Source organism: Leuconostoc mesenteroides subsp. mesenteroides ATCC 8293 (assembly GCF_000014445.1).
Classification (GTDB): Bacteria; Bacillota; Bacilli; order Lactobacillales; family Lactobacillaceae; genus Leuconostoc; species Leuconostoc mesenteroides.
Window position 1 is genome coordinate 83,323 of sequence record NC_008531.1, and the last position, 57,671, is coordinate 140,993.

A 57,671-nucleotide genomic window follows, 5' to 3' on the forward strand; every position below is an offset into this window, starting at 1 on the left:
GTCAGATCTTGGGAGTATACTTTTGTTTAATAGGATTTGCGATGGGCATCGTAGCCGATAACAAAGTGTTGGATGCGTTATCCTTTCCAATTATGATGGTTTGGGCATTATTGATTATACCTTTTGATACGTGGACCACAGGAAGATTCGTCACGATTATCAGTGCTGTTCAAAAGCTGTTTCCTGGGTATTATTTATTTACGATAATACAGCATTTGATTGATAGTAGCAGTCTTGGATATAGTTTATTGCGTTTTGTAGCAACGATTGTTATGACTGCTGTCCCTATAGGGGTATTTACTTACCTGCATATTCGACGGATGACGAGTTAATTACATTTAATAAATGGGGTTGTGTTTGGATAGAAAATAGAAAGCATAAGGTGCATATTTGCATGTTATGCTTTCTATTTTTATGCATTAAGTCAATGTAAAAATGCATTGATTTAATGTTGAATTAATTTTTGTTTAACTTACATATATTAATCCACTCTTACAATAAATTTATCTGAATAAGGAGGTAGCAGTTTTGCAATTAAAAAGAATGCAAAAAACAGATTGGTATTTAGTCGGTATTTTAATACTAAGTGCCTTTCTGTATGGTTGGGGTATATGGGATGCTGGTAGTGCTAATAGCTACTATACGGCGGCTATTACCTCGATGACAAAAAGTTGGTCGAATTTTTGGTACGGCGCTTTTGATCCAGCAGGATTTATTACTGTTGACAAACCGCCAGTTGCATTATGGCTAATGGCCATATCAGCTAAAATATTTGGTGTACATGGCTGGTCGGTTGTTTTACCAAGTGTTTTGTCGGGTATAGGATCTGTTTACTTAATGTATAAATTATTAGCACCAAAGTTTGGTTTATTGGCCGGAAGAATTGGGTCCTTGATTTTGACATTAACGCCAACGGTGGTTGCTAATAGTCGCACAAATAATATGGATGCTATACTGGTATTTTTCTTGCTTTTAGCTGTATATATTTTACAAAAAGCAGTCGCTAAGAAAAATATTTGGCTAGTCATTGTCAGTTTTGGTTTGATTGGTGTGGGCTTTAACATCAAAATGTTACAAGCCTTCATGATTTTACCAGCAATGCTTGTTTATTATTGGGTAGCAATCAAACTACCGTGGAAAAAGAAAATTGCTTGGTTAGTTGTTGGTATGGCTTCCTTATCGATTTTTACAGTAGCCTACCCGTTGGCAGTTGATTCTGTTGACCAATCTAGTCGACCATATATTGGTAGCTCACAAACGAATTCATTAATGGAGCTAGCATTTGGATATAACGGTACCGAAAGATTGTTAGGACAATCAACAGGAACCGGCGGTGCTTTCCCTGGCATGGGAAGTACCAAAAAATCAACAGGAACTCAAAAAAATAACGGTGCTCCGAGTGGTAAAAAGCCGAGCGGGTCAGCGTCAACTGGTAAAATGACCGGACAGGCACCGACCGGACAACAAAACGGTGGTAAAGCGCCAACTGGCACGCCACCAAACCAATCTACAAATAAAAACGCAAACCAGGCTAAAGGCAAAGCACCTGGTCAGTCAGGAAAAATGACCAGACAAGCACAAGGTGGCCAGGGTGGCGGTAACAGTGCATTTGCTATTGGATCAGCTGGACCATTTAGGCTTTTCCAATCAGATTTGGGTTCACAAATTGGTTGGTATCTGCCACTTGCAATTCTTGGACTTATTGCTGGTTGGTTTGGATTTAGAAAACGTGGTGCTAAATGGCACCATGTTTCTGAGGAACAATCCGAGGTTCTGCTCTGGGCGGGCTGGTTCGTTCCAGTCTATGGATTTTTCTCAGTTGCTAGCTTCTTTCACCCATATTACACAATTATGCTAGCCCCTGCGATTGCTGCACTGACAGCAATTGGCGTAGCGGCGGTTGTGAAAATGTCTGCTCAAAGCAATAAAGAATCAATGATCGCACGAATAGTGGTCAGTGTTGCCGTATTAACAACGCTTCTACTGCAAGCGTACTATGTATGGTCATATTATCAAATTATCAGCATTATCTTGATTATTGTAGCAATTGGCTTATCTATCTGGTGGTTATTGCCTAGACAAATCAATAACAAAATAAAAATTGTCTTGTCGGCCATTAGTATCTTACTAATGGCAGGCTGGTGGTCGTTAACACCAACATTGTCGCACAATTCTGCAGCAATACCAGCCGCTAGTCCTTCCCTGCTAAGTCAAACCGGAAGCAGTGATATGGGCGGGGAAGTCAATAATCAATTATTGAGCTACACTAAGAAGCATCAAGGCAATGCTAAATACTTATTTGCTACAACAGATTCTAATTCAGCATCTGGATATATTATCAAATCAGGCAAAGCAGTTATGGCTATAGGTGGTTATAACGGTACTGATCCAACGATGTCTCTATCCGAGTTTAAGAAGCTAGTCAAGTCGGGACAACTTAAATACTTCGTTATGGGTAATAATAGTAAAACTTCAAGTGGTCAAATTAGTAAAATACTAACTTGGGTTAAAAAGAATGGTACTAAGGTCACATATAGTTCTAGTACGTCAAATCAAAGTTCCCCAACGCAACAAATGGGTGGACAATCACAAAGTACAACGCTATATGATCTATCAAATATATACGAATAAGAAAGGAGAATACTTTAAATATGCTGACAAGATTTACAACACCAAGACTTGGGTTGATTTTACCAGCCTATAATGAGCAGGAAGTTTTGCCTACAACCTTGTCCAAATTGAATACGATTAAAGAGACTTTGATTCAAAAAAATCTCATTAGCGACGATAGTTTTATTATGGTTGTGGACGATGGCTCTGTAGACAATACATGGGAAATTATTCAAGAAAAAGAACAATTAAATTCTGATTTAATTGGTGTCAAGTTATCTCGTAATTTTGGCCACCAATCAGCATTATTAGCAGGAATGTCAGAGAGTATTAAATTAGCGGACATTGTTATAACACTAGATGCTGACTTGCAAGATAATCCAGACATTATTCAAAAAATGGTGCTTAAATATAAAGCGGGCAATGAAATCGTATATGGGGTCAGATCCAGTAGAAAAACCGATACATGGTTCAAACGTAATACGGCACTAACCTTTTACAAAATTTCATCATTCTTAGGTGTTGAAATGGTACCAGATCACGCCGACTTTAGATTAATGAGTCGTGTTGCCGTGCTAGCATTACTGCGACTACCTGAGCGAAATGTTTTTCTACGCGCTATGGTACCGCTAGTTGGCTTTCAGTCAGATAAAGTTTTCTATGAACGTGGTGAACGTCAGGCAGGTACATCAAAATATCCATTAAAAAAGATGTTGAGTTTTGCTATTGATGGCATTACCAGTTTCAGTGTTCAACCGATTCGTTTATTATTTAATTTAGGCATTCTTGTCATCAGCATCGCCAGTATTGAAATTGTTTACACAATATTTGAAAAAATGATTGGAAACACAGAAGCAGGTTGGTCATCTTTGATGATTTCCATTTGGTTATTGGGAGGCATTAACTTGGTAGCAATATCGATTGTTGGTATTTATATTGGCAAAATATTTACCGAAGTGAAGCAACGACCTTTATTTCAAATTGAAACTGAAACAGGGCTATTCGTGGAAAAGCTACGTAAAGTTGATGACTATACCATGAAGTGATTTTCAAGGATAATACAGTTGATAATGATATTGTTCAATAGTAATCAAAGTACTCTTTGGATTTGAATGGAGACAAATCGTTTTGCGTAAATATTTACTTTCTGAAAAAATGAAGTATATTTTCTGGGGTGTGGCAACGACCATAGTATATTTAATCGTTCGACTCATTTCCATGAAAATATTTGATGACACAATGCTGCCTGTCCTAATCTCGCAGACACTGACCATTATATTCGCATTTGTTGTTAATAAACTGTTTGTTTTTACAACCAAACAAACAAAAAGCGTGTTCGTTCAGTTCGTCAGATTCCTTTGGGGACGGTTATTTGTGGCCGGAATTGACTTCTTTTTAACCTACGTTATGATCGAAAAATATAGCAATATTTTTATTCATATTTTCTTTCTTAATCAAGTAAACTTTAAGCTATTTCCTTTTTCATTACCAATAGTAAACCAATTCGCTTCAAATAGTACGGAGCTAAATAGTTTTCTAGCAATTATTTTGATACAAGTGTTATCGGTAATTGTAAATTATCTTATTTCAAAATTTATGATTTTCAATTAACATCTTTATCAGCTACCTGTAGATAAAAGTGATGACTTTATTTAAGAACAAGCAAGTTTAGAGCAGCTATTTGATATAGCTGTTCTTTTTTGTCAAAAAATCAAAACGATTGCTTTCTGTTTAGAATTGTTCTAGCATGGTAGGTAGGAAAAGGATAACAATATTAAGGAGGAATTAGGAATGTCAAAAACAAAGATTATTATAGTTGGTGCATCTCATGGGGGACATCAAGCTATTCTAGAACTAACTCGTAAATACAAGAACCTTGACATCAAGTTGTTTGAAGCCGGTGATTTTATTTCATTCATGTCTTGCGGCATGGAATTATATTTGGAAAATAGTGTTACTGATGTTAATGATGTTCGTAATTTCCGTCCTGAAGATATGGAACAGTTGGGCGCAGAAATTTACAGTAACCACGAGGTACTGGCAATTGATGCTGATGATAGAACAGTTTCTGTCAAAGACGTTACTACCGGTAGTACTGAGAAATATAGCTATGATAAGCTGATATTAAGTTCAGGCGTGACACCAAATAGTCTACCTGTTCCAGGGACTGATTTAGAAAATGTCTACCTCATGCGTGGTAAAGATTGGGCAACAAGTATAAAGGCCAAGTTAGAAAATCCCGATGTTAAAAATATCACAATTGTTGGTGCGGGTTACATTGGCGTTGAGGCAGCGGAAGCTAGTGTTAAGGCCGGGAAAAATGTTACTTTAATTGATATGATTGACCGCCCTTTGGGAAATTATTTAGATGCTGAATTAACAGCTGTTCTGGAAAAGGAATTAGCTGATAAAGGTGTAAAAGTGGTTACTGACGTTCGCATCGAAAGTTATGAAGGAACTAGTCAAGTAACGGCAGTAAAAACAGATGAGGGAAAGTACCCGAGTGATTTAGTTATTCAAGCCGCTGGGGTTAAGCCAAATACGAATTGGTTGAAAGGTGTGATTGATTTAGACGATCGAGGCTGGATTAAAACGGATGAATATTTACGGACGAATTTACCAGATGTTTATGCTGTGGGAGATGCGGTTCTATCGTATTCAATCCCTGCCCAAACTAAATTACCAATTGCACTAGCAACCGTTGTACGGCGTGAAGTCCGTTATATAATCGCACATTTATTTGAAAATCAGCCCTCAGTTCCTTTCAAAGGGGTCGTTGGCTCGTCAGCGTTAAGTGTGTTCGATTACCATTTTGCAACGGCTGGATTAAATACCACAACGGCCCAAAAATCAGGTGTTACTTTGAAGTGCTCCTTCTACCAAGATACCTTACGGCCCGACTACGTTCCTCGAGAAAATGGGAACACCGAAGTTTATGTCGAGCTGGGCTATGATCCGCAGACACATCGTATTTTAGGCGGTGCGGTGCTATCGACTTATGATATAACGGCTCAAGGTAATGTTATTGCGCTAGCGATCGAACACGGACTTCGTTTGGAAGATTTGGCTGAAGCCGACTTTTTCTTCCAACCAGGATTTGACCGACAATGGAGTCTATTGAACCTAGCGGCCCAACATGCACTTGGTGAGCCTAAATTTTAATTAGTTTGTGAATAAGGTAATATTAGGCTACAAATAAAAAGAAACGCAACTCGAAAGGTTGCGTCTCTTTTTATTTAATAAGTAGAATTATACGTTTTCTAAATGACCATTCTTATCCTTAGCAATTAAGAAGTAGACCGTCACTGCGATCGACCATGCCCAAACAATATGCCCAAAGAACTCAGAAATATGTTCATCTAAAGGTTGATTCCATGGAGCTGGAATTGTTCCAAATGCAGGCATGATAATGATATGCCAAAGAATCCAAAGGAATATACCATAAGCAGCACCTTGCCACAAAGCTACTTTAGACCAATATTGAGATACAAATACGTATAGTATTGCAAACGCAATGGCAAATGAGAAGTGTAGAATCAATGTGAACCAAAATACTTTTTGATCTTGAGAGTAGTAAAAGAATGAATGAACTAGTTTAGATGGAATGCCAAGCTGTTCAGCCATATGTTGTGGTGGGTTAGTGGCATTACGAGCTAGTGTACGTGGTGGCAAAATATTTTCCCAACCGATTTTAACCATTCCTGAAATCATCCCTGCAATAAATCCGTAGAAAATACTTTTAGTAATGATCTCCTTTAGTGATGCAACTGGTTTATTTAGTGTAACCATAGTGTTTCTCCCTTATGTGAATCATTTAACAACTGTTAATAATACAGCCATTGGGATCGTTTGTCAATTCATTTGATTTCGGGAATATGTTCGATTAATTATGGATATTGCCAAAATTGTGAAATAAAATACTTGTAATTAAAAAACAATGAGAATAAAAATAAATGGTTGCAAAATAATTATAAATAGTGTAAGGTTATTACAAATAAATGAGACAAAGAAAAGATAAGTAAATTTTAGGGGTAATCAAAGAGAGCTAACATTTGGTGAAAGTTAGTATTACGAATGAATTGAAAATGGTCTTGGAGTCGTTAGTGGTATAAGCATGTTCGTGAATACCGCTCGGGTGCGCCCGTTATCGCGTTAAGGTATCTCTCTTTTGATGTACCTGTCAAGTATAAAGTAGTGATACTTTATAGAATTTGGGTGGTAACACGAGTTTTTCGTCCCATAATCTTTGTAGATAATGCAAAGATTATGGGACTTTTTTTGTTGATGAATAAAATGAATGGAGAATAAGTAATGACCAATAAATTGTATGATGTTTTGACTGTATTAAAGAAGTTTCCATGGATTGATTTAACTATTTTTCCAGCTTTTATTGATGTGGGCTTTGAAACAATATTGATATCGGATAGCAAGCCTATATCGTCTACGACTAAGTCGTAATTATCAATTTTAACTTTAAAGAAGTAACTGCAGTTTTAAAGACAAAGAAAAGATAAGTAAATTTAAAGAGTAACTGAAAGAGAGCCGACGAATTGGTGAAAGTTGGTGTTACGAATAAGTTGAAAATGGTCTTGGAGTCATAGAATGGGTGAGCAAGTATGTAAATTCATTCCGGGTGTGCCCGATATAGCACAGAGTTTTGTTAAAAAACAGAACTTAAAGAGAATAATTTAGTGATAGATTATTGAATGCGAGTGGTAACACGATTTTCGTCCCGCAATCTGGCTATTTTTAGCTGGGTTGCTTTTTTGTGGTCTGAAATAAAGGGGGTGGTCATAATAGAGCTGAAAACAGCCTAGTTAAGGTGATATATAAAGATGATGATTTAAAATACTTAAAAAATATAGACGAAAGAAAGATTTGAGGAGAAACAGTATGAGTGATCAAACACTACAAAAAGAACTAGAAAACATTGAGGTAACGGATACACTACAGGCGTGTCCGATTGATTTTTCACAATCAAAGGTTGCTAATCCGCGAGCGCATCAAAAGCAAAAAGAATATGACAACGGTAAAGACAAGTCCAATTTTAATGAACGAGAAAAGTTTTCAGCCTATCAAGGCCCCCAATTTAAAGCCCGGTTTACAGACGGTACGCTTCCTGTTACACCTAACCGTTATCGCTTGATTTGGTCTCGTCATTGCCCTTGGGCTAATCGTATTGCCATTGGTATTGATTTATTAGGTTTAGATCAAGTGATTTCTAATGGCATCGTTGATCCTTTGAGACCAGCTGGGGTAGTTGGAGACTGGTTCTTTACGTTAGATGATGGGGATGTTGATCCAGTATTAGGGATTCATTCACTTGGGGAAGCTTACCGGTTAGCTGATCCTTCATACGATAAAAGAACGACGGTACCAGCACTCGTTGACACTCAAACCGGTAAGGTTGTTAACAATGATTATAATAATTTAATCAAAGAATTTGCCTTAGCCTGGCAAGAATATGTACCAGAAACTGCACCGGACTTATATCCTAAGAACTTGCGTTCAGATATTGATGCGTTGAGTGACATCATATTGATGGACATCAATTATGCGGTTAATGAGGCGGGTCATGGACGTTCTCAAGCAGATTATAAAAAATGGTATGACAAAGTATTTAATCGATTAGATTGGCTAGAGGAGCGCCTAGCCAACCAACGCTACTTATTCGGTGACCAAATAACATTAGTAGATATTAATTTATATGTCACGCTGTCACGATTTGACTTAGTGTTTTATCAAAAGTATTTTGTTAATAAAAAACGTTTAGTTGATTATCCTAATTTGTGGAACTACGCTAAGGATTTGTATGCCATCCCTGCATTTGGCGACAATACTAATTTTGAATCAATGCGTCAACGTTTTTATGAGGTTGATCATACACCGCAAGAGGATCTGCCTCGAATTATTCCATTAGGGCCAGATGATAGTATTTGGGAAGAAGCAAATGACAGAGCAGAAAAATTTGGTTAGTAATACTCGGAAGTTAGCCCAGTTAATTGTAGATTCCAAGTTCCAAATAGACGAATTGAATGTTGCCAAAAAATGCTTTGTGGATTATTTAGCAAGTGCCTATGTTTCTAGAAATGAACCAGCGGTGAAAAGATTATTTGACACACTCAAAAATGCTGGACCGGCTAAGCTTTTAGGTCAAGCTGGTACAGCTAGTAGTGATCATGCCGCATTATTTAATGGATTCGCTGCACATTACAATGATTTCGATGATGTTCAAGCTAATTTTCGCGGCCATCCAAGTGTTGTCATTTATTCAGCTTTGTTAGCTCTTGCTGATGGGACTGAAAGTGCAGATAGATTTTTTGAGGCCTATATTGTAGGTGTGGAAATTGCTGGACAAATTGGATTTCAAGTCAACCCAACACACAAGTTATCTGGGTACCACACAACTGCAACCCTTGGTACGATTGCTGCAGCTGCTAGCCTTCCTTTCTTTAAACGTTTTTCCTTGGGTCAAACTATCGACATTTTATCATTTGCTGCTACACAAGCCGCAGGTCTTGGAATAGAGGCAGGTACTGATACTAAGCCAATGCATGCGGGGTTAGCTGCACAGCGTGCGGTGCAATCCTATCAATTTGTGTCCAGCCAACTTACAACCAATCAAGATGTTTTTAACAATCAAACAGGCTGGGTAAAAATAGTTGTTGGGCAGGAATTAGATTTAGATTTAATAGAATCAACATGGTTAACTCCTGCTCAAATTATCACGCCTGGCATCTGGTTTAAGCGACATCAATTTTGCTCTGCTGCTATGTCTGGGTATGATGCAATCAAACAGGGCTACCTTCAGGGAATTAATATAAAAAACATCAAGCAAGTAATTTTCCATTTTAGACCTTTTGGAGATAAGGTCTTGCGGTATAAGCAACCATTGAATGGGCAAGAAGGAAAGTTTTCAATTGAGTACATTGCGTGGCAAATATTAACCTTTGGGGATGTGAATGACGAACTTTTTGATAGCAGTGTAAGTACAGAAAAGTTTCAAGAGATGAGTTATTTGTTTAAAAGAGTTAATGATTTAAAGAATATAGCTGTTGATCAAAGGGAAATACTAGTTGAGTTCGTGCGTACTGACAAATCTATCAATACAATATATATTGATTGGCCCCAAGGGTCACCACAGAATCCACTAACAATGGATGAGATATATGTCAAATTAGCTCATGCATTGTCGATAGATGAAAATGAATTATTCGATATTTTGACGGCGGGATTGACATCGAAATCGGTAGCAGGATTGCTTAACATTATTGCAAGAATTTAAAGCAGCTACCCTGGAGGAAAAGTGATTACTAATCGATTCATTAAAAAAAATGAAGTAAAAGAATTACAGCTCTTATTACATGAAGCGTATAAGAGTGACACACAACTAGGTATTAATTTTCAAGCGGCAAGAGTTACTTTACAACAGATTGATGAACATATCGAGAACACAGCAACCTTTGTGACAGAGATAAATCATACTATTGTAGCGACGGTATCTGTCAGGTTACCTTGGTCAAAAAATCCAGGTCCGTATGCTATACCTCATCTTGGATGGGTTGCTACTCATAGTCAGTTTTCAAAGCAAGGTTATGCAACACAACTTATTGATTGGGTTGAAAAAGAGTACATTCAAAAACAACTAAAAGCTCCAATGGTTAGTTTAGGAACAGCGGTTGAACATCCTTGGTTAAAAAGATTTTATACTTCAGTTGGTTACCAACCCGTTGAGATGGTACAAAAAACGCCGGATCATTTGACAGTGTATATGGTAAAAGTTTTGAATAGAAAATTTGACCAGTTAGAGTCTGAACAATTGAAGAAATATCTAAATAAAAATAAAACAAAAGTACGTTATTAGTGAGTAGGTGAAATATGAATTTTGATTGGCATTACTTTGTAAATACATTTCCAGAACTTGTGAAATATATTCCGATGACGCTTTTGTTAGCAATACTATCTATGTTATTAGCGATAGTATTGGGTGGCATAATTACATTACTACACTTTTCGCATTATAAGGTTATTCATTGGTTTGCTTCAATATATGTATCTTTCTTTCGAGGAATGCCAGCTTTGGTGCAGCTATTCTTAATCTATTATGGTTTACCACAAATTTTCCCGATATTTAAAGGGTTGCCTGCCATTATTGCCACTGTTATTGGTCTTGGTTTCAAGCAATCTGCTTACTTATCTGAGGTATTTAGAGCAGCGGTAAATTCTGTTGATAGAGGGCAAATAGAGGCAGGACAGTCACTTAATATCAAAAGTTTTAAAATTTTCCGTTATGTAATTTTACCGCAAGCATTTATCAATGCCTTACCTGCTACGGGTAATACATTTGTTGGTTTGTTAAAAGAAACTTCGTTAGCCTTTACTTTAGGCATAACAGAGGTTTTTGCAGAAGGAAAGATGTTGGCCGGTGATTCATTTAAATATTTTGAAACATATTTAGCGGTCGGTCTTACATATTGGGTGTTAATTATTCTTTATTCATGGGCACAGTCTGGGGTAGAGAGAGTACTGAACACGCCATATAGTTAGAAAGGATAGACATTATGGCTCTGATTGAAGTAAATAATTTATCTGTTGAAATTAAAAAAAAGAAAATACTGCAGGAAATCAATTTTTCTGTTGAGAAGGGAGAGGTAACGGTTTTGGTTGGACCGAGTGGTTCAGGGAAAACAACGCTCTTACGAACACTAAATCTGTTACAAGAACCTTCTCAAGGTACTATAAAAATTGGTGGAACATCTATTGATGGCCGTAAAATTAACAAAAAATCAACGCGATCCTTACGATCGGAGTCAACAATGGTATTCCAGCAATTTAATCTATTTAAAAATATGACTGTCATTGAGAATGTGATGGCACCCCTATTGTTAAATAAATTGGCTAAGTGGGATGAAGCACATGACATTGCTGCATCAGTTTTATCGGAAGTAGGATTAGTGGCGTTTCAAGATAAGTATCCAAGTTCACTTTCAGGGGGACAGCAGCAGCGCGTTTCAATAGCTCGTGCAATTGCAGCAAAACCATCTGTTGTCTTATTGGATGAGCCAACCTCGGCATTAGATCCTGAATTAGTTGGAAGTGTTTTAAAAACGATACTGGCATTAGCCAAACAGCATATAACAATGGTTATTGTGACACATGAAATGGAATTCGCCCGACTAATCGGAAATCAAATTATTTTCTTAGAAAATGGACAAATTGTCCATAAAGGATCGCCTGATCAAGTCTTGTCAAGCAATGGTCCCAAAAGAGTCAATGATTTTGTAAATTCTGTTTCAAAAAATAATTATTTATAAGCTGTATTGAATAAAAAAGAAAAGAGAAGAGCGTATGAAAAAAAGGAACCCAATCATTAGTGTGATTATCGTCGTAGTATTAATTGCTATTGTTGCCGTAGGCGGTTTGATTTATCAAACCAATAACCATAAAAACGAAGCCAAAGGAGATACTAAACAAAAAGTGCTTAAAATTGGCGCGACGGGAACCAGCTTCCCAACAGCATACAAATCAAAAGGAAAATTAGTTGGTTTTGATGTTGACGTAATCAATGCAGCAGCAAAAAAAGCAGGATACAAAGTACAGTGGGTCACTGGTGAATTCGATGGTTTGCTGGGGCAACTAGATAACAATAAGCTTGACACTGTGGCTAATGATGTTGCTATTACACCAGAAAGAAAAGCTAAGTACAAGTTTAGTAATATTTATAACAAAGAAGAAACAACAGTAGCAGTTAACAAAGATTCTGATTATAATACATTAAATGATTTAGAAGGCAAGACAATTGCTGGCGCATCTGCCTCAAACAATACCAAAAATTTGCAAGACTATAATAGTAAAATCAAATTTAAGTTATATGATGCCCGTGACGTCACTTTTCAAGCTTTACTAGCAGGGCACGTTGATGGTGTGGTTAACACACGTAATAATTTAGAGGCGTTAATCAAAGCCAAAAATTACCCTTGGAAGGTTGTGAAAGGGAGTGCAGCAACTGTAAATATTGCCTTGCCTTTCCGTAAAGATGATAGTGAAAGCGCAAAAATATTAAAGAAGCTCAACCCAGCAATCAATAAACTAAAGGAAGATGGGACGTTGAAAAAACTATCCGAAAAATACTTCGGGTATGACGCAACAGCTGATTTAAAGTAACAGGATAAGAACATGAGGCAATATAATGGCAATCAATGACAAAACACTAGAAGATAAATTAACCAAGGTACGCCATCAGCTGCACCAACATCCGGAACTATCTAATCAAGAACACCAGACTACATTGTTTTTAAATAGTTACTTGGAAACTTTAGGTTATCATATTGTAACACCACAAAAATTATTGACTGGTGTGATTGCTGAAATAGGGCCAAGTGAATCAAACGTAATTATTGGATTAAGATCAGATATTGATGCCTTACCAATCGCCGAAAAAACTGGGCTCAATTATGCATCGGTTAATGAAGGTATTATGCATGCTTGCGGGCATGACTTCCATATGGCTTCCTTGTTAGGAGCGGCAGAATTATTAGCTGACCAAGCTAATAAGCTAACCGGCAGGGTTCGATTAATTTTTCAACCCGCAGAAGAAATTCATGTAGGTGCCCAAGCTGTGGCAGAAGCTGGTGGTATTAAAAACTTGAATGCAATTATTGGTTTTCATAATAAGCCGGACCTGAAAGTTAACGAAATTGGCATTCTATCTGGTGGATTGATGGCGGCAGTTGATCAATTTAAAGTTACTTTTCGTGGTCAGGGTACACACGCGGCTATGCCACAGTTAGGGAATGACCCCATTGTTGCTTTAACGAGCACCGTCAATACGCTACAGACCGTTGTTAGCCGTAAAACAGATCCACAAAGTCCAGTTGTTGTTTCTGTTACACATATTGATGGTGGTAGTACATGGAATGTATTACCTGATGTTGCTTGGTTTGAGGGTACGGTTCGAAGTTTTGACCTGGCCAGTCGTCAATTAGCTCGAGAACAATTCTATCAAATTGTTAACGGCCAGGCTGCAACTTTTGGTTTGGCGGTTGATATTTCCTGGATTGAAGGTCCAAACGTTGTTAATAACGATAGTGAGCTGACGCCCATTGTTATAGAAGAAACCAAACAACATGCGAAATTACTCACACCAAAACCATCTAATGCAGGAGAAGATTTTTCGTATTTTAGTCAGAAAGTACCAAGTGTTTTTGCATTTATTGGTAGTGCAGGCACAACTGATTGGCATCATGATGATTTAATTATTGACGACCGTGGTCTGTTGCCAGCTGCTAGATGGTATTTCTACACAGCTAACCGGTTATTAGCACATTTTAGTGGTACAACCACAAATGATAGATAGGAGAATTTTTAAGAATGGTAGTAAAAGCAATAACTGATGAACAATATCAAGAAGAAGTAGAAACTGGTGTTTCTATCGTTGATTTCTGGGCTACTTGGTGTGGCCCGTGTCGGATGCAGTCACCTGTGTTAGAAACTGTATCTGAAGATAGAAATGATATTCATTTTTTTAAAGTTGACGTAGACATTAGTCAAGAAACAGCTGCTTCGCTTGGCATTCGAGCTATACCTACCTTGGTAGTGCACAAAGACGGGAAAATCGTTGAACGACTAACTGGCTTTCATAATAGCGAACAGCTAGTGAATATTTTAAATAAGTATGTTGATTAAGCATTAGCAGAGGAAGACATTGAATAATAACATTGACATTATTATTTAATGTGGATACAATAAGATGATTATAACCAAAAACTTTGAAAAGATAAGTACAAATTAGAGTGATTGTGTAGAGAGCTAACGTGAGGTGAAAGTTAGCATCATAAAAATTTGGAAAATGGTCTTGGAGTTAAATTGATATGAGCTTAATGTGAGTAAATGTCATTCGGGTGCGCCCGTTATCGCGTTAAGGTATATTTCTTTTGATGTACCTGTCAAGTATAAAGTAGTGATACTTTATAGAATTTGGGTGGTAACACGAGTTTTTCGTCCCATAATCTTTGTAGATAATGCAAAGATTATGGGGCTTTTTTATTGTCGTATGTAGAAAAAATAATGGAGAATGGTCTATGACAAACAAATTAAATAACATCTTATCAGAATTGAAAGAATTTCAGTGGGTTGATTTAACCCATACATTTGGGCCTGATAGCCCGCACTTCCCAGCGTTCGCTGCCGCAAAATTTGAAACACTTTTTACACATGATGATGGTTTTTTCGTGAAACAGTATACCTTCCCAGGTCAATATGGTACGCATATTGATCCACCGGTACATTTCGAGAAAAATCAGAATGTATATGACTCAGATATTGATCTGAAAGACTTTTTACTACCGTTAGTAGTCATTGACAAATCAAGTGAAGTAGCAAGTAATGCAGATTATATTTTAACAGTGGAAGATATTAAGCAGTGGGAAAAGGAGCATGGCACCATTCCACCAAAAGCTTTTGTAGCGTTACGAACAGACTGGTCAAAGCGTTGGCCATCACAAGAACAATTTGAAAATAAGGATGATAATTTACAAAATCATTATCCTGGCTGGTCTTTGGAAGCACTTAAATATATTTATGAAGAGCGTCAAGCAATAGCAAATGGACATGAAACTTTCGATACTGACCCTGCCATTTTACAACCAGAAAAAGGGTTTGAAGGTGAATATTATGTATTGAGTAGTGGCCATTATCAAATTGAACTACTGGCTAATTTGGACCAAGTGCCGGCCACGGGCGCTTTAATTTCAATATCAGTGCCGAAAGTTGAAAAATCTCCTGGATTTCCAGCTCGAGTATTTGCCATAGTTCCCGAGGAGGTTTGATATGGCAGAGAATAAAATAACATTATCACGATCACTTTCCACAAAAGATTTGGTTGTTTACGGCATTATATTCATGATCCCAGTAGCGCCTATCGCCTTTTACGGTTCATTTCTATCGCCAGCCCATGGTATGGTGGCGCTAGCTTATCTAATCGGAATGATTGCTATGTTATTTACTGGATTTAGTTATGCTAGCATGGCTAGTGAGTTTCCTTACTCTGGTTCGGTGTATACTTACGTTCAAAAAGGAACAAATCCTGTGTTAGGTTTTCTATCAGGATGGGGTATAACGCTTGATTATATTTTAATTCCCGTTATAACCTATCTTATCAGCGCGTCTTTCGGTCAGTCATTGTTGCCGGCTGTTCCTTTCTGGGTTTGGATTCTAGGCATAGCCATATTTAATACAGTTATCAATTTATTAGGGATTAAAGTTGTATCGAAATTCAGTTGGTTACTTTTTGGGTTACAGGGCGTGGTTTTAATAGCTTTCATCGTGGGGACTATTGTTGCCTTAGCGAATGGTACAGTTAGTTTTAATGTCAGTTCGTTTTATAATGCTAGTCATTTTGATTTGTCCGGAGTTGTTCAAGCGACTGGGATTGTTATTGTCAGTTATTTAGGTTTTGATGCCATTAGTACTTTATCAGAAGAAGCTAACGATCCAACTAAATCAATTGGAAAAGCGATTGTGTTGTCAATTATTTTAATCGGCTCATTATTCGTCATCGTTACATTCTTTGCAGGTTTTGTTGCACCAAATTATAGTGAATTAAATCCAGATACAGCATTTTTAACTATTTTGGGAAAAGTGGGTGGTAGCTGGTTAGTGCATTTAGCTGAATTCACTTTAGTTTTATCATTTGGTTTGGCGGGTGGTCAAGAAGGGCAGACTGCGGTATCAAGAATTTTGTATTCAATGGGACGAGACGGTATTTTACCAAAGCGCTTATCCTACTTGCATCCCCGTTATAACACGCCGTGGGTTGCCATTATACTTGTGGGGATTGTATCTGTTGCCCTTTCCCTATCATTATCGTTAACCACAGTATCAAATTTAATTAGCTTTGGCGCCCTATTTGGTTTTTTGTCATTAAACATAGCTGTTATTTGGCATTTTTATATCAAGCGTCCTGATAAAAATATTGAGTCGTTTGTAAAGTATTTAGTGTCACCCTTCATTGGGTTTTCAGTGAGTTTGTGGATATTTTTGAGTTTAGCTCTTGAAGCAAAATTAACTGGGTTATTTTGGTTAATCATTGGACTCGTTATTTTAGTATATAAAACGAGTATTTTTAAAAAACCTGTACCCCAGTTTGATTTTTCAGAATAAATTTTTAATGCTAATGATACAAACTTTATGTAAAGAGACAGGAGTAGTAAATGTCAAAGAAAGTAGCAATTATTACAGGCAGTGGTAGAGGAATAGGAAAAGCAATTGCTGAGAGACTCGCGACAGAAAATTATTACGTTGCAGTAGTCGACATTGATGAATCTAGTGCTAAATATGTGAGTGATAGTATCAACGCTATTAAGGAAAACCAAGCCAAATATTATGTTTTAGATGTTGCTGATCGAAAATCAGTTTTTGATTTGGTTGATAAAGTAGTAGCTGATTTTGGGCGTCTAGATGTATTTGTTAATAACGCAGGGATTGCCTACATTGATAGCATTATCGATAGTGATCCGGAAAAAGTTGAGCGGTTGTTTGATGTTAACCTTAAGGGCACTTTTTGGGGAATCCAGGCGGCTGCAAAACAGTTGAAAAAGCAAGGGAGTGGCGGAAGGATAATCAATGCTGCTTCACTGGCTGCAGTGGAAGGATCTGCACTACAAGGCGCATATTCAGCTTCCAAATTTGCCATTAGAGGATTAGGTCAATCTGCGGCAAAAGAACTCGCAAAATATAATATCACTGTAAATACTTATGATCCGGGTATTGTTATTACACCTTTGCGCGATTATATTGATCAGCGAACAGCACAAATTAAAAACACAACAGCTGAGATTCAAAGGCAAAGTGTTGTCAATGAAATTGCGTTAGGAAGAGCGGCTTTGCCTGATGATGTAGCCGATGTTGTATCATTTTTGGTTTCACAGCAGGCAAAGTATATTACTGGGCAATCGATTTTAATTGATGGTGGTATGAGATTTCATTGATGTTTTGTAAGTATTTCTAATAAAAAGTTCAGGAAAGAGAATTTGAGATGGTAAAAAAGAAAACGGTAGTTATAGCAGCTGTTGTGGCAGGAATTGTTATTGTAGCAGGTGTGATTATTCATAGAAACACGGCGCAAACAACCGATAAGACGGAAGTGACGGTCGGATCAATAGGATCGGATGCCCAGATTTGGGAATATATTGCAAAACTACCAGAAACCAAAAAAGAAAATATCACTATCAAGGTTAAGAACTTCACTGATGGGGTTTCACTAAATGCAGCGACTGCACAAGGGAAAGTGGATGTTAATGCCTTTCAATCATACGCATATTTTGTGGCTTATAACAAGAATAATAGCTCGAACAAGTTGAGTGTTTTAGGGACGACATACTTAGAGCCTATGGGCATTTACTCTGAAAAATATGATTCTATCGACGATATTCCAGATGGTTCAACAATTGCTATTGCTAACAATGCAGCTAACACGGCACGTGGATTGAAACTGCTGGCAAAAGCAGGATTAATAACATTAAAAGATAATTTTGGTAGTCTTTCTGGCGTTAATGACATTAAAAACAACCCACACAACTTCAAGTTTAAAGAAATTGATGATACGACCGGGCCACGAGTGATTAAAGACAATTCGATTGCCGCTGCACTGATTGGAAATACAATCGCATTGGAAGGCAAACTGAATGTTTTGAAAGATTCACTTTACTACGAAAAAATTAACCAATCAACAAAGGACAATATTAATATTCTAGCCACAGCAGAAAAGAATAAGAATAATGCTAAATTTAAAAAGTTAGTTAAGTTGTATCATAGTAAAGCAGCTCAAAAATATATTAACAAAAAGTTTGATGGTACTAAAATCGAAGTTCAAAAGTCTGTCTCTTATTTAGCTGACTGACAAGTGAATTTGATAATTAATTGGGAAGGATTAATTTAATGTCTTGGGAGTATATACAGCAAGCTGAACCTGAATATATTAAAGCATTTTGGCTAACACTGAAGCTGTCTTCAGTCGGTATTGTAGGAGCAATAATTATTGGCATAGTAACAGCGTTTGTCAACTATCATAAATTACCCGGGCGAAGAGGGATTATAACATACGTTGAAATTGCCCGGAATACACCATTGCTTATTCAATTATTTTTTATCTATTATGGTTTACCATCAATCGGAATTAAAATTCCGGCCGAAGAGACTGCTATTATTGGTTTGATTTTTCTGGGTGGTGCCTATATGAGTGAGGCATTTTTAGGTGGTCTAAAGTCGGTTCCTAAAGTTCAAATTGAGTCTGGACGAGTGATCGGACTATCTGCGTGGCAGTTAAGTAGATATATTATTTTCCCACAGGGTATCGTTTTTTCACTACCTAGCTTGGCGGCCAACATAATCTTTTTAATTAAAGAAACCTCAATATTTACGGTCATTGCGATTCCAGAAATTACTAATACCACGTTAGATCTAATTGGACAAAATTATCGAACCAATGAATATTTATTAATGATGATTATTAGTTATGCGATTATTTTAATACCTCTTTCGTTACTTTTGAGTTGGATTGAAGGGCGGGTGCGTTATGCAAATTTTGACAATTAGCACTATCTTTGCGGGGAATAACTTATTCAGGTTATTGAATGGATTGGTTGTCACTATTGAAATATCATTAATATCGATTATTTTGGGCACAATATTAGGCGTCATACTGGGATCGTTGTGGTCTGCCGCCGGCACACTGATTAAACCCATTTTCAAAGCATATCTTGAGATATTTAGAGTGGTACCAACCATTCCATTATTATTTTTATTTTATTATATTTTTCCGCGTAATTTAAATATCAATTTATCAGCCATGCAAGTGAGTATTTTAGTTTTTAGTTTATGGTTTGCAGCTGAGCTTTCTGATATTGTTCGAGGCGCGATACAATCAATTTCTAAAAGTCAGCGTGAAAATGCCTATTCGATAGGGTTAACAACGTTGCAAACCTACAGGTATGTATTAATTCCACAAAGCGTTCCCAATATTCTACCAGCTTTTATTAACTTAAGTTCTAGAATTATTAAAACGACGTCAATTTTACTTTTAATATCCGTTACCGATGTTATTACAGTAGGGCAACAGATTATTGAGGCGAACGCCCAAGATACTGCTGTTCCACTTTTGATTTATGGTTTTATTGCGTTGTTATATTTCTTGATTAATTATTTATTAAGTCATTTTAGTCGCAGGTTAGAAAGGAAATATCGAAAATATGAGTGAGAGTTTGATTCAGACTAGTAGTTTAGATAAGTTTTATGGTAAGAAGCAAGTTTTACATCAAATCAATGTGACAATACCGAAAAATAAAGTCACGGTTTTGTTAGGCCCGTCGGGATCAGGAAAATCTACGCTGATTCGAACATTTAATGGACTAGAAAATTTTAGTTCTGGTGAAATAAATATATTCGGACAAACAATTGAACCCCGAAATAACAAACAATGGAAAAGTATTCAAACGCGTATTGGCATGGTATTTCAGAGTTATGATTTGTTTCCAAATATGACCGTTATGAAAAACATTCTATTAGGACCCCTTAAAGTTCAAAAACGTTCGCGCGAAGAAGTGGTGGAAAAAGCCAAAAAATTACTGAGTGAAGTGGGCTTATCTGAATATGAAAATGCTTATCCCCGTCAGTTATCAGGTGGGCAAAAACAGCGAGTAGCCATTGTGAGAGCATTAATTTTGAATCCAGAGCTTATGTTATTTGATGAAGTGACAGCATCATTAGATCCAGAAATGGTTCGTGGCATTTTGGATATTTTGAAAAACTTAGCCAATAAAAATTTAACAATGGTTATTGTAACGCATGAGATGAACTTTGCTCGTCAGGTTGGGAACAAAGTTATTTTCTTAGAAAATGGCAGGGTTGTGGAACAAGGAGATGGGGCAACATTTTTCACTCATCCAACCACAAAAAGAGCAGAGGCGTTTTTAGAAAGTATGTCTTTTTAAAAATCAAACTACATTAGATGATCCTTAGTGAGTACAAATAAAGAAAGAGAGAAAGAGAATATGAACAAGAAAAGTAAATGGACATTACTAGTAGCGGTTACTGTGGTAACAGTTGGTGCCGGCGTTAATTATCGAATATTATCAGCGAAGGCTGATACAAATCAAAGTGGACGAACGGTGAAAGAAATCAAAAAGTCTGGGGAGATTAAGATTGCTGTTTTTGGTGATTTAAAACCATATGGATGGGTGGATAAAAATGGTAAAAGACAAGGATATGACATTGAATTGGCTAAGAAAGTTGCCAAGGATCTAGGTGTAAAAGTCAAATATGTTCAAGTTAATGCCAACGCACGTGTAGATGCCCTTAATTCAGGGAAAGTTGACTTAGCATTGGCTAATTTTACAGTAACACCCGAACGTAAAAAGGTCATTGACTTTGCCAAGCCATATATGAAAGTTTCAATTGGTGTGGCATCAAAGAAAAGCAAGTTAATTACGAAGGTAGATCAGTTGCATGGTAAAAAGTTAATCGTTAACAAAGGAACTACCGCTGAAACGTACTTTACCAAGAACTATACCAAAGCGAGTTTGCTTAAATTTGACTCTAAAACACAACAATTTGCTGCATTAAAGGATGGGAGAGCAGATGCTATAACTGATGATAATTCATATCTTTTTGCTTGGGTTAAAAGTCACCCAGATTATAAGGTAGGTATTAAAAAATTGGGTGAACAGTCATATATTTCTCCAGGAGTGCAAAAGGGCAATAAGAGCCTCTTAAAATGGACAGATAAAGAAATTAATAAGCTCAACAAGAATCAGTTCTTTACAAAAGATTACGATAAAACATTAGCCCCTTACTTCGGAAAAGATGTGAAGTCATCAGACATCACTATTAATAATTAGATACTCAACTAATTTAGATTTTAAATTAGAATAAATATTTGGTGGAGATATAATCATGCTTTATGATTTGATTGTTATAGGAACTGGTTCTGTTGGCTCTAGCACTGGTTATTATGCCGCTAAGAGAGGGTTAAGTGTTTTGGAAATTGATTCCGCCACACCGCCACATACTAATGGATCACACCATGGCGAAACTAGGATGATTCGCCATGCTTATGGTGAAGGTTCATCTTACGTACCTCTTGTATTGCGTGCGCAAGAACTATGGAACGAACTAAAAAGAGACACACAAGTTGACATATTTCATCAAACAGGAGTGCTGAATATAGCACCTAAGCAATCGATCTTTTTAAATAATATCATAACTTCTGCTGAAAAATATGAGTTACCGATCGAAGTATATGATGCTTCTGAAGCCAGAAAAAAGTGGCCACAATTTACAATACCTGATCAATTCAGGGCGGTTTTAGAAAAGAACTCTGGCTATTTGAAATCAGAACTAGCTATTGATACGTATGTTAAAGAAGCTAAACGGTTGGGCGCTCATGAACAATTTAACACGCAGGTCATTTCGGTTGATAATGATGATAATGGATTTGTTCATGTGACCACAAATGCAGGTACATTTATAGGGAAATCGGCTGTTATAACTGTTGGTACTTGGGTTAAAGATCTGATACCCAACCTACCCATTCAGCCAGTTAGAAAAGTTGTTTCGTGGTTTGAAGCACCAAAACAGCTGGCAGAAGAGATCGGTTTTCCAGCATTTACAATTCAACTCGGTGACGGTACACATTATTACGGTTTTCCAGCCAATAAAGGGCTCATTAAAATAGGTCGACACCAGGGAGGGCAATATATCACGAAGCGAGAAGAACGACTTGACTTCGATGCCCTTAATGAGGATAGAACAGAAATAGAACCTTTGTTAAACAGTGTCTTGAAAACTGTTGGCAACTTGGATCATGGTGTGGCCTGCAGTTATGATTTGTCACCGGATGAACACTTTATCGTTGACGATTTGCCAGGAAAGAAAAATATTCAGTTTGTTTCAGGATTAAGTGGTCATGGTTTTAAATTTGCTAGTGTGTTAGGCGAAATATTGGTTGCCAAAGCGTTAAATGAAACATTGGATTTTGACCTCTCACCATTTTTGTTATCGCGGTTTAATTCATAAGAAAATATTGAAATGCTTTAGTAAAATTAAATGATGGCGTGAAAAAAAGCAACTACTAATTTAAGTAGTTGCTTTTTCAATGTTCATGATAAATTTATAACAGTTAAAAATTTTGCTGAATAAGCATAAAATTGCTAAAATAGAGGGTATGCAAAATCAGAAGAATTTTCTAACTGAACTATTAGTTACCGGACTTGGCGGTGCCATTGGTGGGGCTACGCGGTATCTTTTGGGATTAGTTCCAATAATTGGACCAATGCCAGTAATGACGATGTTAATTAATTGGCTTGGTACTTTGCTATTAGCAATGTTGGGTGCCTATCTAGCGAGTCATCGCAGTCGGTTAGAGCGGTGGCAGTCTTTCCTTGGTACTGGTGTTTTAGGTGGATTCACGACATTTAGCACCATGATTTGGCAAGTACATCAACAGTTATTCATTAGCGTAGCCAATGCTTTAGTTTATATGATATTAACTCTTGGTGGTGGTCTTATCATGTTAAAATTGGGTAACTACTTTGGCAACAAGATCGGTGAGGCACATGTATGACAATACTAGGGGTAGCCATTGGTTCGGCATTAGGTACAATGCTGCGGTATATTGTTCTGAATACGTGGCCAGCTAAGTCGAAATACTTTACTGCCGTATTCATTGTTAATATGGTTGGCAGTTTCGCGCTAGGTTATCTTATGGCTACAGGCGCAACCTACGCGATGCATAGCTTTTGGACGACGGGTGTAATTGCGGGGCTAACGACTTTTAGTACGATGATGACACAAAGCGGTCAATACACTCGTGGCCAACAAGCTTGGTACTTAGCTTGGCAAATCATTTTTGGTATGATTTTCTTTAGTGCAGGTACTGCGCTAATCACGATATTATGAAAGAATACCAAATTAAGTTGAACATATTAATGAGGACAAAATAATGAGTAAAATAGCAGTTATTATTGATTCATCTTCGGCAATGCCAGTAGCTATTCGCAACCGGTATCATATTTTTCAAGTGAATGATCCCATTATTTTTGGGGATGAAGTCTACAAGGAGACTGTGGATATTCATAGTTTGGGTGAACTTGTTAAAATGATGCAAGAAAAAAAGCAATTGGCCTCCACATCTCAACCGGCCCCTGGCGATTGGGAAGAAGCGTTGAACTTAGCTAAGGCATCTGGTTACAATCAGGCCATTTTGATTACGCTTTCATCTGGTATTTCAGGTACCTATCAAACAGCTAATGCAATTGCGCAATCATATGACGGTATGGATGAAGTTCGCGCGTGGGATTCAAAAATAGCAGTAATGGGTGCCGGTGTGCAAGCTATATTAGCAGCTGCTATGGCGGAGAAAAACCGTTCACTTGATGAAATTATTACATCATTAGAACAACTACGATCAACCATTGACGTTCGCTTCGTTGTCAATGATATTTCACATTTACAACGCACAGGTCGCTTATCACGCGGCCAAGCTTTAATTGGTGGTTTGTTGAATATCAAACCAATTTTGTCCATTGATGTTCAAGACGAAGGAAAAATCGGAGCTGTTGGCAAGGCACGCAAGATGAGTGGGGCTTTAAAAGAAATAAAAGAACCATTACGTCAGTCATTAGCAGAAGCTGATTATCCTGTTCGGGCCTATGTAATTGATGGTAATAACACGAAGTTAGGCGATAAATGGTTGAAAGATTTACAGTCTGAATATCCTACCGTTAAATTTGAACGTGGTGTGATTGGTGCATTTATTGGCGTACATACAGGCGATGGCGCCATGGGTGTAATCTGGGCACGTGATTGGGAAGATTTAATTTAATCGGTAATAAAAACCAGTATCAACCAAAATTGGTGCTGGTTTTATTGTATAATTAAGAATAGAATAATTTACGGGGTTTACTAATGCAACGATCAAGACGTTTTCAAATTGTTTATGAAGTGCTCAACGCGGTCACGCACGGATTTGGGTTCATTTTAGCTGTGATTGCCGGTGTAATGTTGATGATTCATGTGTTGAGCAAACCAGTTACCGCATTGACTTTAACTGCGGTTATCATCTATATTAGTACGGTTGGTTTTTTTCTACTTGCCTCAACGCTATTTCATTCGCTCGTGTTTACCCGTGCGGCAAAAATCTTTCAATTTTTTGACCATGCAGGCATATATCTTGTTATCTTAGGTAGTTACACGCCCTACACATGGTTATTGATCAAGGGCTGGGTTGGCTGGACTATTTGGGGCGCTATTTTAGCAATGACGATTGCCGGATTTGTTTATGATTTATTTTTTGTTGGACGATGGCCTTGGGTATCGGTGACGATTTATCTGGTCATGGGGTGGTTGATTATTCTAGCAATGCCTATTCTTTGGGGCGTTTTGTCGCATACCGCCTTCTGGTTACTTGTTGCTGGAGGCTTGACCTATTCGGCGGGAACTATTTTTTATCTTATTCCTAAAATTCCAATGGGTCATGTTTATTGGCATCTCTTCGTCTTAGGTGGCGCTGGATTAATGTTTGCTAGTATCTACATTTCTTTGTAAAAGCCGTTAGGCTTTTTTTTATGACTATTTTCAAAATAATGATTACTTTATTAAAGTTAGTTGGTTGCGTAAATAAACTAACGGTTGTATAATGTATTTGTTGTAAGCGCTTCCAATATAAAAATAAAAGTAAGGAGAAATCATGTTGAAACGTAAACCTATCTCAAATAATTTTATTTATTTTTTTGGAGCCCTTGGTGGCCTCCTATTCGGATATGACACGGGTGTAATATCTGGTGCTATGTTATTCATCGGAAAAGAATTAGAAATTCAGACAGGATCTTTTGAAGATGGATTCATTACGGCATCTGTATTGCTTGGTGCCATTCTTGGTGCCGCAATTATAGGTCCAATGTCTGATAAACTAGGCAGGAAAAAACTTCTTTTATCAGCAGCGATAATTTTCTTTGTAGGTGCTTTGGGATCTGGAATTGGTTTTAATTACACACTACTGGTCACTTCGCGGGTATTGTTGGGTATCGCAGTTGGAGCGGCTTCAGCATTGATTCCAACTTATCTGGCAGAATTATCTCCTGCAGACAAACGTGGCGGAATAGGAACCTTATTTCAATTAATGATCATGACGGGAATATTTCTTGCCTATGTTTCAAATGAATGGCTTTCTCCAAGTGGATGGTTAGGACTCAATCAAAATGTCGGATGGCATTGGATGCTTGGATTAGCAGCAGTGCCGGCTGCCCTGTTATTTATCGGCGGTCTTTCGCTTCCAGAGTCGCCACGTTTCCTAGTCAAACAAGGAAAAATGAGTGAAGCCCAAAAGGTCTTATCAACCATGAATCCAAACGCAAAACTTGTAGAAGAAGAGTTATATGATATTAAACTACAAGCGAATACACCTTCCGGTGGTTTCAAGGAACTATTTGGTCCCATGGCACGGCCAGTGTTAATAATGGCTTTAGGACTGGCCATTTTTCAACAGGTTATGGGATGTAACACCGTATTATATTACGCACCAAAAATATTCATTTCTGCGGGGTTTAGTGAACATTTTGCACTCCAATCACATATTGTTATCGGATTATTTAACGTGATTGTTACCGCGATTGCGGTTAAAATAATGGATAAAATAGATCGAAAGAAAATGCTAACCTATGGTGCTATTGGTATGGGTGCATCGCTGTTAACGATGTCAACAGCGATGCTTGTTCTTCGAGCGGGAAATGGTAATGTTGGTTCATGGATATGTGTCATTGCTTTGACGCTCTATATTGCTTTCTTTTCGGCTACTTGGGGACCAGTTATGTGGGTTATGATAGGAGAGGCATTTCCACTTAATATACGTGGACTTGGTAACTCGTTTGGTGCCGTTATAAACTGGACAGCTAATTTTGCTGTGTCACAGTCATTTCCTATGCTTTTAATCGCTTTTACACCAGATCATGCTATTAATGCAGAGGGGCAAGGGATTGCTAAGCTCTTTATCATTTATGGTGTTTTGTGCTTTGTTGCTATTTGGTTTATTGCTAAATTTACAATCGAGACTCGTAATCGTTCATTAGAATCTATCGAATCAGACTTGAGATCAAAAGCCCATGCAAAAGGCTATCTGGAGAGTGACTATGTTGGGATAAAATAGCTGAACTCATACGTATTCTGAATTTTTACTCATTAAACCTATGCGCATCAAGCAAATATTTTGTACTGATGCGCATAGGTTTTTTAGTTTAAACATTCATTGCTTCATATTCCGGTGTTTGGACGCCAACTTGAAAGCATGTGTCGGTTACCGTACAATGGAGGTACTGTTAAAACTAATAGAAAACTATTTGAGGGCATTTCAGATGAAAAAGTCAGATCATCTAACTATTCGTGATCATAATCAGCGCTTAGTTTTACAAGCGCTTTTTAATGCTGACGAAACATCCCGGGCGCAATTAGCTATTGATTTAAACTTAAATAAATCGACAATCAGCTCTATTTACCGCGATTTGGATGAGAAAGGCTTTATTGAAAGCCTTGGTGATGGTGAAACTTCCGAGACAGGAGGCCGTAAAGCAAAGCTGATTCGGTTTAATCGACGTTATGGGTACGTCATTTCTTTTGATATGGGGCGACATCATTTGCGGACAGCACTGGTTCAGGTTGGTGGAGCAGTGATTATGAAACAAAATACTGCTGTGGACGGCATGAGCGTATTACAAGTAACTGAGCTAATGATATCTCAGATTAAAAAGTATAAGAATAATAAAAATGGTACCTTGAACGGGCTGATGGGAATATCAGTTGGTATCCATGGTGTCGTTGAAAATAACAAGGTACAATATTCCCCTTTTTTCGATTACTCACAACTAGACATGACAGTAGAACTTGAAAACGTCAGTGGCGTACGTGTGGTTTTGGAAAACGAAGCCAATTTTGCGGCCACCTATATGCGCGATTATCATGATTATCGCAAGTCTGATCATTATAATAATATGGTTGTTTTAAACATTCACTATGGGATTGGCGCTGGGATTATAATTAATGGTGAGTTGTATCGAGGGATACAGGGTCGAACCGGTGAGATAGGTCGTAGTGTGATTGAAACAAGTACAGGTGAGACAGTTAGAATTGAAGATTTATATTCTGAAGATGCTATGTTACGAAGAACTGCCGAACGAACTGGGTTGATTGTTCAAGATAGGGATCGATTCATTCAACTGAGAAAAGAACAACCAGAGACTGTTAGTTTGTTGCTTGATGAGTGGGTTCGTGGTATTTCACGAGTGGCATTTAATTTAGTGCAAACACTGGCACCGGAAGCTTTATTCATTCATTCACGTTTTATTGCTGAAATGCCTGACTTATTAGAGCGCGTGATTGTGGCTTATCAAATGTTAAATCCAATCAATCAGTCCGAGATATTATTTGCAAATCACTCAGTATACGATGCAACATTATTAGGTGGGGCATCGAGCATTGCCAGAGAAGTATTAGATTTAGACGGTTTGTCGCTTAGTTTTAGGCTATAATCTTTTTGTGAAGCAGGACAGTAACTACGCTGTCCCTGCTTTTTTATAATTGTTACGTTAGTGGACCTAGTTAATAAGCTTGCATAAATTAATGAAAGCGTATACAATTATCATAGTTGGTTGGTGTAACCAACTATGATAATTGTATTAAATTAATACAGGAGGATAAGTACAATGGCAGAACTTTTTGATTTTCCCCAAGTAACATTTGTAGGAATACAATCATTACAAGCGGGTGATGGATTTCATTATTATAATCCAGATGAAATAGTTAAAGGTAAGAAAATGAGTGACTGGCTAAAGTTTTCAGTGACTTATTGGCATACAATGGACCAACGCTTAGTAGACCCATTTGGTGAAGGAACAGCAGTCCGGCCGTGGGACAATCAAGGTAAACCAGATTCAATGGAGCAAGCATTAGCGAAGGTTGATTATTTGTTTGAGTTTTTGGAAAAAACTGACGTTAATTACTTTGCCTTTCATGATCGTGATCTTGCACCTGAAGGTCATACACTTGCCGAAACAAATAAAAATTTAGATCAAGTTATTGACAAAATTGAACAAAAAATACATGAAACAGGTAAAAAACTTTTATGGAATACTTCATCACTATTTACGAATAAACGTTTTTTGGCTGGTGGCGCAACTACACCATTTGCTGAGGTATTTGCTTATGCAGCTGGACAAATTAAGCATTCATTAGATATTGCCAAGCGCTTAGGATCAGAATCATATGTTTTCTGGGGCGGACGAGAAGGCTACGACTTTCTATTAAATACTGACACCAAACGTGAATTAGACCATATTGCAGCATTCTTTAAGCTAGCTAAGGATTATGCAAATGAAATTGGTTATCAGGGACAATTCTTGATTGAACCCAAGCCCAAAGAACCAACACAGCATCAATATGATTTTGATGTGCAAACAACAATTGCTTTCTTGAAAACTTATGGATTAGAGGATACATTCAAGTTGAACTTGGAAGGCAATCACGCCTACTTAGCTGGTCACACGTATGAGCATGAAGTGAGATTTGCGCGAGAGGCTGGTTTGTTAGGGTCATTAGATGCTAACATGGGTGATAAGCTCACTGGTTGGGACATTGATGAATTTCCAAATGATGTTTATGAGGCGACCTTAGTAATGTATGAATTCTTGAAAAACGGGGGTCTACCAACTGGTGGTTTGAATTTTGATTCGAAAGCACGCCGTCAAAGTTTCCAAGCTGACGATTTGTTCTACGCGCATATTGCTGGTATGGATACTTATGCTGCTGGCTTGAAAGTTGCTGCTAAGCTAATTGATGACCAAGTGATTGAAAATGTTCTGAAAGAGCGGTATGCTTCATTTGATTCGGGTATTGGCGCTGATTTTGAAGCTGGGAAAGTTACCTTAAAAGAATTGGCCACCTATATTGAAAATAAAACAGATGAAGAAATCAACGCAACCCTCAAGTCAGGTCGCCAAGAACGAATCAAACAAACATTGAATAATTACATTTTTTCTGTACTTGGATCTTAAGATTTGAATGTGTCTTAAGACATTCAAATTGGTACGAGTAGTATAAATATTTTCAAAAGAGACTAGTTTAAACTGGTCTTGTACATAACACGGGTGAACTGTGTTGGGTTATCTTAGTAAAGATGAACAGAAAGTGGAGGCTAGACATGACAAAGGTAGTGCTTGGTATTGATCTTGGTACCTCAGCAGTGAAAGTATCAGCGGTTGATCGGCGAGGGAACATTGTTGCACAACAAAGCTTTGATTATCCTGTTACACAACCACAAGTTGGCTGGTCAGAACAAAATCCTGAAGATTGGGTCAATGGAACAACTGTTGCAATTGTTAATCTGATTTTAAAAGATCATATTGCGCCAACAGAGATTGAAGGAATTTCTTATTCTGGGCAAATGCATGGGCTTGTCTTGCTAGATGAAAACCATCAGGTACTGCGACCAGCAATTTTATGGAATGATACACGTACCAGCGCACAAGTAGAGGAAATTAAGAATAAACTAGGTAAAAAATTTCTTGATATTACCAGAAACTATCCTCTAGAAGGTTTTACTTTACCAAAAATTTTATGGGTTAAGGAGGAGGAGCCAGAAATTTTTAAGCAAGCGGATCTTTTCTTACTACCTAAAGATTATTTACGATATCGTATGACTGGTAAATTAGCCATGGATTACTCTGATGCAGCTGGAACGGTTGTCTTAAATGTTACTAAAAAGTGCTGGTCAACAGATATTGCAGAAGCGTTTGACTTACCATCATCTTTTTTCCCTAATCTCATTGCGTCAACTGATTTTGCTGGTCATATTTCAGAATCTTACGCGACATTTTCTGGATTGACGACACAAACTAAAGTATATGGTGGGGCGGCTGATAACGCCGCTGGGGCAATTGGAGCGGGTTTGCTCAAATCAAACATGGTCATGTCTTCCATTGGAACGTCAGGTGTGGTTGCAAAGTTTGAAGATAATGCTGATATAGACTATCATGGAGAAATTCATTTCTTCAATCATGCTATTCCTAACAAGTATTATTCCATGGGCGTGACGTTAGCAGCTGGTGACGCCAATTCTTGGTTTAAGCGTGTTTTTGGTGAAACACAAAGCTTTTCAGCATGGTTACGTGAAGCTGAACAATCAAGTGTAGGTGCCAATGGTTTATTGTTTACACCTTATATATCAGGGGAGCGAACGCCATATCCTGATGCAGATATCCGTGGAAGCTTCTTAGGACTTGATCGCAAACATCAACGAGGCGACTTTATCCGTGCGGTTTTGGAAGGCATAATCTTTAGCTTTAAGGATATTATGACAATTTATGACCAACAAGGGGTTGACTTTGACACGATTATTGCCATTGGTGGCGGTGCAAAGTCACCACTATGGTTACAAATACAAGCTGACATATTTGGAAAGCGGGTCACAACGCTAGAAAATGAGCAGGGACCGGGATTAGGCGCCGCGATAATCGCAGCCACAGGATTGGGCTGGTTTGACAGTGTGCAAGAAGCTGCACAATCCTTCCTATCGTTTGGAATGGTTTACGAACCGAAGGCAGAAAATGTTTTGAAGTATCAGCAAATGTACAGCATTTATCAAACGGCATATCGTTCAACTGCAGAAATATCACACAAATTAGTTGCTTATCAGCGTAAAATCAGTTCTTAGTTGAAAAAAAAGTTTATAAGGTTCTTATTTTAAATACACGGACAGAGGTGTATTTATCATAGGAACTTTTAGGTTGAAAATATACTACGTTTTCTCAATTAGTAATTATCAAATCAAAAAAACCACTAAACAATTGTTTAGTGGTTTAATAGTGGTCAGCCAGGGGCTCGAACCCTGGACCCACGGATTAAGAGTCCGTTGCTCTACCAACTGAGCTAGCTGACCATAATGTCGTGTTTCACAACATCAAATATAATACCATGTGAAAATACAAAATGCAATAGCTAAGTATGATAAAATGAATATATTCTATATTGGAAGGAGATGCGTGGACTTTTGCACCATTTGTTCACGCTCTATTAGCATGTTTGATCTTATCAAAGCAATAATTATTGGTATCATTGAAGGCCTGACGGAGTTTTTACCAGTCTCTTCAACTGGACATATCATCTTAGCAGAAGCATTGATGAAAATTCCTAGTGGCAATGTTTGGACGAAGGCGTTTAGTTCAGTATTTGATTATTCGATTCAATTGGGAGCAATCTTTGCGGTTATTCAATTGTACTTCGACAAGTTGAATCCGTTTTCATCTAAAAAAACAGATCATGAAAAATTCCAAACTTGGCGTTTGTGGATTCGAGTAATCGTTGGTGTATTACCAGCCATTGTGTTTGGATTTGCATTAAATGACTTTATGGATGCACATTTGATGAATTTCTGGGTTGTGTCAGCAACACTTATCATTTATGGTATTGCGTTTATTGTGATTGAGAACCGTCAAAAAAGCATTGTACCGGTAATTACTAATGTAAACCAAATTACTTTTAAACTAGCATTGTACATTGGTTTGTTTCAAGTGCTATCAATCGTTCCCGGTACATCACGTTCGGGAGCAACTATCTTGGGTGCTATTATCTTAGGAGCATCGCGATTCGTGGCTGCAGAATTTTCATTCTTCTTGTCAATTCCGGTTATGTTCGGTGTGACTTTCCTTAAGATGGGTTCATTCTTTAGAGATGGTGGTTCATTCACGGGCATGCAAAGCATAGTAATGCTTGTTGGTTTCATCGTATCTTGGATTGTTGCTTGGTTTGCTATTAAGTTTATGATGAACTATATTAAGAATAATGATTTCAAGGTATTCGGTTACTATAGAATTATTATAGGCGCTATTTTCTTAGTTTTCGGTATTCTTGGCATCGTGGGGTAATAAAAAGCACAGGCAATGGCTTGTGCTTTTTTGTTTCATATTTTTATTCATAAAAAAATATTTAAAATTAAAATAAAAAGTGATTGACATGAGAAAATGCATAGTATATAATTAGTTCAACATATAACGTTGAAAAGATAAGTACTTGTCAAAATGATTGTATAGAGAGCTAATGTTTGGTGAAAGTTAGTATCAGGATGGCTAGGAAAATGGTCTTGGAGTTAATAGTGATGTGAGCAATAAGGTTTGTAAATATCATTCGGGTACACCCGTTACAGTGTCAGAGTATCGAAAGCATTGTCTTTTCTGTACTTGGTAAGTGTGTACTAGTGATAGTATGCAGAAAACGGGTGGTAACACGGTAACTTCGTCCCGCAGCTTTGATTATTCAAGGCTGCGTTTTTTTGTTGTATGAAATAAAGGAGAAATTGATATGCGCTATTTGTTAACTAAAAATATATTAGTTAGATTAAAGGGCTTAGGCATAGCTCATAGCCGAATGTGATTCTGTTTATTAACTTTAAATTAATATCATTAAGGAGATCACATGGAAAGCACGGGAAAATTATCCTTTACTAATAATTACAACTACGTTCCAGCGAGTTTTTGGTATCATTTTTCGGCAGCCTCAGGTGTAGAGCTGGATGCTTTTAAAAATCCTGAGATTATTGAAGGTAATATTTTAGGTACTAAGAAGTTAGTTGAGACAACCTCACCAGATTTTGTGAAATTAATGAGCGACGGCCTGTTTCATTACGAATTTAATTACCAAGATGCTGATGATAAAAGGGTAGTTTACGCTAATTTATCACCAATAGCGGATAATCATCCATGGTTGATAAAAACAGCAGATTTAGTTAGACGGCAAAAGCAGGTCATCGGTGAGCGAGCTTCATTTTATAATGTTTTTTCACCAACGACGTTACTTAAATGGGCACTAGTTAAAAATCCAGATGGACACTACGATAAAAGTAAAGCCGATGAAAAGCTTGCTGATATTATTTTGACAGATAGCGAAAATGTTCGTCAGGCATTAGAGGTGATTACACTAGATGTAATCAAGCAGGTGAAGGCTGCGGTCAATGCTGGTGCCGATGGGATCTATTATAGTACGCAAGTTATTCAGGATACACGGCTAGGACATGCCGATTTTGATGAATTTGTCGCTGCGACTGATAAACAAGTTCTAAAGGCAGCAAATCAATTGTCAGATACAAATATCTTACATATTTGTGGTAATGGCGGCGCCAGAAATGCAATTTCATGGTTTGAAAATTATCCGGCATCAATTGTTAACTGGTCGGTTGATACGGAAGACATATCTTTACATGAGGGCAAAGAGATCTTCCCAGGGAAAATTGTTCTTGGTGGGTTTGGTAACACTGCGAAAGATGTTTTGTATCGAGGAACACAGTCTGAAATACAACAATTTGCTAAACGTTTAGTTCAGGAAGCTGGTGCCGATAATTTAATTATTGGTGCTAATTGTACGGTTCCCCGGGATATTGATCCTCAACATCTACAGTGGGCGATAGAAGCAGTTCAAAAGGAAAGTGAAGGTTTGAAAAGTTATGAGTAATCAACAAAATGTATTATTAGATTCAACAGAAAAAATACCGGTTAGTTTTTGGCGCCATTTCGCTGATGATGAAACCGTCGACGCATTAGAAAATCCAACAATTGCTACGATTAATATTCAAGGACATAAGGAATATGTTGACGACTTACGTCCAGATTTTGTGAAGTTAATGAGTGACGGTTATTTTAATGTTCCTTTTGACAATGTCACTGATCCTAAAAATATTGATAATTTAAGTAAAATTCAAGAGATACAAGATGATGATCCTTGGCTTACTGAACAAGTCAAATTAGTGCAAGAGCAGAAAAAAGTTATTGGTCAGCGTAGAGGTTTTTATAATATCTTTTCACCAGTGACGATTTTAAAGTGGGCACTCTATGATGCAGAAAGTGAGTTGCCTGCCAAGGGCGATGAACGCTTAACCGAACTGTTTATTCAATACCCGGAGGAAATTAAGCATATTCTAAATGTTCTAGCTAAGAACATTATCAAGCAAGTAAAGGCGGTTGTAGTAGATGGTGGTGCTGATGGAGTCTATTACAGTACACAAGAATTACAGAGTTCAAAATATACTAAAGAATTGTTTGATGGTATACAAAAGAATGTTGATTTAAGTGTTATAGATGCAATTAAGTCTGTTAGTGATATTAGCATTCTTCATATCTGTGGTTTCAGCGGTACAAGTAACCACTTAGAGTGGTTTATAGACTATGACTTGCCAATTGTCAATTGGGCAGTGACAGTGGAAGGTATTTCCCTCCAACAGGGACAGCAAATATTTAAAGACAAAGTTGTATTGGGCGGATTTGGTAATACAACAGATGATGTATTATACAACGGGTCTAAAGACGAAATAGAAGCGGCTGTACAAGGATTATTGTCCAACGTTGATAAAAAGCGTGTTATTATCGGTGCGGATTGCACTGTTCCCCGCGATATTCCTGTGGATCATTTGAAGTGGGCGATTGCCGCCGTACATGAAAACGTTGTGTAACGAGGAGAAGAGAGAATGGTAAATAAAAAAGGGATTATTACTGCTGCGGTAGCCGTTGTCATTATTGGTGGTGGTTTGACTATACGTCATCTTAATGCAGACAGCAACAAGGCAGCAGCCAAAAAAGTAAGAACAATTAATGTGGCACATACACAAAACTATGTGCCATATGATTATGTGAAAAACGGTGTATCAAAAGGATATGAAGTTGATGTTTTGAAAGCTGTTGATAAGCTATTGCCCGATTATAAGTTTAAGTATCATCCAACATCAGATGAAGATTTATTAGTTGGCTTGGATTCAGGAAAATATGATGTTGGGGTGAAGGGTGCTTGGTGGACAAAAGAACGTGCCAAAAAGTACATCTTACCCAAGCAAGCGGTTGGTGCGTCTATCATAGGAATCACTTATCGAAAAGATGATAACTATAAGTCATTTGCCGAGTTTGCAAAGAAGTCAGGTAAGTTGGTACCAATTTCACCACAGAATGGTCAATACGCAGTAGTACAGGAGTGGAACAAAAAACACCCTAACGAAAAAATCACATTAAAATCAGCTGATCAATTTACTGTTGGTGATGCATATAACTGGGTATTGGAAGGCCGATATGATGCTTACTTTGATGTGAAGGTAAATTACCAAAATTCAGTTGTTAAGAGCAGTGGCGCTTACCATAGTTCAGCCGACAAATTGGCCTACACACCCTACAAGGGCATTAAGACTTATCCGATTATCAGTCGTGCCAATAAAGACAACTCAAATTTCTCAAAAGAATATGACCAAGCTATCAAGAAGCTACAGAAGAACGGTACGCTGGAAAAGTTGTCACAAAAGTATTTCAAAGAAAATGTTTGGGACTTTGTCGGTGATAAATAAAGTTTCAGAATTAAGGAGTTAAGATGCCACCATTTAGTTTCAAATTTTTCCTATCGGTTTTTGGTGAGGTACTGCCTTATTTTCCAGTAACGCTACTCATCATTGTTACATCGATAATTTTTAGTTCCTTATTAGGGGCATTGGTGGCTAGTGGGCAACTTAGTCGATCACCAATATGGAGAACCTTGTCACAAGGTTATGTTTTTGTACTGCGCTCTACGCCACCCATCGTTTTGTTGTTTTTAGTTTTTTATGGGTTACCTAAATTATTATTGCTATCCTTGAATATTAATATCAATGATTGGCAAAAATCGATTTTCGTCATTATCGCGTTATCCTTACTGTTTGCGTCAAATTTAGCAGAAGTGTTTAAATCTGCCTATTTATCTGTGAACACTGGGCAACGTGAAGCGGCATTGATGGTGGGCTTATCAGAATGGCAGACATTTTATCGTATAACCCTACCACAAACAATCGTAGTCGCCTTACCCAATTTCGCAAATACTGTCGCCGCATTAATTAAAGATGCAGCTTTGGCATATGTCATTGGACTACTAGATATGATGGGTGCAGGTGATAATCTGATTTCTAGGAATTTTGGACACCACTCACTTGAGACATATTTAGCGTTGGCCATTATTTATTGGATTTTATTTGTAATCATTGAGCAAGGCGCGAAGTATTTAGAAAGATATCTTGGTAAAAGCCGTGCAATTGCATCAAATCCTGCGGAGGTTGTCGCATGAATGTACCATTTTTAATTCAAACTTTCTGGTCGGCTATAAAAGCTGTGCCAATAACATTATTAATTACCGGTGCGTCATTGCTCATTGGTTTGCCGCTTGGCTTTTTATTGGCATGGATTAAAATTAGAAAAATTCGTATACTTTATCCGCTCGTTGTCGCATACACATCTCTCATGCGGGCCACGCCGATGGTATTACTGATTTTACTGTTTTATAGTACATTACCAAGCTTGTTGAATGTCTTAGTTAACCAAAAACTACACTGGAATGTCAAGGTGTTCGATACTAATCCCATTATTTATGCCATTATTGTTTTTGCTTTAATTGCAGTTGCAAATTTATCGGAAGTATTTCGATCAGCAATTTTGACGATTGATCCTGGACAAAAAGAGGCAGCTTTAATGGTTGGATTGACGCCAATACAAGCTTATTATCGTATTATTATTCCACAAGCATTGGTTTCGGCTGTGCCTAACATTGGTAATTTAACGTTAAACATTTTAAAAGGCACTTCGCTTGCGTTCATGATGACGGTTCAAGAAGTAACGGCGGTTGCTAAAACAGCAGCCTCATATACTTATGATTACACGGAAGCTTATATTGATATTTTTATAATTTACTTTATCTTAGGAACGATACTGCAAATCATTTTTAAATATCTGGAACGTTACTTAGGTCGACATAAGCTACGCGGAACAGTTGTATAGGGAGAATAGCATGTTAAAAGTCAGAAATTTCAGAAAAAAGTATCATGAACATGAAGTATTGAAAGGAATTGATATTGAAGTTAACCAAGGGGATGTAGTAGCATTACTTGGACCATCAGGATCTGGTAAGACTACGTTTTTAAGAGGGTTAGCTTTTCTAACACCGGGAGATTCTGGTGTTATAGAATTTGATGATCAAAAAATAAGTATTGAATCGGCAACGCCTGTTGATATTAAAAAGTTGCGACAAAAGATGGGCTTCGTTTTTCAAAATTTCAATTTGTTTGCTAATAAGACGGCCATACAAAATGTCGAAGAAGGTTTGATTATTGGGCATAAGGAGCCAAAAGAAATAGCTCGAAAAAAAGCGCAGGAAGCCTTACAAAAAGTAGGTTTGTTGGAATTTGCCAATCATTATCCAAGTCAATTGTCTGGTGGACAAGCGCAGCGCGTAGGAATTGCTAGAGCAGCAGCTTTAAATCCGGAGATTATTTTATTGGATGAGCCGACGAGCGCGTTAGATCCCGAGTTAGTAGCAGATGTTTTGCAGGTGATTAAACAACTAGCTGATGAAGGGAAAACGATGATTGTCGTCACTCATGAGATGGCTTTTGCTCGTGATGTGGCTGATAAAGTTGTTTTTATGGATAAAGGTTTAGTTGTAGAGGAAAATGAACCCGTTGAATTTTTTGATAATCCTAAGTCGCCACGTTTGAAAGAATTTTTAAGTCGTATTAGCGCTGCCAATGTTGCTGACAACAGTTTTGAGTATGAAAAGGCTAATCAAAAATAAATTAAACGCGCTCTTTAGACTTGTAGCAGCATCTAGCGGAAAATGTTTCACGTGAAACGGATAAAAATATTTAATTGGTTACTAGCGATTGGCTTGTTTTTCAGGTAAACTAGATACTATGGAAAACTTTCAAGAACAACTAAAGAACCGACGTACTTTTGCGATCATCTCCCATCCCGATGCTGGTAAAACAACCTTAACTGAGCAATTATTGTTGCATGGTGGAGTGATTCGTGAAGCCGGAACAGTTAAAGGCCGTGGGTCGAACAAATTAGCTTCATCTGATTGGATGGCGATTGAGCAACAACGTGGTATTTCAGTAACGTCATCTGTATTGCAGTTTGACTATGAAGGTAAACGAATCAATATTTTGGATACACCGGGGCACGAGGACTTTTCAGAAGATACCTATCGTACTTTGATGGCTGTGGATTCAGTAGTCATGGTAGTCGATGCCGCCAAGGGTATTGAGCCACAGACTAAAAAGTTATTTGAAATTGTCTCACAGCGTGGAATACCAGTCTTTACGTTCTTTAACAAAATTGATCGTGACGCTCGCCCAGCACTTGATTTGGTTGACGAGCTTGAAACTGTATTAGGAATTCAAGCTTACCCAATGAATTGGCCAGTCGGCTCCGGCCAGGTTCTGCAAGGCATTTATGATTTGCAGGCTGACCAACTTGTGCCCTTTAAGAATGCCACAATTCATTCCGAGATCGTCGATGAGGCGATGGATGAAATTGAATTGTTACGTGATGCGGGTAATCCATTTGATGAGGATAAAATCGCTCATGGGCAATTAACACAAGTATTCTTTGGCTCAGCGTTGGTTAATTTTGGTGTAACAGAATTCTTGCGTGAATATTTGACGTATGCACCAGCCCCAGCAGCGATGACGACAGTTGATGACAAAAAAATTAATCCAGAAGACGCACAGTTCAGTGGTTTTGTATTTAAGATACAGGCCAACATGGATCCCAGACATCGAGACCGTATTGCATTTGTGCGGATCGTGAGTGGGGAGTTTAATCGCGGTATGGATGTGTTATTACAACGGAATGGCAAGAAATTAAAGCTCTCGAACGTGACACAATTTATGGCCGAAGAACGTGAAAATGTCCAGACAGCAGTTCCTGGTGATATTATTGGTGTCTATGATACGGGGAATTTCCAAATAGGTGATACAATCTACTCTGGAAAGAAAGCTGTACAGTTCCCTGATTTGCCAACATTTACACCTGAATTGTTTAACCGTGTGGTTGCCAAGGATGTGATGAAGCAAAAGTCATATCATAAAGGGATTGAACAACTCGTTCAAGAAGGAACAATTCAACTTTATAAATCATGGAACGGCGGCGACTACATTATTGGCGCTGTTGGACAATTGCAGTTTGAAGTGTTCCAGTTCCGTATGGAAAACGAATATAATGTTGAAATTCAATTTGAACCCATTGGTTCCAAAGTTGCTCGCTGGATAAAGCCAGAACAATTAGACGAGAAAATGAGTTCATCACGTAATTTACTAGTAAAAGATCGGTACGATGAACCAGTATTCTTATTCGAGAATAAATTCGCCTTGAATTGGTTCCACGATAAATACCCTGATGTTGAATTAGAAGAAAAAATGTAAAAACACCAAGCATATTGGAACGTCTGTGGACGTTCTTTTTTAATATCGTAATATGTTAGAATATAGTAACAAGAATATTGGAGAAAATCATGTCATATTATACACAACAACTTTTTAATGGCCAACGCGATCGTATTTTGCGTGTTGTTGATTCAGATGATGCTACACAAGCAACTGCTGGTTTTATTCATATTTTTGACGAACGGCGAGCTTTTGACTTTGAATACGCTAAAGAATTAACGAATGGTGAAATCACACAGGAACAGTTTGATGAGGAAGGAGAGTCGGTTAACACATTTAGCGTTAACTTTATGCCCCTAGCGCATGCTGAAGAGGAAGAAATTCCTAATGAATTGTTTGAGGAATGGGCTGGCCTAATTGGCCGTGAATATGCATTGGTTCCCAACTTACATATGAATATGTATCAACAGTCTCTGAAACCTGGAATTGAGGAAATTGATAAGGATCTTTTCGAAGAAAGATTGTTAGAATTAGTTACACGTGTTCTCGGATCTTCTGTTGTTGGATTTGAAGAAAAAGCTTTGACACTTTACCCAAGCTTTTTAGTACAAGAGCAACCTGAACAATCCGAACAAAAAGGGCCATCAACCCAGATAATATTACCAGAATAGTGAATATATGGATTGATGAATAGTATATTTAGCTAATTTAGCGAACGTTTTGTAAGCATTATCGTTAACGTTCGTTTTTTTTTATGGTACAATGTCTGGGTCGATAAGACAAATAAAATCGGGGTAGATTGATGCGCGTTAAGTGCAGCGGAGACGGAATGTGAGCCGCTGACGAAACAAACATTCATTGCTAGCATTTTTTCGTGTTAGCAATGAATGTTTGTGCGGTGCATCAGTCACATTCACCACTATATAAGGTGAACACTCCACTCGGAGGTTCTATAGCATGGAAAATACAACACGAACGTGGGTTTTCCCAAAACTAGATACGCGCCAATTCGTTTTATTGGCGATGTTGATGGCACTTCACATGGTGCTGAGCAGGCTGACAGTCGGCACTAATGTACTTCAAGTAAGCTTTGCATTCGTAACGATGTCTCTGATTGCTAAATGGTATGGTCCATTGTGGTCTATGTTAATTGCGGCAATATTAGACGTTATCGGCGCAACAATTATTAATCCTGGTGCATTCTTTGTGGGATTCACTTTTACAGCAATGATTAGTGCGTTAATTTATTCACTGGCTTATTTCAAGCATGACAAAACAAGCTGGTGGCGAGTAAGTGTTGCTGTGGGGTTGGTATTATTAATTGCTAATATTGGTTTAAATTCCATTTGGTTGGTTATGATGTATCATACAGCACACGATTGGCCTTCATTTTTAGCCTTTATTACACCACGTGTCATTAAGAATTTAATTATGTTTCCCATTCAAGTGGGTATTTCGTATTTTCTTTTAAATAATCAGGTTATTAGTCACACCACAAAAAAGATTTTTAGTTAAACAGCTTCGGCTGTTTTTTTGAAAGCAGAGGTTTTAATATGGTAAATGAATTTCCACAAGTTTTAACAATAGCAGGTTCTGATTCAGATGGATCAGCAGGGATGCAGGCAGACTTGCATACATTTTTCATTAGAAAAACATACGGTATGAGTGTGTTAGTTGCTGCTGTGGCTGGTAACTCATACGGTATTCATGCTGCGGAAACATTACCGCTACACTTTGTTGACAAACAGTTTGAGGTTCTTGCTGACGATTTTAAAGTTCGCGCTAGTAAGACGGGCATGTTATCAGATGCTAGCTTAATTGAAGCAGTGGTAAAAGCTTATAAACAGTTTGACTTTGGTCCTTTAGTAGTTGATCCGGTAATAACAACAAAACATGGTGCTCAATTGTTAGAGGCAGCGGCCTTTGAGGCACTAAAAGAAAAACTTCTACCACTGGCAACAGTTGCAACACCGAACTTTTTTGAGGCACAATTGCTAACTGGACGTACTATTGATAATGAACAGCAACAGACAGCTGCTGCAAAAGATATTCAATCTCTGGGCGTTCAAAATGTTATTGTCAAAGGATGGCATAATCAAGATAACCAAAATGAGGTTGCTGACTATGTTCTTCTCGCGGATGGCTCTGATTTTTGGTTAAGGCACCCGTATTTTGATACTACACACATCAATGGTACTGGGGACACTTTAAGCGCTGCTATTGCTGCTGAAATTGCTAAGGGGAAAGACGTTGCAACGGCTATTCGCATTGCCCACGATGTGACGGCAACAGCGATTGAACATGAAATTGCTGTTGGACATAAGTTTGGACCAATTAATCACTGGGCAGCTCAAGACTATAATAAAAAAGAAGACAAATAGTTTGTCTTCTTTTTTATTATGATGCACCGGTGATATCACCATGAACAAGTCGTTTGAAAATATGACGATCCGCCCAAGCGATATTACGTCCCTGTAAAAGGAAGGACATGACAGTGCCAATACCGAGCGCTACGATTTGATGGCTAATGATGAGACAAATAATCGAAATACCAATTGCAACAGCGAAATTACTCATTTGAGCTTTACTAGCATTGCCACGGAAATAATCAAAGCGTAAGATATTCGTCAGGTCATCTAAGGGGTGAAGAATCCAATTAACACGCTGGTATATGGAAATAGCCACGCCAATTGTCCAAATACCAAACAAGTCAAGAGGAATACGCCACCACCAACTAAGTTGACGAATGCCCAGCGAGACAAAGTAATTGGCGAATACGCCAACTAAAATACTAAACGCCATACCGAAGAAAATATTGCCGAGTAATCGTAACCAATTGATACGCATGGCTAACCACATATTTAAGAATGCCACAGAAACAGCTGTAATAGCTAAAAAGATACTAATTTGCCAGCCAGTGGTGTTAGATAAGTTAGCGGCGCTTGCAGTCCATGGGGCCGAACCCATGGCGCTAGCCACACTTAATCCATTACCAAATGAGTTAATGATTAAAGAGATAAAAAAGAAACTAATTTTTTGTTTATATCCCAGTTGATAAAATTGACCATCTATATAGTACATTGTGTAATTTTTTCCTTAGTTGATTATCTTCTTATTATAGCATTAAGAAAGGTGCTTAAAGATAGTTTACAAAATCACAATTAAGGTATAGAATATATGCATTAGAAAATTGTGAGGAAAAAAACAATGTCAGAAAATAAAGTCGCTTTGGTAACTGGAGCTGGTCAAGGAATTGGACAGGCAATCGCAGAACGATTGTCAAAAGATGGGTTTAAGGTTGCCTTAGTTGGACGTCATATTGAAAAAGTACAAAAAGTAGCTGATGAAATTAATGAAAATGGTGGTGAAGCCATTGCTATTAAGGCTGATGTGGCTAAACGTGATGAAGTTTTTGCAGCCGTCAAAGAAACGAAAGAAAAGTTCAATGGTTTTGATGTGATTGTTAACAATGCGGGTGTTGCGCCTACGACACCAATCATGTCAGTAACGGAAGATGATATGAACTGGACATGGGGCATTAATGTTAATGGTATTGTCTGGGGAACACAAGCTGCGACAGAAGCCTTCAAGGAATTTGGTCATGGTGGCAAAATCATTAATGCAACATCGCAAGCTGGTGTGCAAGGAAATGCTAATTTGACTGCCTATGGATCAACAAAATTTGCCATTCGCGGTATTACACAAACAACAGCTAAAGAGTTAGCAGAATTTGGTATTACAGTAAATGCATTTGCGCCTGGAATTGTGAAAACACCGATGATGGAAGATATTGCTCATGAAGTAAGCGTGAACGCTGGTAAAGACGACGAATGGGGAATGGCACAATTTTCAGAAGGAATCACCTTAGGACGACTAAGTGAACCGGAAGATATAGCAAATGTGGTTTCCTTCTTGTCTAGCTCAGATTCAAACTATGTGACAGGCCAAACATTAATTGTTGATGGTGGTATGGTATTTAGTTAAATTCAATATATAACTTTAAATGCATCTCAATTTCTTTAATTGGGGTTTTTTTTTGTGCACTAATCTAAATATGTGATTTATTATACAATATATATATTATTATGTTAGCGCTAACAAAAGCTTTTAAATAAGGGTTTAAGAAACATATTCAAAAAAGGTTGCTTTTTAAAAAAGAATGATATATACTTATATTGTTAATAAATGAGCAAGTAAAGGAGCAAAGATTATGGCAGAAGCAATTGCAAAGAAACCCGCAAAAAGGGTTTTGACCCCTGAAGAAAAAGCGGAATTACAAACACAAGCTGAGAAGATGACTGAGGTATTGATTGAAAAATCACAAAAGGCATTGTCTGAATTTTCAACATTTTCGCAAGAACAAGTTGATAAAATTGTTGCAGCTATGGCCTTGGCAGGTTCTGAGAATTCACTTCTGTTAGCCCATGCTGCTCACGACGAGACTGGACGTGGGGTTGTGGAAGATAAGGATACGAAAAATCGTTTCGCCTCAGAATCAGTTTATAACGCTATTAAGTTTGATAAGACTGTGGGTGTTATTAGTGAAGACAAGATTCAAGGTAAGGTAGAATTAGCAGCCCCACTTGGTATTTTGGCTGGAATCGTCCCAACGACAAATCCAACGTCGACAACTATTTTCAAATCAATGTTGACAGCAAAGACACGTAACACAATTATCTTTGCTTTCCATCCCCAGGCTCAAAAAGCATCGGTTCTTGCTGCAAAAATTGTTTATGATGCTGCTGTTAAAGCAGGCGCACCGGAAAACTTTATCCAATGGATTGAAAAGCCTTCACTTTATGCAACAAGTGCGCTGATACAAAATCCTCACATTGCTTCAATTCTAGCTACTGGTGGGCCATCAATGGTTAATGCAGCTTTGAAGTCAGGAAATCCATCCATGGGTGTCGGTGCTGGAAACGGTGCAGTTTATATTGATGCAACTGTTGACACAGATCGTGCCGTGTCCGATTTGTTGTTATCAAAGCGTTTCGATAATGGCATGATTTGTGCCACAGAAAACTCAGCCGTTATTCAAGCACCAATCTATGACGAAATTTTAACTAAGTTACAAGAACAAGGTGCATACCTTGTTCCTAAGAAAGACTACAAAAAAATTGCTGATTATGTATTTAAGCCTAACGCAGAGGGATTTGGTATTGCTGGTCCTGTTGCTGGTATGTCAGGACGTTGGATTGCTGAGCAAGCAGGCGTAAAGATTCCTGATGGTAAAGATGTACTTTTGTTCGAATTAGATCAGAAGAACATAGGTGAAGCGTTATCTTCTGAAAAGTTATCGCCATTACTTTCAATTTATAAAGTTGAGAAGCGTGAAGAAGCTATTGAGACTGTTCAATCCTTGTTAAACTATCAAGGCGCGGGGCACAACGCAGCAATTCAAATTGGTTCACAAGATGATCCATTCATTAAAGAGTATGCTGACGCTATTGGTGCATCACGTATTTTGGTTAACCAACCTGACTCAATCGGTGGTGTTGGAGATATTTACACAGATGCTATGCGTCCATCGTTGACACTTGGTACCGGATCATGGGGGAAGAATTCATTGTCTCATAACTTATCAACATACGACTTACTTAATATTAAGACCGTGGCTCGCCGCCGTAATCGTCCTCAATGGGTTCGTTTACCTAAGGAAGTTTACTACGAAGCCAATGCCATTACTTACTTACAAGACTTGCCTACTATAAACCGTGCATTTATTGTCGCTGATCCTGGTATGGTTCAGTTCGGATTTGTTGGCAGAGTACTAGGTCAACTTGAGTTACGTCAAGAACAGGTTGAAACAAATATCTATGGTTCAGTTAAGCCTGACCCAACTTTGTCACAAGCTGTTGAAATTGCTCGCCAAATGGCAGACTTCAAACCAGATACAGTTATTTTACTTGGCGGTGGTTCGGCACTTGACGCTGGTAAAATTGGTCGGTTCTTGTACGAATACTCGACACGCCATGAAGGAATTTTAGAAGATGACGAGGCGATTAAAGATCTATTCTTAGAACTACAACAAAAGTTTATGGATATTCGTAAGCGAATCGTTAAGTTTTACCACGCACGTTTGACACAAATGGTTGCGATTCCAACAACTTCAGGTACTGGATCAGAAGTCACACCATTTGCCGTTATTACAGATGATGAAACACATGTAAAGTATCCACTAGCCGATTATGAATTGACACCGGAAGTTGCTATTGTTGATCCAGAATTTGTTATGACCGTACCACAACACACGGTATCTTGGTCAGGATTAGATGCTTTGTCACATGCTTTGGAATCGTATGTCTCAGTGATGGCTTCTGAATTCACACGTCCTTGGGCATTACAAGCTATTAAGTTGATTTTTGATAACTTAACAAATTCATACAATTATGATCCTAAACACCCAACTAAGGAAGGTCAGAATGCACGCACAAAGATGCACTATGCGTCAACATTGGCTGGTATGTCATTTGCGAATGCCTTCTTGGGACTTAACCACTCACTAGCACACAAAACTGGTGGAGAATTCGGACTACCTCACGGTATGGCAATCGCTATTGCAATGCCACATGTGATTAAGTTTAATGCGGTAACAGGAAATGTAAAGCGCACACCATACCCACGTTACGAAACCTATACAGCACAAAAAGATTATGCTGATATTGCACGTTACTTAGGTTTGAAAGGTGAAACAGATGCTGAATTGGTCGATGTATTGATTGCAGAAATCAAGAAGTTGGCTGCATCAGTGGGTGTCAATCAAACACTATCTGGCAACGGTGTTTCAAAGCATGACTTTGATACAAAGTTAGAAAAGATGATTGACTTAGTTTACAATGACCAATGCACGCCGGGAAACCCTCGCCAACCAAGCTTGGCAGAAATTCGTCAATTGTTGAAAGATCAGTTTTAAAAAAAGAGACCTTACAATTAAGTAAGGTCTTTTTATTTTTGACGTTTTGTTAATTTAACAACGCCCTCCCAACGGGCAGTTTGAGGGAACATGTCAATACTTTGAATGTAATCAACTTGGTAGGCTTTTGATAAATCAACCAAATCACGAGCCAAAGTTGAGGCGTTACATGAAATGTACACAAACTTTTCAGGTTGTGTGCGCAAAATTTCTCGACGCAGTGCAGTGTCTAAACCTGTGCGTGGTGGATCAACAACTAATGCATCAGCTATCCATCCTTCTGATTGCCATTTAGGAAACAGTTTTTCAGCCGTACCCACTTCATAGTGAGCATTACTAATATGATTTAAAGTAGCATTTTGATTAGCATCATCAACTGCTTCGGGGATAATTTCCATACCACGAACTTCGCCAGCCTTGTCAGCTAAGGACAGACCAATTGTACCTACACCAGCATATGCATCGACTAGTTTATCAGCGTGCGTCAAATCAAGTGCTGCCAAGGCTTGGTTATAAACTACGGACATTTGCGTATGATTTAACTGCATGAAAGCACGTGGTGATAATTGGAATGTTTTCCCGAGAACCTTTTCTTCGATGTAGTCCTTACCCCAAAGCTTAAGTGTCTCTTCGCCCCAAACGAGGCTAGTACGACCAGGATTATAATTTTGAAAAATACCAGTAACTTCTGGTAGGGCCTGATTGATTGCTTCAATCAGTGCGGTATCTCCTGGGAATCCATCTGTGTTTGTGATAAATGTTAGTTGAACTTCGCTGGTTGTCTGAGATACACGAGCAACAATAGTTTTTACCGTACCTCGATTTTTATCTTCATTGTAGATTGAGACAGATAATTTATCGAGTAACTCACGAACGGTACGCATGACTTTCATCGTGGCTGGGGTTTGTGTATGTACAACCGGTAAATCAACCAAATCATGGCTACCACGTTTATACATACCGACACTCAGTTTATCGCCAATTTTTCGAACAGGGAATTGGGCTTTGTTACGGTATTCATACGGATGATCCATGCCGATTGTGTCACGTATGTCATAATTAGACCAGCCCTTCGGTTGGAATTTTTCAAGCGATTGAACGAGTACATCTTTTTTGAAGCGTAATTGTGCTGGATAATTCATATGCTCCAATTCAAATCCACCAACACTATCTGCGAATTCATCAAGCGGTTTCACTCTATCCGGAGATTTCTCACGTATTTTCAAGACTTTAGCGGCGATATATTTTGGTTCTACTTCAGTAACCTTTACAACAGCCACTTCATCAGGTAAAGCGCCAGGTACAAATACAATCTTACGTTTAAAGTAGCCAATTCCTTCACCGTTAATACCGAGGCGCTTGATTGTTAACGGGAAGTTTTGGCCAACACGTACGTTGACACCTTCACTCGTGTTGCCTCTTGGTGCGCCAGACTTACGGGGGTCAAAGTTTTTACCATAATATGGTTTTTTACCGTTATTGTTGCGACTTTTTTGATAAGGCCGCTTGTTTTGTTCTGTCATATTCATCTTTCTGCATTGCAATGCCCAAGGTTCATTATTATGTAACCATCATAACATGATAGCATGAAAAGTCAGGAGATGGGGACTACGAATGTTTGATAAGTGTGATAATAGAGTCGATAAATGTTTTGAAATAGTAGTAGTATCCAACTTAAAGCCAACACAAAGGCAACAATCTCGAAGGTTGTTAGAGACAGATAACCTACCCATTGAAATAAAATCATACTGGTTACTAGGATTGCACAGATGATATAGGATGTTGCTTCGAATTCACGCGGTGCATTTGGTAGTAGCCAGCGATTGCCCAACATCATAATTAAAATAAAGTAGATTAAAAAATTGGCCATTTGGTCATGCAAAATATGAAGACGTCCAGCGTTGTTTGGAAACAGACCGACACCAGCTAATGACAAAGCCGATAAATTTAGCAATATGCGCAACGTAATGAGCCGTCGGTTGTGACGCAGAATTTTTTGTAAAGGAACGAATAGATAGTCTACTAGCGCCAACCAGATTAACCCAGCTAGAATTAAAGTGGCGTTAAACTGCCAAGAGTCCAGCGCATTATCAGTTCCTAAAAAACTTAGGTTATATTGCCACCACATACGCGAGCTATTTGTAACCATCGCTGTTAGTACACCGCCAATGATAGTCATTACAAAAATTGAAGTAATGAATAAGGTAGAGATTGATAACGCTGAATAAATCATTAAAAAGTTAATGATTCCGTTAAACATGGTAAATAGCGCAATTGACGTGAATAAATCAAACGATGCGGTTTGAAATAAGTAATTAATTGCCCAAAAGAATCCTGATGTCACAAAAGCTAAGATAATAGCAAAAGCTACGGTTAAAGCTGGTAAGACGCGCCAACTGGTTTTACGCCGCAGCTTATCAATTTGTTGTCGTTGTTGCTGAAAGTATATTAAAAGGAACATGAAAATGCCGCTGATCTCACTTAACATAATGACGGCACTAGCGATAGAGTTGTCGCCACCCAAAGGGATACGAAACATTTTTTCCTCCACGGCATAAATTGTGAAAATGATTGCCATCACCATAGAAGGAATCAAAAAATGTCGCAACGACAATGTTTGACGTTCATTAGGATTATTTGTCTGCTGTATGATCAATTGTCCGTTTCTAAGCGTGAGATTTAGTGGTTGATTGTGTTTTAAATGTAGCTCGCTAACAATTTCATCAGGTAACGTAAGTTGATATGGTGTCTTTGACATAATTCTCTCCAATATGTTCTAGTTTAGCATGTTCATAAAAGAAGATTGAAAGAACATGTATTTTTTAATATTTTGTATTTATATATCACATTTGTGTTATAACAAATATGTGGTATAATATAGATGTAGAGAGGAACAGAAAAAGTAGCAGATGTGCCTCAGAGACCTCTCGAGTTAAAGGAGATGTGGATAAATGATTAAACGCAGAAACTTTATTAACGACTTTGTACACAATCGCGTACGAGGTCAGACTGAATAGGATGGCGATTAGCAATGAGATTTGATATAAAGGCTTACTTAGATGATAATTCACTAACAATTTACCGCGTAGCAAAGGAATCTGGTTATGGATACACAACGATACACAAGTCGTTTAACAAAACACAATCAGATGCCACGAGCCTAAACATGCGTGATTTAGATGCTCTGGCTAAGGTGCAACATAAACAAATGTGGGAAGTGTTGCGAGAATTAGAAAAACTTTATTTTGATGAATGATAAACGTGCTTGGGGTAAGCACAAGCACATAGAAAACTAAAAGGAGATTTTAGACTATGGCTAACAATGATTTTTTCAATGATCCATTTGGATCAGACATGAATGACATTTTTAATAACATGATGGGCAATATGAACGGCATGAACTCTGAGAACCGTCGTTATTTGATTAACGGTCGCGAGGTTACGCCGGAAGAGTTTGTTCAATATCGACAGACTGGGAAACTACCACAAGGTCTTCAAGCAGCCAATGCTACAAACGGTCAGCCAGTAGCACAACAAGCTGGGCAACCTGGACAAGTAAAGCAGGAAGGAATGCTGGCAAAGCTTGGACGTAACTTGACGAAAGAGGCTCGCGACGGTTTGCTTGATCCAGTCATTGGACGTAACAAAGAGATTCAAGAAACGGCTGAAATTTTAGGACGCCGTACAAAGAACAACCCAGTGCTAGTTGGCGATGCTGGTGTTGGTAAGACAGCAGTGGTTGAAGGTTTGGCACAAGCGATTGTTAATGGGGATGTCCCAGCAGCAATTAAGGACAAGGAGATTTACAGTATCGATATCTCTAGCCTTGAAGCTGGTACTCAATTCCGTGGTGCTTTTGAGGAAAATATCCAGAACCTTTTGAAAGAAGTTAAACAAGCAGGCAACGTTATCTTGTTCTTTGATGAGATTCATCAAATCTTGGGAGCTGGTTCAACCGGTGGCGAAGATGGCGGTAAAGGACTAGCTGATATTATCAAGCCAGCTTTGAGCCGTGGTGAAATTTCATTAATTGGTGCGACAACGCAAGATGAATATCGTAACACGATTATGAAGAACGCTGCACTAGCTCGGCGTTTTAATGAAGTGACTGTGAATGCACCATCACCTAAGGATACGCTTGAAATCTTGAAGGGGATTGCGAAGTTGTATGAAAAGCATCACCATGTTTCATTGCCTGAAAACGTATTAAAGGCAGCAGTTGACTATGCAGTACAGTATATTCCACAACGTTCATTACCAGATAAGGCGATAGATTTGCTTGACATGACAGCGGCTCACCTGTCAGCTAAGAACCCAGTAACAGATAAGGTAAGTTTAGAGAAGCAGATGAGCGATGCTAAAGCAAAGCAAGAAAAGGCTGTTGCTGATGAAGACTATGAGGCCGCTCTAAAGTACAAGAACCAGATTGCTGATTTGGAAAAGAAAGTTGGTAGCGCTGACGAAGCTAAAAAGGTTGAGGCAACGCCTAATGATGTGGCCGAATCAGTAGAACGTTTGACTGGTATTCCTGTGGCACAGATGGGTGCGTCAGATATCGAACGTTTGAAGACAATTGGTGATCGTTTGGCTGGTAAAGTTATTGGTCAAGATGAAGCCGTAAGTATGGTCGCTAAAGCCATTCGTCGTAACCGCGCGGGATTTGATGAAGGAAACCGACCAATTGGTTCGTTCTTGTTCGTCGGTCCAACTGGTGTTGGTAAGACGGAGTTAGCAAAGCAACTAGCTTTGGACATGTTTGGTAGCAAAGATAACATTGTTCGTTTGGATATGAGTGAGTATTCGGATTTGACAGCGGTATCTAAGTTAATTGGTACGACCGCTGGGTATGTTGGCTATGATGACAATAGCAACACACTAACTGAAAAAGTTCGCCGTAATCCTTATTCAATTATTCTCCTTGATGAAATTGAAAAGGCCAATCCACAAGTACTAACGTTGTTATTACAAGTGATGGACGATGGTCGCTTAACAGACGGTCAGGGAAACGTCGTTAACTTCAAGAACACGGTCATTATTGCAACATCTAACGCTGGATTTGGACACAATTCGAGTGATGCAGATCAGGATTTGATGGCTAAGTTGGCGCCATACTTCCGTCCAGAGTTCTTGAACCGTTTTAACGGTGTGATCGAATTTAGTACGTTGACTAAGGATGATTTGAAGCAAATTGTTGATTTGATGTTAGATGATGTCAATAAGACATTGGCTAAGAAAGACTTGACATTACATGTGTCTGACGAAGTTAAGGATCACTTGATTGAAGATGGTTATGATGAAGCCTTAGGTGCACGACCATTGCGTCGAGTAATTGAGCAACAAATTCGTGACCAAGTAACGGACTTCTATTTGGATAATCCAGGTGAAAAATCCTTAAGCGCAGACTTGGTTGATGGCAAAGTTGTCATCTCGGCTGTTGTTGAGAAGACTGCGGTTACTAACTAATGTTTGAAAAAACCACGTTCGTGTACAAAACGTGGTTTTTATTTTGCTTTCAATGAACAATTTATTCAGCATGGTATAATGAATTCATTAAACTAAAGGACGTCTACATGATTATTCAACATGCAATTCTCCATATACTGGACACGAATACAGGTAGTCTCATTGCATCGCAAGGAGAAATGAACGTCGACAATGTTGGCGTTCATGAATATATTGAAAAGCTGGTTAATAAAATCTATAAAGGTGACATCAAGACAGGAAATTTATTACCAGATAGTTATCTGGACAAGATGATTAAACAATCGGATTTTCCGGAAGTAACGACACAAATGGCCACTAAATTATTTGATACGATTGCTGCTAGTGAGTCTATTCCAGCTGGTGATTTGTTAAGTTTTCAGGCTACAATTGATGAAGGGCCAATCTTTGGATTAATCAAACTCAATTTCGGCGCTCGTTATGCTCACGCAGTAGAGTACGAAGATGACCAGATGGTGAATAATTTGGTGCTTAATCAGTCAATTTTACCGGCTGCAACGCAAACAGTTGATGAAGCTATTTTGGTAAATGTCGATGATGGCAGCTATCAATTGTTGGAAAAGAAACAATTGATTGACGGGCATCGTGTGCCTTATTTTTCAGAAAATTTTTTGGAAATAAAACCTGAAGTTTCAGCAAAAGAAAATATCCAAGTCATTAAGCGTACAATTAAAAATATTGCTGAAAAATATGATGAGCCAGAACATGAGGTACTGGCTGCAACGCAGGAAGTGATTTATAATAGTTTAGCAGAGACGGGTAGTATTAGCACAGATGTTATTGCAGAAAAGGTGTTTGGTGATAACATCACGGCTAAACAAGAATATCAAGAAAAGCTGACTGAGAAATCATTGCCAACGGAAGTTTCGGTTGTTAATTCCGAGAAGTATGAGAAAAAGTATCAAACACAAAAATTTAAACTCGATTCTGGAATTGAAATTTCTATTCCTGTTCATGTTTACCAGGATTTGAGTAAAGTTGAATTTGTCAACAATGCTGATGGGACAATCACCTTAATGATTAAAGATATCGCATCAATATTAAATAAGTTCAATGTGTAGAGGAGAAAATAATGCCTTATCAAGATTCTTATGTTGCTAGAATACGCGAAAAAATTGGGCACGACTTTGAGCTCGTGATGCCTACGATAGATGTGGTAATTGCCAATTCAAAAGGTGAACTTTTGATGATTTATAACCGTGATTTTGATGGTTGGGCCTTTCCAGGTGGTTACATTGAACCAGAAATGTCATGGCAAGAAAATGCAGCACGAGAAGCTTTGGAAGAGTCTGGCATTCGTGCGAATGCAAAAGATCTGCAATTGATTGGTTCTGTTTCAGGAGAAAACTATCGTACGCAATATCCTAATGGTGACCGGGTTAAGCTCTATACAAATGTGTTTTTGCTGACAAAATGGTCAGAAGAGTTAGATAAGATAGACGATACAGAGATTGACGGGAAAAAATGGATGACACCGCAAACAATTGATCATGTTCATTTAACCTTTTCCGGTCGAGCAGTGTATCAGGCATATCGTCAATTCCAAGAAACGAAACAAATACAATTGTTAACCATCAATAGTGAACTGCAGCGTTTCTTGGATGCGCAGGATGGTCGCATTGCTGATGTGAATACGTATGAGGATGCAATTAATGAATTGACTGCCGGTCAAAAAAGAACACATTGGATGTGGTTTGTATTACCACAACTTCGTGGGCTAGGAACAAGTGAACGTGCGACGTATTACGGTATCAAAAATGCCAAAGAGGCTCGTGAGTATCTAGCAGATGATGAATTACGTACTCGCTTGGAGAAAATTTTAAAAATTGTATCGACTATTGAATCATCAGATCCAGTTGCCATATTTGGACAAGTAGACGCTGAAAAGTTTCATGCCAGTGTGACGTTGTTTGCACAAGTTGCAGAAACACCTGATTTGTATCAGCAAGTATTAGTGAAATATTTCAATGGTGACTTACATCAACCAACACTAGACTTATTAAACAAATAAAAAAGGCGACTTAGTCGTCTTTTTTATTTGTTTATACTGTTGTTTTTGGCGCGTGCAGTACTAGACCATGCTCTGGTGTTCGAGCATTAATAACGATATCTTCAACCTTGAAAATATGTGCCAATTCACTTTCAGTAAATCTATTTTTCTTTTCAGCGATTTCACGCAAAGATTTTCCAGTGCGCAGAGATTCTTTAGCAATTTTAGCGGCTTCTTTGTAGCCAATTATTGGCGCCATCGCGGTTGCAAAGCTCACCGACAAATCAATGTCTTGTGACAAGCGATGTTTGTTTACTGTAATGCCGTCAATGGCATTGATGCGTAGAGTATTCATAGCTTGTTGGAGATGTTCAATGCCAGTGATTAAGCTTTTGAAGATAATGGGTTCAAATGCATTCAATTCTAATTGACCAGCTTCGCTTGCTGCCGTAACGGTGGTATCAAAACCAATCATTTCAAAGGCGACTTGATTGACAACTTCTGGAATAACTGGATTAACTTTACCAGGCATGATTGATGAACCTGCTTGTTTTGAAGGTAAGTTAATTTCATGTAATCCCGAACGTGGGCCAGAACTGAGTAAGCGTAGATCATTAGACATTTTAGATAGATTAACTGCTAAATTTTTTAATGAACCAGACAGGGCAACATAGGAGTCTAAGTTTGAAGTTGCATCAAATAAATCATGGGCTTGCTCAAGTGGAAGCCCAGTTATGCTAGCTAGGTTAGGAACGATGTGCACTTGGTAATGATAACTTACGTTAATACCGGAACCAATAGCTGATCCGCCCAGATTTAATGTATATAGCTCATTGCGTGCGGCTTCGATACGTTTAAAGTCTCGACGAAGTGGTTTTAACCAAGCATGAAAGGTATTTCCTAAGGTCATGGGCACAGCATCTTGTAGCTGTGTACGACCCATTTTGTAAGTTGTTGAAAATTCGTCGGCTTTGTTACCAAGAGCGTCTACCAATAATGTTAATTCTGAAAAAAGTGGTTCGAGTAGTCGGATAAGAGCAATTTTTCCTGCGCTAGGATAAGTATCATTGGTACTCTGACCCATATTAACGTGGTCATTTGGGTTAACGTAGCCATATTCACCACGTGCACGGCCTACCTGCTCAAGAGCTGTATTAGCAACAACTTCATTGACGTTCATATTGGTACTTGTACCAGCACCACCTTGAACGTCACTAATTGGAAACATTGTAAGATCGATTGGCTGACTTAACAAAATTTTTGTTGCATCAACAATATGTTTAGCAACAGCTCGATCTAGATTACCAGATGTAGCATTTGTTTGTGCCGCAGCCTGTTTAATTTCTAAAAAGGCTCGAATGATTTCTGGATGGGTTGTTTCTTTTGAAATTGGAAAATTATTTAGCGCACGTTGAGTGTGTGCCCCGTAGTAGACATCTTTGGGTACGTTGATTTGGCCGAGTGAATCTGATTCTGTGCGCATATTGCTTCTCCTTACTGGTTATGAGAATATTTTACCGCAAAAAATAACTATACCAATTTTATTTGTTAAGTTTTATGACACCATATTTTTCTTTCTTGATATAGAAAAAAGCACCCTTTACGGTGCTTCAATAATTTCAACGCCATCATCACTACCAATGACTACACGGTTAACAACATCAGTGAACAGACCGTGCTCTACAACACCGACCATATTAATTAATTCTTGACCCAAATCACGTGGATCTTCGATAACGGGAACATGTAGATCAATGAGGTAATTTGCTGAATCTGTACGTACAGGGTTGCCATTTTGATCTAAACGCCAAGTAGGATGGAACCCATCTGCAGTAAAGCGTTTAAATAATTGGTCAGATCCATATGGAATAATTTCGACTGGCAAATACTGATTTAGTTTGGATACACGTTTGCTACTGTCTACAACCCAGATATTCTCACGAGAGTTAAACGCAACGATTTTTTCCCATAAAAGCGCGGCCCCGCCACCTTTAATGGCTGAGAAATCATCCGAAATTTGGTCAGCTCCATCAATTGTAAGATCAATTTTATCGACATCATCAACGTTGTACATCGGGATCCCTAGTTTTGCAGCATTGCGCCTTGTCTTTTCAGAAGTAGGGACGCCGACGATTTTTAAATTTTCATTGGCCACGCGTTCACCTAAAGCGGTAATGACTTGAGCAATTGTTGATCCAGAGCCAATGCCCACTACCATACCGTCCTGAACAAAGTCGGCGGCGCGGCGACCTGCAATAATTTTTTGTAAATCCTGTGATGAACTCATGATTTGTACTCAATCTCCTGATAAGTGTCGGGGTAACGTAAAAATGCTTCTTTTACATAAGGACAAACGGGCTTTATTGTCATGTTTTTGGCACGCGCATCAGCAACAATCGTGTCTAACAATTTTTTAGCAACACCTTGCCCACGTAGAGATGGATCCACTACGGTTGAATTAATTGAATAGGTTTGCCCCTCGTTGATTACTGTATAAGTAATCTGAGCTATAACTTTGCCGTTTTTTTCCAAGAAATAACGACCATTTTCGTGTTGGAATTCCATAATAATTTCCTCTCGTTTTATTATAACAGCATAATGATTAGCGGTATTTAATTGAGTGCGTGAAAATTTACTATTTACCTATGATACTAACATAATTTGTGCTTGTCTGTGTTACTTGTTCTGACCATTTTTTAATCCATCTAACATTTTATAATTTAACGTATATTTTTTAAAATAAAGACAATATATCGTATAATAAGGGATAAACTATTTATGAAGAGGTGTACTTATTATGACACGTGGATTTGAGATTGTTAGCAAATATGCTGACGAGAATATTACTGTTCCAAAGCGCAGCACACAGCAAGCAGCAGGTTATGATTTTGAAGCCGCAGTGGATATCACTATCCCTAGCGTTTTGAGTAATAATTTTTTCAAGGGACTTAATATTTTATCGCTTGGGAAACTTTCAAAGCTACGTGATAATGAAGATTTGCAAGATATGCTTAAACCGGTACTTATTCCAACGGGTATAAAAGCTTACATGGGGGAAGGTGAATACTTGCAACTTGTTTCACGTTCAAGTGGACCTATTAAAAAACGGATAATGATGCCTAACGCAGTTGGTATCGTAGATGCTGATTATTATAATAATGAGGGTAATGAAGGGGAAATTTTCTTTCAGTTTATTAATTTTGGCCTTAAAGACGCCCATATTAAAAAAGGTGAGCGCATCGGTCAAGGCATATTTTTGCCCTATTTATTAGCTGATGGCGATGATGCTGTGGAAAAGTCAGATCGTAAGGGTGGCTTTGGTTCAACAGGGCAATAATATCTTTTATCATTATGTTAGAACGAATTAAATGAAAGGACTAGGATATCGCTAAAGTAAAAACACAATTTAT

The 57,671-nt window shown here is 38.1% G+C and carries 57 protein-coding genes, 1 tRNA gene, 1 riboswitch and 3 other annotated features (2 of these 62 only partly in view); of the genes, 50 read left to right on the forward strand and 8 right to left on the reverse strand.

Annotation, left to right across the window (positions count from 1 at the left end; translation table 11 throughout):
- The 5 genes from LEUM_RS00470 to LEUM_RS00490 all read left to right on the forward strand — a co-directional run.
- Nucleotides 1-332, forward strand: partial view of a hypothetical protein gene (locus tag LEUM_RS00470; RefSeq protein WP_242824525.1) — the 3' portion only. The gene continues 307 nt to the left of window position 1, outside the view; 332 of the gene's 639 nt are visible here — the last part of the coding sequence; the start codon falls outside the window, past its left edge; it ends in the stop codon at nucleotides 330-332.
- Between the two features lie 196 nt (nucleotides 333-528).
- Nucleotides 529-2,631, forward strand: coding sequence for an ArnT family glycosyltransferase (locus tag LEUM_RS00475; protein WP_011679076.1), 2,103 nt, complete (start codon nucleotides 529-531; stop codon nucleotides 2,629-2,631).
- Nucleotides 2,632-2,651: 20 nt separating this feature from the next.
- Entirely contained in the window at nucleotides 2,652-3,656 is a 1,005-nt protein-coding gene (locus LEUM_RS00480) for a glycosyltransferase family 2 protein (protein ID WP_010291479.1), read from the forward strand.
- A 109-nt stretch (nucleotides 3,657-3,765) separates the two neighbouring features.
- Nucleotides 3,766-4,221 (forward strand): GtrA family protein, encoded by a 456-nt coding sequence (locus LEUM_RS00485; protein WP_223316390.1) that lies wholly within the window; start codon nucleotides 3,766-3,768, stop codon nucleotides 4,219-4,221.
- 180 nt (nucleotides 4,222-4,401) lie between these two features.
- Nucleotides 4,402-5,772, forward strand: a complete 1,371-nt coding sequence (locus LEUM_RS00490; RefSeq protein WP_010291477.1) for an FAD-dependent oxidoreductase — start codon at nucleotides 4,402-4,404, stop codon at nucleotides 5,770-5,772.
- Between the two features lie 87 nt (nucleotides 5,773-5,859).
- On the opposite strand, the gene LEUM_RS00495 is transcribed toward LEUM_RS00490, so the two are convergent.
- Entirely contained in the window at nucleotides 5,860-6,399 is a 540-nt protein-coding gene (locus tag LEUM_RS00495; RefSeq protein WP_011679077.1) for a YagU family protein, read from the reverse strand.
- A 208-nt stretch (nucleotides 6,400-6,607) separates the two neighbouring features.
- Nucleotides 6,608-6,853: a binding site (T-box leader), on the forward strand.
- 68 nt (nucleotides 6,854-6,921) lie between these two features.
- Here LEUM_RS00495 and LEUM_RS10660 point away from each other — a divergent pair.
- From LEUM_RS10660 to xylB, 26 genes are all read left to right on the forward strand, one after another.
- Complete coding sequence (locus tag LEUM_RS10660) at nucleotides 6,922-7,068, forward strand: hypothetical protein (protein WP_010290557.1); 147 nt, start codon at nucleotides 6,922-6,924, stop codon at nucleotides 7,066-7,068.
- Between the two features lie 435 nt (nucleotides 7,069-7,503).
- Complete coding sequence (locus tag LEUM_RS00500) at nucleotides 7,504-8,586, forward strand: glutathione S-transferase C-terminal domain-containing protein (protein ID WP_011679078.1); 1,083 nt, start codon at nucleotides 7,504-7,506, stop codon at nucleotides 8,584-8,586.
- Nucleotides 8,561-9,895 carry an MmgE/PrpD family protein gene (locus tag LEUM_RS00505; protein WP_011679079.1) on the forward strand — a complete coding sequence of 445 codons (1,335 nt, stop codon included), beginning with the start codon at nucleotides 8,561-8,563 and terminating at the stop codon, nucleotides 9,893-9,895. The genes LEUM_RS00500 and LEUM_RS00505 overlap by 26 nt, the downstream gene beginning before the upstream one ends.
- A gap of 21 nt (nucleotides 9,896-9,916) precedes the next feature.
- Complete coding sequence (locus LEUM_RS00510; RefSeq protein ID WP_011679080.1) at nucleotides 9,917-10,474, forward strand: GNAT family N-acetyltransferase; 558 nt, start codon at nucleotides 9,917-9,919, stop codon at nucleotides 10,472-10,474.
- Nucleotides 10,475-10,488: 14 nt separating this feature from the next.
- Nucleotides 10,489-11,157, forward strand: a complete 669-nt coding sequence (locus LEUM_RS00515) for an amino acid ABC transporter permease (RefSeq protein WP_010285713.1) — start codon at nucleotides 10,489-10,491, stop codon at nucleotides 11,155-11,157.
- A 14-nt stretch (nucleotides 11,158-11,171) separates the two neighbouring features.
- The gene (locus LEUM_RS00520) at nucleotides 11,172-11,924 is read left to right on the forward strand and encodes an amino acid ABC transporter ATP-binding protein (protein WP_011679081.1); all 753 of its coding nucleotides are present in this window, start codon (nucleotides 11,172-11,174) and stop codon (nucleotides 11,922-11,924) included.
- A 34-nt stretch (nucleotides 11,925-11,958) separates the two neighbouring features.
- Nucleotides 11,959-12,774, forward strand: coding sequence for a transporter substrate-binding domain-containing protein (locus LEUM_RS00525; protein WP_011679082.1), 816 nt, complete (start codon nucleotides 11,959-11,961; stop codon nucleotides 12,772-12,774).
- 25 nt (nucleotides 12,775-12,799) lie between these two features.
- On the forward strand, nucleotides 12,800-13,966 hold the full coding sequence (locus LEUM_RS00530; protein WP_011679083.1) for an amidohydrolase: 1,167 nt from the start codon (nucleotides 12,800-12,802) through the stop codon (nucleotides 13,964-13,966).
- Nucleotides 13,967-13,980: 14 nt separating this feature from the next.
- Nucleotides 13,981-14,295, forward strand: a complete 315-nt coding sequence (gene trxA / locus LEUM_RS00535; protein WP_010291094.1) for a thioredoxin — start codon at nucleotides 13,981-13,983, stop codon at nucleotides 14,293-14,295.
- Between the two features lie 74 nt (nucleotides 14,296-14,369).
- Nucleotides 14,370-14,618: a binding site (T-box leader), on the forward strand.
- A 72-nt stretch (nucleotides 14,619-14,690) separates the two neighbouring features.
- The gene (locus LEUM_RS00540) at nucleotides 14,691-15,437 is read left to right on the forward strand and encodes a cyclase family protein (RefSeq protein WP_011679084.1); all 747 of its coding nucleotides are present in this window, start codon (nucleotides 14,691-14,693) and stop codon (nucleotides 15,435-15,437) included.
- Nucleotide 15,438: 1 nt separating this feature from the next.
- On the forward strand, nucleotides 15,439-16,770 hold the full coding sequence (locus tag LEUM_RS00545) for an APC family permease (protein WP_011679085.1): 1,332 nt from the start codon (nucleotides 15,439-15,441) through the stop codon (nucleotides 16,768-16,770).
- Nucleotides 16,771-16,820: 50 nt separating this feature from the next.
- Nucleotides 16,821-17,597: an acetoin reductase gene (locus LEUM_RS00550; RefSeq protein WP_011679086.1), complete on the forward strand. Its 777-nt coding sequence runs from the start codon at nucleotides 16,821-16,823 to the stop codon at nucleotides 17,595-17,597.
- A gap of 47 nt (nucleotides 17,598-17,644) precedes the next feature.
- Nucleotides 17,645-18,508 carry a MetQ/NlpA family ABC transporter substrate-binding protein gene (locus tag LEUM_RS00555; protein ID WP_010284863.1) on the forward strand — a complete coding sequence of 288 codons (864 nt, stop codon included), beginning with the start codon at nucleotides 17,645-17,647 and terminating at the stop codon, nucleotides 18,506-18,508.
- Nucleotides 18,509-18,546: 38 nt separating this feature from the next.
- On the forward strand, nucleotides 18,547-19,203 hold the full coding sequence (locus LEUM_RS00560; protein ID WP_010284859.1) for an amino acid ABC transporter permease: 657 nt from the start codon (nucleotides 18,547-18,549) through the stop codon (nucleotides 19,201-19,203).
- Complete coding sequence (locus LEUM_RS00565) at nucleotides 19,184-19,864, forward strand: amino acid ABC transporter permease (protein WP_010284857.1); 681 nt, start codon at nucleotides 19,184-19,186, stop codon at nucleotides 19,862-19,864. The genes LEUM_RS00560 and LEUM_RS00565 overlap by 20 nt, the downstream gene beginning before the upstream one ends.
- Complete coding sequence (locus tag LEUM_RS00570; RefSeq protein ID WP_010284856.1) at nucleotides 19,857-20,597, forward strand: amino acid ABC transporter ATP-binding protein; 741 nt, start codon at nucleotides 19,857-19,859, stop codon at nucleotides 20,595-20,597. Before LEUM_RS00565 ends, LEUM_RS00570 begins: the two co-directional genes overlap by 8 nt.
- Nucleotides 20,598-20,657: 60 nt before the next feature.
- The gene (locus tag LEUM_RS00575; RefSeq protein WP_011679087.1) at nucleotides 20,658-21,503 is read left to right on the forward strand and encodes a cysteine ABC transporter substrate-binding protein; all 846 of its coding nucleotides are present in this window, start codon (nucleotides 20,658-20,660) and stop codon (nucleotides 21,501-21,503) included.
- Between the two features lie 55 nt (nucleotides 21,504-21,558).
- Nucleotides 21,559-22,680, forward strand: a complete 1,122-nt coding sequence (gene solA / locus LEUM_RS00580; protein WP_011679088.1) for an N-methyl-L-tryptophan oxidase — start codon at nucleotides 21,559-21,561, stop codon at nucleotides 22,678-22,680.
- A 148-nt stretch (nucleotides 22,681-22,828) separates the two neighbouring features.
- On the forward strand, nucleotides 22,829-23,227 hold the full coding sequence (locus LEUM_RS00585) for a fluoride efflux transporter FluC (RefSeq protein ID WP_011679089.1): 399 nt from the start codon (nucleotides 22,829-22,831) through the stop codon (nucleotides 23,225-23,227).
- Nucleotides 23,224-23,562 (forward strand): fluoride efflux transporter FluC, encoded by a 339-nt coding sequence (locus LEUM_RS00590; protein WP_011679090.1) that lies wholly within the window; start codon nucleotides 23,224-23,226, stop codon nucleotides 23,560-23,562. The genes LEUM_RS00585 and LEUM_RS00590 overlap by 4 nt, the downstream gene beginning before the upstream one ends.
- A gap of 43 nt (nucleotides 23,563-23,605) precedes the next feature.
- Nucleotides 23,606-24,487: a DegV family protein gene (locus LEUM_RS00595; RefSeq protein WP_011679091.1), complete on the forward strand. Its 882-nt coding sequence runs from the start codon at nucleotides 23,606-23,608 to the stop codon at nucleotides 24,485-24,487.
- Between the two features lie 83 nt (nucleotides 24,488-24,570).
- A complete protein-coding gene (gene trhA / locus LEUM_RS00600; RefSeq protein ID WP_002815718.1) occupies nucleotides 24,571-25,209 on the forward strand; it encodes a PAQR family membrane homeostasis protein TrhA in 639 nt (212 codons plus the stop codon).
- A 142-nt stretch (nucleotides 25,210-25,351) separates the two neighbouring features.
- Nucleotides 25,352-26,806, forward strand: a complete 1,455-nt coding sequence (locus tag LEUM_RS00605; RefSeq protein ID WP_011679092.1) for a sugar porter family MFS transporter — start codon at nucleotides 25,352-25,354, stop codon at nucleotides 26,804-26,806.
- A 205-nt stretch (nucleotides 26,807-27,011) separates the two neighbouring features.
- Complete coding sequence (locus LEUM_RS00610; RefSeq protein WP_011679093.1) at nucleotides 27,012-28,181, forward strand: ROK family protein; 1,170 nt, start codon at nucleotides 27,012-27,014, stop codon at nucleotides 28,179-28,181.
- A 174-nt stretch (nucleotides 28,182-28,355) separates the two neighbouring features.
- A complete protein-coding gene (gene xylA, locus LEUM_RS00615) occupies nucleotides 28,356-29,702 on the forward strand; it encodes a xylose isomerase (protein WP_011679094.1) in 1,347 nt (448 codons plus the stop codon).
- Between the two features lie 146 nt (nucleotides 29,703-29,848).
- Complete coding sequence (gene xylB / locus LEUM_RS00620; RefSeq protein ID WP_011679095.1) at nucleotides 29,849-31,360, forward strand: xylulokinase; 1,512 nt, start codon at nucleotides 29,849-29,851, stop codon at nucleotides 31,358-31,360.
- Between the two features lie 152 nt (nucleotides 31,361-31,512).
- Here the strand turns inward: xylB and LEUM_RS00625 are convergent.
- A tRNA-Lys gene (locus LEUM_RS00625) sits at nucleotides 31,513-31,585 on the reverse strand.
- Nucleotides 31,586-31,724: 139 nt separating this feature from the next.
- On the opposite strand from LEUM_RS00625, the gene LEUM_RS00630 reads away from it, so the two are divergent.
- From LEUM_RS00630 to thiD, 11 genes are all read left to right on the forward strand, one after another.
- Nucleotides 31,725-32,570 (forward strand): undecaprenyl-diphosphate phosphatase, encoded by an 846-nt coding sequence (locus LEUM_RS00630; protein ID WP_041775143.1) that lies wholly within the window; start codon nucleotides 31,725-31,727, stop codon nucleotides 32,568-32,570.
- A 120-nt stretch (nucleotides 32,571-32,690) separates the two neighbouring features.
- Nucleotides 32,691-32,948, forward strand: a binding site (T-box leader).
- Between the two features lie 169 nt (nucleotides 32,949-33,117).
- Nucleotides 33,118-34,149 carry a uroporphyrinogen decarboxylase family protein gene (locus LEUM_RS00635; protein ID WP_010284037.1) on the forward strand — a complete coding sequence of 344 codons (1,032 nt, stop codon included), beginning with the start codon at nucleotides 33,118-33,120 and terminating at the stop codon, nucleotides 34,147-34,149.
- A complete protein-coding gene (locus tag LEUM_RS00640) occupies nucleotides 34,142-35,143 on the forward strand; it encodes a uroporphyrinogen decarboxylase family protein (RefSeq protein WP_011679097.1) in 1,002 nt (333 codons plus the stop codon). Before LEUM_RS00635 ends, LEUM_RS00640 begins: the two co-directional genes overlap by 8 nt.
- Before the next feature lie 15 nt (nucleotides 35,144-35,158).
- Entirely contained in the window at nucleotides 35,159-36,019 is an 861-nt protein-coding gene (locus tag LEUM_RS00645; RefSeq protein WP_011679098.1) for a transporter substrate-binding domain-containing protein, read from the forward strand.
- A 23-nt stretch (nucleotides 36,020-36,042) separates the two neighbouring features.
- Nucleotides 36,043-36,765: an amino acid ABC transporter permease gene (locus tag LEUM_RS00650; protein ID WP_011679099.1), complete on the forward strand. Its 723-nt coding sequence runs from the start codon at nucleotides 36,043-36,045 to the stop codon at nucleotides 36,763-36,765.
- Nucleotides 36,762-37,472, forward strand: a complete 711-nt coding sequence (locus LEUM_RS00655) for an amino acid ABC transporter permease (RefSeq protein WP_011679100.1) — start codon at nucleotides 36,762-36,764, stop codon at nucleotides 37,470-37,472. The genes LEUM_RS00650 and LEUM_RS00655 overlap by 4 nt, the downstream gene beginning before the upstream one ends.
- A 10-nt stretch (nucleotides 37,473-37,482) precedes the next feature.
- Nucleotides 37,483-38,265 (forward strand): amino acid ABC transporter ATP-binding protein, encoded by a 783-nt coding sequence (locus tag LEUM_RS00660; RefSeq protein ID WP_011679101.1) that lies wholly within the window; start codon nucleotides 37,483-37,485, stop codon nucleotides 38,263-38,265.
- 118 nt (nucleotides 38,266-38,383) lie between these two features.
- Nucleotides 38,384-39,895: a peptide chain release factor 3 gene (locus LEUM_RS00665; RefSeq protein ID WP_011679102.1), complete on the forward strand. Its 1,512-nt coding sequence runs from the start codon at nucleotides 38,384-38,386 to the stop codon at nucleotides 39,893-39,895.
- Between the two features lie 89 nt (nucleotides 39,896-39,984).
- Nucleotides 39,985-40,527, forward strand: a complete 543-nt coding sequence (locus tag LEUM_RS00670; protein ID WP_011679103.1) for a hypothetical protein — start codon at nucleotides 39,985-39,987, stop codon at nucleotides 40,525-40,527.
- Nucleotides 40,528-40,644: 117 nt separating this feature from the next.
- A riboswitch (THF riboswitch) is annotated at nucleotides 40,645-40,777 on the forward strand.
- A gap of 36 nt (nucleotides 40,778-40,813) precedes the next feature.
- On the forward strand, nucleotides 40,814-41,371 hold the full coding sequence (locus LEUM_RS00675; protein ID WP_011679104.1) for a folate family ECF transporter S component: 558 nt from the start codon (nucleotides 40,814-40,816) through the stop codon (nucleotides 41,369-41,371).
- A 38-nt stretch (nucleotides 41,372-41,409) separates the two neighbouring features.
- The gene (gene thiD / locus LEUM_RS00680; RefSeq protein ID WP_011679105.1) at nucleotides 41,410-42,237 is read left to right on the forward strand and encodes a bifunctional hydroxymethylpyrimidine kinase/phosphomethylpyrimidine kinase; all 828 of its coding nucleotides are present in this window, start codon (nucleotides 41,410-41,412) and stop codon (nucleotides 42,235-42,237) included.
- Nucleotides 42,238-42,253: 16 nt separating this feature from the next.
- On the opposite strand, the gene LEUM_RS00685 is transcribed toward thiD, so the two are convergent.
- Nucleotides 42,254-42,937: a DUF6198 family protein gene (locus LEUM_RS00685; protein WP_011679106.1), complete on the reverse strand. Its 684-nt coding sequence runs from the start codon at nucleotides 42,935-42,937 to the stop codon at nucleotides 42,254-42,256.
- A gap of 126 nt (nucleotides 42,938-43,063) precedes the next feature.
- On the opposite strand from LEUM_RS00685, the gene LEUM_RS00690 reads away from it, so the two are divergent.
- Both LEUM_RS00690 and adhE read left to right on the forward strand, forming a co-directional pair.
- Nucleotides 43,064-43,840, forward strand: coding sequence for a (S)-acetoin forming diacetyl reductase (locus LEUM_RS00690; protein ID WP_010290041.1), 777 nt, complete (start codon nucleotides 43,064-43,066; stop codon nucleotides 43,838-43,840).
- Between the two features lie 226 nt (nucleotides 43,841-44,066).
- Nucleotides 44,067-46,769: a bifunctional acetaldehyde-CoA/alcohol dehydrogenase gene (gene adhE, locus LEUM_RS00695; RefSeq protein ID WP_011679107.1), complete on the forward strand. Its 2,703-nt coding sequence runs from the start codon at nucleotides 44,067-44,069 to the stop codon at nucleotides 46,767-46,769.
- Between the two features lie 32 nt (nucleotides 46,770-46,801).
- Here adhE and rlmD read toward each other — a convergent pair whose 3' ends face one another.
- Both rlmD and LEUM_RS00705 read right to left on the reverse strand, forming a co-directional pair.
- Complete coding sequence (gene rlmD / locus LEUM_RS00700; protein ID WP_011679108.1) at nucleotides 46,802-48,292, reverse strand: 23S rRNA (uracil(1939)-C(5))-methyltransferase RlmD; 1,491 nt, start codon at nucleotides 48,290-48,292, stop codon at nucleotides 46,802-46,804.
- Nucleotides 48,293-48,363: 71 nt separating this feature from the next.
- The gene (locus tag LEUM_RS00705) at nucleotides 48,364-49,527 is read right to left on the reverse strand and encodes an AbrB/MazE/SpoVT family DNA-binding domain-containing protein (RefSeq protein ID WP_011679109.1); all 1,164 of its coding nucleotides are present in this window, start codon (nucleotides 49,525-49,527) and stop codon (nucleotides 48,364-48,366) included.
- Nucleotides 49,528-49,800: 273 nt separating this feature from the next.
- On the opposite strand from LEUM_RS00705, the gene LEUM_RS00710 reads away from it, so the two are divergent.
- From LEUM_RS00710 to LEUM_RS00725, 4 genes are all read left to right on the forward strand, one after another.
- Nucleotides 49,801-50,025 (forward strand): hypothetical protein, encoded by a 225-nt coding sequence (locus LEUM_RS00710; RefSeq protein ID WP_011679110.1) that lies wholly within the window; start codon nucleotides 49,801-49,803, stop codon nucleotides 50,023-50,025.
- 56 nt (nucleotides 50,026-50,081) lie between these two features.
- The gene (locus LEUM_RS00715; RefSeq protein ID WP_011679111.1) at nucleotides 50,082-52,232 is read left to right on the forward strand and encodes an AAA family ATPase; all 2,151 of its coding nucleotides are present in this window, start codon (nucleotides 50,082-50,084) and stop codon (nucleotides 52,230-52,232) included.
- Nucleotides 52,233-52,339: 107 nt separating this feature from the next.
- Nucleotides 52,340-53,332 (forward strand): nucleoid-associated protein, encoded by a 993-nt coding sequence (locus LEUM_RS00720; protein ID WP_011679112.1) that lies wholly within the window; start codon nucleotides 52,340-52,342, stop codon nucleotides 53,330-53,332.
- Between the two features lie 11 nt (nucleotides 53,333-53,343).
- The gene (locus LEUM_RS00725) at nucleotides 53,344-54,282 is read left to right on the forward strand and encodes a DUF1810 family protein (protein WP_011679113.1); all 939 of its coding nucleotides are present in this window, start codon (nucleotides 53,344-53,346) and stop codon (nucleotides 54,280-54,282) included.
- A gap of 31 nt (nucleotides 54,283-54,313) precedes the next feature.
- On the opposite strand, the gene LEUM_RS00730 is transcribed toward LEUM_RS00725, so the two are convergent.
- The 3 genes from LEUM_RS00730 to LEUM_RS00740 form a co-directional block, all read right to left on the reverse strand.
- A complete protein-coding gene (locus LEUM_RS00730; RefSeq protein ID WP_010292838.1) occupies nucleotides 54,314-55,744 on the reverse strand; it encodes an aspartate ammonia-lyase in 1,431 nt (476 codons plus the stop codon).
- Between the two features lie 117 nt (nucleotides 55,745-55,861).
- Nucleotides 55,862-56,548 carry a ribose-5-phosphate isomerase RpiA gene (rpiA, locus tag LEUM_RS00735; RefSeq protein ID WP_002816154.1) on the reverse strand — a complete coding sequence of 229 codons (687 nt, stop codon included), beginning with the start codon at nucleotides 56,546-56,548 and terminating at the stop codon, nucleotides 55,862-55,864.
- Entirely contained in the window at nucleotides 56,545-56,826 is a 282-nt protein-coding gene (locus tag LEUM_RS00740) for a GNAT family N-acetyltransferase (RefSeq protein ID WP_011679114.1), read from the reverse strand. The genes rpiA and LEUM_RS00740 overlap by 4 nt, the downstream gene beginning before the upstream one ends.
- A gap of 232 nt (nucleotides 56,827-57,058) precedes the next feature.
- Between LEUM_RS00740 and LEUM_RS00745 the strand changes: the two genes are divergently transcribed.
- Both LEUM_RS00745 and radA read left to right on the forward strand, forming a co-directional pair.
- Nucleotides 57,059-57,598, forward strand: a complete 540-nt coding sequence (locus tag LEUM_RS00745; RefSeq protein WP_011679115.1) for a dCTP deaminase/dUTPase family protein — start codon at nucleotides 57,059-57,061, stop codon at nucleotides 57,596-57,598.
- Nucleotides 57,599-57,645: 47 nt separating this feature from the next.
- Nucleotides 57,646-57,671, forward strand: the 5' portion of a protein-coding gene (gene radA / locus LEUM_RS00750) for a DNA repair protein RadA (RefSeq protein WP_080506298.1). 1,345 nt of this gene lie beyond the right edge of the window; 26 of the gene's 1,371 nt are visible here — the first part of the coding sequence; it begins with the start codon at nucleotides 57,646-57,648; its stop codon lies off the right edge, out of view.

Excerpts from the sequence above, each read along its gene's own strand:
- LEUM_RS00560 (WP_010284859.1), top strand. The coding sequence starts at position 18,547 with ATGTCTTGGGAGTATATACAGCAAGCTGAACCTGAATATATTAAAGCA.
- LEUM_RS00650 (WP_011679099.1), top strand. The coding sequence starts at position 36,043 with ATGCCACCATTTAGTTTCAAATTTTTCCTATCGGTTTTTGGTGAGGTA.
- LEUM_RS00665 (WP_011679102.1), top strand. The coding sequence starts at position 38,384 with ATGGAAAACTTTCAAGAACAACTAAAGAACCGACGTACTTTTGCGATC.
- xylA (WP_011679094.1), top strand. The coding sequence starts at position 28,356 with ATGGCAGAACTTTTTGATTTTCCCCAAGTAACATTTGTAGGAATACAA.
- LEUM_RS00590 (WP_011679090.1), top strand. The coding sequence starts at position 23,224 with ATGACAATACTAGGGGTAGCCATTGGTTCGGCATTAGGTACAATGCTG.
- xylB (WP_011679095.1), top strand. The coding sequence starts at position 29,849 with ATGACAAAGGTAGTGCTTGGTATTGATCTTGGTACCTCAGCAGTGAAA.
- LEUM_RS00490 (WP_010291477.1), top strand. The coding sequence starts at position 4,402 with ATGTCAAAAACAAAGATTATTATAGTTGGTGCATCTCATGGGGGACAT.
- LEUM_RS00640 (WP_011679097.1), top strand. The coding sequence starts at position 34,142 with ATGAGTAATCAACAAAATGTATTATTAGATTCAACAGAAAAAATACCG.
- thiD (WP_011679105.1), top strand. The coding sequence starts at position 41,410 with ATGGTAAATGAATTTCCACAAGTTTTAACAATAGCAGGTTCTGATTCA.
- LEUM_RS00685 (WP_011679106.1), bottom strand. The coding sequence starts at position 42,937 with ATGTACTATATAGATGGTCAATTTTATCAACTGGGATATAAACAAAAA.
- trhA (WP_002815718.1), top strand. The coding sequence starts at position 24,571 with ATGCAACGATCAAGACGTTTTCAAATTGTTTATGAAGTGCTCAACGCG.
- LEUM_RS00715 (WP_011679111.1), top strand. The coding sequence starts at position 50,082 with ATGGCTAACAATGATTTTTTCAATGATCCATTTGGATCAGACATGAAT.
- LEUM_RS00515 (WP_010285713.1), top strand. The coding sequence starts at position 10,489 with ATGAATTTTGATTGGCATTACTTTGTAAATACATTTCCAGAACTTGTG.
- trxA (WP_010291094.1), top strand. The coding sequence starts at position 13,981 with ATGGTAGTAAAAGCAATAACTGATGAACAATATCAAGAAGAAGTAGAA.
- LEUM_RS00720 (WP_011679112.1), top strand. The coding sequence starts at position 52,340 with ATGATTATTCAACATGCAATTCTCCATATACTGGACACGAATACAGGT.
- LEUM_RS00565 (WP_010284857.1), top strand. The coding sequence starts at position 19,184 with ATGCAAATTTTGACAATTAGCACTATCTTTGCGGGGAATAACTTATTC.
- LEUM_RS00630 (WP_041775143.1), top strand. The coding sequence starts at position 31,725 with ATGTTTGATCTTATCAAAGCAATAATTATTGGTATCATTGAAGGCCTG.
- LEUM_RS00675 (WP_011679104.1), top strand. The coding sequence starts at position 40,814 with ATGGAAAATACAACACGAACGTGGGTTTTCCCAAAACTAGATACGCGC.
- rpiA (WP_002816154.1), bottom strand. The coding sequence starts at position 56,548 with ATGAGTTCATCACAGGATTTACAAAAAATTATTGCAGGTCGCCGCGCC.
- LEUM_RS00570 (WP_010284856.1), top strand. The coding sequence starts at position 19,857 with ATGAGTGAGAGTTTGATTCAGACTAGTAGTTTAGATAAGTTTTATGGT.
- LEUM_RS00740 (WP_011679114.1), bottom strand. The coding sequence starts at position 56,826 with ATGGAATTCCAACACGAAAATGGTCGTTATTTCTTGGAAAAAAACGGC.
- LEUM_RS00480 (WP_010291479.1), top strand. The coding sequence starts at position 2,652 with ATGCTGACAAGATTTACAACACCAAGACTTGGGTTGATTTTACCAGCC.
- LEUM_RS00545 (WP_011679085.1), top strand. The coding sequence starts at position 15,439 with ATGGCAGAGAATAAAATAACATTATCACGATCACTTTCCACAAAAGAT.
- LEUM_RS00645 (WP_011679098.1), top strand. The coding sequence starts at position 35,159 with ATGGTAAATAAAAAAGGGATTATTACTGCTGCGGTAGCCGTTGTCATT.
- rlmD (WP_011679108.1), bottom strand. The coding sequence starts at position 48,292 with ATGACAGAACAAAACAAGCGGCCTTATCAAAAAAGTCGCAACAATAAC.
- LEUM_RS00485 (WP_223316390.1), top strand. The coding sequence starts at position 3,766 with ATGAAGTATATTTTCTGGGGTGTGGCAACGACCATAGTATATTTAATC.
- LEUM_RS00595 (WP_011679091.1), top strand. The coding sequence starts at position 23,606 with ATGAGTAAAATAGCAGTTATTATTGATTCATCTTCGGCAATGCCAGTA.
- LEUM_RS00525 (WP_011679082.1), top strand. The coding sequence starts at position 11,959 with ATGAAAAAAAGGAACCCAATCATTAGTGTGATTATCGTCGTAGTATTA.
- LEUM_RS00495 (WP_011679077.1), bottom strand. The coding sequence starts at position 6,399 with ATGGTTACACTAAATAAACCAGTTGCATCACTAAAGGAGATCATTACT.
- LEUM_RS00550 (WP_011679086.1), top strand. The coding sequence starts at position 16,821 with ATGTCAAAGAAAGTAGCAATTATTACAGGCAGTGGTAGAGGAATAGGA.
- LEUM_RS00745 (WP_011679115.1), top strand. The coding sequence starts at position 57,059 with ATGACACGTGGATTTGAGATTGTTAGCAAATATGCTGACGAGAATATT.
- LEUM_RS00690 (WP_010290041.1), top strand. The coding sequence starts at position 43,064 with ATGTCAGAAAATAAAGTCGCTTTGGTAACTGGAGCTGGTCAAGGAATT.
- solA (WP_011679088.1), top strand. The coding sequence starts at position 21,559 with ATGCTTTATGATTTGATTGTTATAGGAACTGGTTCTGTTGGCTCTAGC.
- LEUM_RS00540 (WP_011679084.1), top strand. The coding sequence starts at position 14,691 with ATGACAAACAAATTAAATAACATCTTATCAGAATTGAAAGAATTTCAG.
- LEUM_RS00660 (WP_011679101.1), top strand. The coding sequence starts at position 37,483 with ATGTTAAAAGTCAGAAATTTCAGAAAAAAGTATCATGAACATGAAGTA.
- LEUM_RS00610 (WP_011679093.1), top strand. The coding sequence starts at position 27,012 with ATGAAAAAGTCAGATCATCTAACTATTCGTGATCATAATCAGCGCTTA.
- LEUM_RS00725 (WP_011679113.1), top strand. The coding sequence starts at position 53,344 with ATGCCTTATCAAGATTCTTATGTTGCTAGAATACGCGAAAAAATTGGG.
- LEUM_RS00635 (WP_010284037.1), top strand. The coding sequence starts at position 33,118 with ATGGAAAGCACGGGAAAATTATCCTTTACTAATAATTACAACTACGTT.
- LEUM_RS00500 (WP_011679078.1), top strand. The coding sequence starts at position 7,504 with ATGAGTGATCAAACACTACAAAAAGAACTAGAAAACATTGAGGTAACG.
- LEUM_RS00505 (WP_011679079.1), top strand. The coding sequence starts at position 8,561 with ATGACAGAGCAGAAAAATTTGGTTAGTAATACTCGGAAGTTAGCCCAG.
- adhE (WP_011679107.1), top strand. The coding sequence starts at position 44,067 with ATGGCAGAAGCAATTGCAAAGAAACCCGCAAAAAGGGTTTTGACCCCT.
- LEUM_RS10660 (WP_010290557.1), top strand. The coding sequence starts at position 6,922 with ATGACCAATAAATTGTATGATGTTTTGACTGTATTAAAGAAGTTTCCA.
- LEUM_RS00575 (WP_011679087.1), top strand. The coding sequence starts at position 20,658 with ATGAACAAGAAAAGTAAATGGACATTACTAGTAGCGGTTACTGTGGTA.
- LEUM_RS00585 (WP_011679089.1), top strand. The coding sequence starts at position 22,829 with ATGCAAAATCAGAAGAATTTTCTAACTGAACTATTAGTTACCGGACTT.
- LEUM_RS00530 (WP_011679083.1), top strand. The coding sequence starts at position 12,800 with ATGGCAATCAATGACAAAACACTAGAAGATAAATTAACCAAGGTACGC.
- LEUM_RS00555 (WP_010284863.1), top strand. The coding sequence starts at position 17,645 with ATGGTAAAAAAGAAAACGGTAGTTATAGCAGCTGTTGTGGCAGGAATT.
- LEUM_RS00670 (WP_011679103.1), top strand. The coding sequence starts at position 39,985 with ATGTCATATTATACACAACAACTTTTTAATGGCCAACGCGATCGTATT.
- LEUM_RS00605 (WP_011679092.1), top strand. The coding sequence starts at position 25,352 with ATGTTGAAACGTAAACCTATCTCAAATAATTTTATTTATTTTTTTGGA.
- LEUM_RS00655 (WP_011679100.1), top strand. The coding sequence starts at position 36,762 with ATGAATGTACCATTTTTAATTCAAACTTTCTGGTCGGCTATAAAAGCT.
- LEUM_RS00705 (WP_011679109.1), bottom strand. The coding sequence starts at position 49,527 with ATGTCAAAGACACCATATCAACTTACGTTACCTGATGAAATTGTTAGC.
- LEUM_RS00520 (WP_011679081.1), top strand. The coding sequence starts at position 11,172 with ATGGCTCTGATTGAAGTAAATAATTTATCTGTTGAAATTAAAAAAAAG.
- LEUM_RS00730 (WP_010292838.1), bottom strand. The coding sequence starts at position 55,744 with ATGCGCACAGAATCAGATTCACTCGGCCAAATCAACGTACCCAAAGAT.
- LEUM_RS00710 (WP_011679110.1), top strand. The coding sequence starts at position 49,801 with ATGAGATTTGATATAAAGGCTTACTTAGATGATAATTCACTAACAATT.